Source organism: uncultured Cloacibacillus sp., assembly GCF_963926575.1.
In the GTDB taxonomy this organism is placed as follows: Bacteria; Synergistota; Synergistia; order Synergistales; family Synergistaceae; genus Caccocola; species Caccocola faecigallinarum.
Genome location: NZ_CAWUXW010000005.1, coordinates 224,253 through 281,563, shown reverse-complemented (window position 1 = coordinate 281,563; position 57,311 = coordinate 224,253). Strand labels below are relative to the sequence as shown.

Below are 57,311 nucleotides of genomic sequence, written 5' to 3'. Positions count from 1 at the left end.
AGCCTCCGTCCCGCAAGCTAATCATAACACCGCAGAGCGCGCGCAAAGTAGTAATTTCAGGAAAAATAAAAATTTTTAATCTCGTCGCCGCGCGGAAAAACGCAAAAAACCTCCTCGCACGATGCCGTGCGTCCTATAAAAAAACGCTTGACGTATTCGAGGGCGCGTAATATACTCTCTCTCGTTGCGCCGCGGGAGGGCGGTCTTGAGGGAAACTTCGGGGCGGGCCTGAAAGAGAGCGGCGAGGCACCATGACAAGGGAATACAGAGGAGCGAGACGGAAGCGGAAGCGGAAAGCGAGCGGGGCGCGGGAGCGCCGAAGCGAGCGGAGCGGAAGCGGAAGTTGAGAAGGTAAAAAGAACAGACGTGCAACTTGAGCGGGCGACTGGTTCATTCAAAAAGAGTGGATAAGTTGAAGCGAAACAGGAATCAAACGGAGAGTTTGATCCTGGCTCAGGACGAACGCTGGCGGCGTGCCTAACACATGCAAGTCGAACGGGGTTATATAAGAAGCTTGCTTTGAATATAACCAAGTGGCGGACGGGTGAGTAACGCGTGAGGACCTGTCTCCGGCAGGGGGACAACATTTGGAAACGGATGCTAATACCGCATAAGCCGAGAGGTGAAAGGAGCAATCCGGCAGGAGAGGGACTCGCGTTCTATCAGCTAGTAGGCGGGGTAAAGGCCCACCTAGGCGAAGACGGATAGCCGGACTGAGAGGTCGACCGGCCACACTGGAACTGAGACACGGTCCAGACTCCTACGGGAGGCAGCAGTGGGGAATATTGGGCAATGGGGGCAACCCTGACCCAGCGACGCCGCGTGGGTGAAGAAATCCCTCGGGATGTAAAGCCCTGTTGTGTGGGAAGAACAATGACGGTACCACACGAGGAAGCCCCGGCAAACTACGTGCCAGCAGCCGCGGTAATACGTAGGGGGCGAGCGTTGTTCGGAATTACTGGGCGTAAAGCGCACGCAGGCGGTTCGTTAAGTCTGCTGTCAAAGGCTGAGGCTCAACCTCAGTTCTACAACAGATACTGGCGGACTAGAGTATGTGAGAGGGAAGTGGAATTCCCGGTGTAGCGGTGAAATGCGTAGATATCGGGAGGAACACCAGTGGCGAAGGCGGCTTCCTGGCACACTACTGACGCTCATGTGCGAAAGCCAGGGCAGCGAACGGGATTAGATACCCCGGTAGTCCTGGCCGTAAACGATGGATACTGGGTGTGGGGCAAGCAGTTGTTCCGTGCCGTAGTTAACGCGTTAAGTATCCCGCCTGGGGACTACGGTCGCAAGACTGAAACTCAAAGGAATTGACGGGGGCCCGCACAAGCGGTGGAGCACGTGGTTTAATTCGATGCAAACCGAAGAACCTTACCTGGGTTTGACATACACGTGGTATTGAAGTGAAAGCGGATAGACTCTAGCTTGCTAGAGAGCGTGAACAGGTGCTGCATGGCTGTCGTCAGCTCGTGTCGTGAGATGTTGGGTTAAGTCCCGCAACGAGCGCAACCCCTATTGCCAGTTGCTAACAGGTGGAGCTGAGCACTCTGGCGAGACTGCCGCCGACAAGGCGGAGGAAGGTGGGGATGACGTCAAGTCATCATGGCCTATATGCCCAGGGCGACACACGTGCTACAATGGCCGGCACAGAAGGCAGCTTACGCGCGAGCGTTGGCGAATCCTCCAAAGCCGGTCCCAGTTCGGATTGTAGTCTGCAACTCGACTACATGAAGCCGGAATCGCTAGTAATCGCAGATCAGCCAAGCTGCGGTGAATACGTTCCCGGGCCTTGTACACACCGCCCGTCACACCACCCGAGTTGGGGGCACCCAAAGCCGCAGGCTCAACCTGCAAAGGAGAGATGCGTCTAAGGTGCGCCGAGTAAGGGGGGTGAAGTCGTAACAAGGTAGCCGTACCGGAAGGTGCGGCTGGATCACCTCCTTTCTAAGGAGCGGCACAAGATGCCGTAAAAGAATTTATCGCAACCGGCTCAAGAAAAAGCGCAAGCTAAAACACGGCTGTGACAAAAACCTTCAGCTCCTCATTCCCTAGTCGTAAGAACCATGACAAAAGACTTGGTATAAAGCAAAACAATTTAGGAAAACCTGAATTGAAGAAAGCTTTAGAGAAAAAAGTCCATAAAGGATTTATGAGGTTAAGGTACACATAGCACGAGGGGAATGCCTTGGCGCTGAATGCCGACGAAAGACGCAGCAAGCTGCGAAAAGCCGCGGAGAGGAGCAAGCATCCATTGACCCGCGGATCTCTGAATGGGGCAACCTTCATGGGGCAACCTGTGAGCCTTTTAAAAAGGCGGCAACCGGGAGAAGTGAAACATCTCAGTACCCCGAGGAAAAGAAATCGTAAGAGATACCCCAAGTAGTGGTGAGCGAAAGGGGAAAAGCCCAAACCTGAGCCGTGCCAAGCCCGCAAGCGTTGCGGCACAGGGGTTGTGGGAGCTTCCAGTAAGGGATGCGGCCCTTACACAGAGTTACAAAGTTTTTCATTAACCGAACAGAGTTGGAAAATCTGGCCAAAGAAAGTGAAAGCCTTGTAAGTGAAAATGAAAAACCTCTGGGGAGCCACCCAAGTAATGCGGAGCACGTGCAATTCCGTACGAATCCGGGCCGACCACGGTCCAAGGCTAAACACATTCAGCGACCGATAGAGAAACAGTACCGAGAGGGAAAGGTGAAAAGCACCCCTGGCGGGGAGTGAAATAGACCTGAAACCTCGTGCTAACAAGCAGATGGAGCTCTTTTTAGAGTGACATCGTGCCTCTTGGAAAATGAGCCGTCGAGTTATAGTACGTGGCAAAGTTAAAAACTACAAGGTTTGAAGCTGCAGCGAAAGCGAGTCTGAACAGGGCGCAAGTCTCGTACTATAGACCCGAAGCCATACGATCTATCCATGTCCAGATTGAAGACCGGGTAACACCGGTTGGAGGATCGAACCACAGCCTGTTGAAAAAGGCCTGGATGAGGTGTGGATAGGAGTGAAAAGCTAATCGAGTATGGTGATAGCTGGTTCTCCCCGAAATGCATTGAGGTGCAGCCTCAATCTAAGAACGCAGGGGGTAAAGCACTGACTAGGTAAGGGGGCGGTCCCGCCTACCGAGCTTAATCAAACTAAGAATACCTGCGCATCATGATTGGGAGTGAGACTGCGAGTGCGAAGATCCGTAGTCGAAAGGGAAACAGCCCAGCCCGACAGCTAAGGTCCCAAAGCCCATGCTAAGTGTTACAAGGATGTGGGGATGCCCAGACAGCCAGGAGGTTGGCTCAGAAGCAGCCACCCTTGAAAGAGTGCGTAACAGCTCACTGGTCGAGCGTCCCTGCGCCAAAAATGTGGGGGGCTAAGCATGGCGCCGAAGCTTCGGATTCAACGGAGAATTTCGTTGACTGGTAGGGGAGCGTTCCATAAGGGACGAAGCAGTCTTGTAAGGGACTGTGGACATTATGGAAGTGAGAATGACGGCATGAGTAGCGCAAAGTGTGCGTAAAACACACTCACCGTAAACCCAAGGATTCCTGGGGAAGGTTCATCCGCCCAGGGTTAGGCGGGCCCTAAGGCGAGGCCGAAAGGCGTAGCCGATGGACAGCAGGTAGACAATCCTGCCCTTCGATAAATCGTTTGACAAATGTGGCGACGCAGAAAGCTATGCACGCCGGGTGATGGACGTCCCGGTACAAAGCCGTAGGGAGAAAGAAGAGGCAAATCCCTTCTTTCGGGTTCCTGAGAGCTGATGTGGAAGAATCTAATTCGAGAAGGTGCAAAAGCTCGGCTGCCGAGAAAAACCTCTATGGAGATTTATCGAACCCGTACTTCAAACCGACGCAGGTGGGTTGGCTTAGCAAGCTAAGGTGAACGGGATAACTATTGTTAAGGAACTCTGCAAGTTGACTCCGTAACTTCGGGAGAAGGAGTGGCTGGCGGCGTTAAGGATTTACTCTGTAAGCGCTGTCGGTTCGCAGAAACCAGGCTCAGGCGACTGTTTAACTAAAACACAGGACTCTGCTCAAGGCGCAAGCCGAAGTATAGGGTCTGACACCTGCCCGGTGCTGGAAGGTTAAAGGGAGAAGTTAGACTTCGGTCGAAGCTTTGAACTGAAGCCCCAGTAAACGGCGGCCGTAACTATAACGGTCCTAAGGTAGCGAAATTCCTTGTCGGGTAAGTTCCGACCTGCACGAAAGGTGTAACGATCTGAGCGCTGTCTCGACAGTAGACCCGGTGAAATTGTGGTACTGGTAAAGACGCCAGTTACCCGCAGTAGGACGGAAAGACCCCGTGGAGCTTTACTGTAACTTGATATTGGATTTCGGTAAGGTATGTATAGGATAGGTGGGAGACATTGAAATATGGTCGCCAGACTATATGGAGTCGCCCTTGGAATACCACCCTTACCTTGCTGGGATTCTAACCGCGAGCGTTGAAGCACGACGCGGGACATTGTCAGGCGGGCAGTTTGACTGGGGCGGTCGCCTCCCAAAGAGTAACGGAGGCGCGCGAAGGTCACCTCAGGGTGAATGGAAAACACCCAGAGAGCGTAAGGGTATAAGGTGGCTTAACTGTGAGACAGACATGTCGAGCAGAAACGAAAGTTGGTCCTAGTGATCCGGTGGTCCTGAGTGGAAAGGCCATCGCTCATCGGATAAAAGCTACCCCGGGGATAACAGGCTGATGCCGCCCGAGAGTTCCTATCGACGGCGGCGTTTGGCACCTCGATGTCGGCTCATCGCATCCTGGGGCTGAAGCAGGTCCCAAGGGTTGGTCTGTTCGCCCATTAAAGCGGTACGTGAGCTGGGTTCAGAACGTCGTGAGACAGTTCGGTCCCTATCCACTGTGGGCGCAAGGTATTTGAAAGGAACTGTCCCTAGTACGAGAGGACCGGGATGGACGAACCGCTAGTGAACCAGTTGTTCTGCCAGGAGCACACGCTGGGTAGCCATGTTCGGATCGGATAACCGCTGAAGGCATCTAAGCGGGAAGCCGGCCTTGAGATGAGATACCTCATTACATAAGTAGATAAGGCGTCCGGCAGACGACCGGATAGATAGGTTGGGGGTGTAAGAGGGTAACGCCCTTTGAGCCGACCAATACTAATACGCCGAAGCCTTAACCTCATAAATCCTTTGCGGACATCTAAAGCGAAGGCTTTATACCGCACGACCGAATAGACGATATATAACAGAGTCTAAGAGGTTGAGAAAAAATTTCCGGTGCTCATAGAGAGGTGGACACACCCAGCTCCATGCCGAACCTGGCAGTTAAGCACCTCATCGCCGATGGTACTGCGGAGGGTATTCGTGGGAGAGTAGGCCGGCGCCGGATTTAGTTGAAGCAGAAGGGGAGGACTTAAGTCCTCCCCTTCTGCTTTATATATACATGCCTGCGTCCGGCTAGAATCCCGCGAACCGTGGGACGGCCAGGGAGCCAATTTGCCGCATGTTTCTTGCGGCAAATTGTGCGATTCGGCCGGTTTCTTCACCAGAGTAGGCCGGCGCCGGATTTAATTTGAGAGAGAGGGAAGTCGTTAGGACGAGCCTGTGAAGTTCTTTCTGTAAGTTATCCAAGACTGCCGCTGCTGTGGCAGTTGATTTTGATGTGGCGGCGTCTTTTCGCCAGACGCCGTCACGTTTCTACTATAGGGTATAGGCCGCTAAGCGTCAATTTCTCAATTTGACGCCGGTATCGTTTTTTAGCATGAAGTCACGGCTACTCAGGCAGCCTCCCCTCGTACATTATCGACAGTTCTCCGTATATTTTGCCCCAGTCGCGTATTGGAAGCCTCCATTTCTTCGTGGCTTCCATTGTGGCGAGGTACAGCGCCTTGAGTAAAGACTGGTCTCCGGGAAATGAACTGCGCTGGCTGTTCAGACGCCGGTATATGGAATTCAGGCTCTCTATGGCGTTCGTCGTATATATGACGCGTCTTGTCTCTGACGAAAATTTGAAGATTGGAGATATGGCGTCCCAGTTCTTGTACCACGATTTCATCGAGTTAGGATATTTCTGCTGCCATTTCTCAGCGGCTCGGTCAAGCTCGCCAAGGGCGAGTTCTTCGCTGGGTGCGCCGTATATCCTGCGGAGGTCGTTCGCGAACGCCTTGCGGTCTTTGTCGCTTACATATTTCAGCGTGTTCCTGACTTGATGTACAATGCATCTTTGATATTCGGTCTGCGGGAAGGCCGCCTCTATGGCATCCTTGATGCCGGTAAGGCCGTTGGCACAGACGATAAGGATGTCTTTTACGCCTCGGTTCTTAAGCTCGTTAAGGATAGAAAGCCAGTACTTCGCGCTCTCGTTCTCCCCAATGTAGATGCCAAGAACGTCCTTGTGTCCGCTCGCAGATATGCCTAGAACAATATACGCAGCCTTCCTGCGTACGCCTACCTCGTCCCTTACAGCGTAGTGAATTGCGTCGATGAAGACTACCGGATATACATCTTCGAGCGGACGTGACTGCCATTCCTGTATCTTAGGCAGAAGCTTATCAGTAACGTCTGAAATGAATCCCTCTGACACCTCAAAGCCGTATATATCCATGATAGTGTCGGAAATATTGCGTGTCGTCATTCCTCGTGCGTACATGGCGATTATCTTCTGCTCGATGGCGTTGATATCCTTCTACGGCAGACGCCCCCGCATACTGCGCCGGCTGAGGATATTTTTGAATGCGCTCCGCGCAGCCGGCTTGTAATGTCCCTTCTTCACAACCTTTGGTTCAAAGGCTGAGTCTCGATCCTGAGGAACGTCTATAGTGATGCTGCCAGCGCTGCTCATGATTTCCTTTGATTTGTATCCGTTACGGCTGTCGGGGTTGTCTGAATGTTTATACTTCTCGTACCCAAGATGCTCGTTCATTTCCTCTTCGAGCATATCCTTGATGGTGTCTCCGAGAAGGTCCTTGACGGCATCTTGGAGATCCGCCGCCGTCTTGATATCGTACATACCGACGAAATTGCGGAGGAACTTGCGCTTTTCCGGGCTCATCTCGGAACGGCGCTGCCGCCTGGTTTTCTTAGGCTCATCTGAAGAACTCTGCTGTTTGCTGATGCGTGACATAATAAACCATCCTCCTAGCAAGTCTACCATAGCAGGGTGGGATGGATTTCAACTTACAGAATTCTGTTCACACTCTCGTTAGGGACTTCCCTCTCTCTCTTTTTGTACATGTGCTTCTGTGTCTCATAATGGCTTCTCCGCGTCTCTTAACCATGCACCCCAGAACTGTTTACGTCACCGGTGCTTGTCTTTCATAAATTGCACCGCGCGACGATTATCTCTCGCGCCGCTTATGATTATTTTGATACAATATAAGACGGCCACGGCTTCGTGGAACGGCTGTGACTGCCGTATGTCTGGTGATTTGATACTCTGTCTACTCTGTCAAGGAAAATGTGAGGAGGCATTGCCATGCTTTATTTAACGGAATATATCGGCGGCAGCGCCGTGCGCGAATGTTATGTGCATCCCCTTGATAGAAATCTGTGTGTCAAAGTTGTCAAACATAAGGCAGACCTGCCGGAGCTGACGCGAGAGATTAGTGTCGCTAAGCTCCTCGCTCCTTATCTGAAAGATTATATAGTTCGTTATGACGGCGGACTTGTTGAAACGGATAAAGGCCCAGGCTTGGTGTGTGAGCTTGTCCGGAATGAGGATGACGGTGAACTTGCTTTGTCGCTGGCACAATATCAGGAGCGTTTCGGCGCGGAGAATGTCGAGCCTGAGCTGCGAAAGGTGCTGGAATCTCTCATTCGCGATAATCTTTTCTTTTATGATTTCAATAGGAGTAATTTTGTCGTAAAGCGTATGGCGTCAGGTGCGAAGAAAGTCGTCTTCATAGATCTGAAGGGATTCCATAAAAATCACTATATGGGGTTTCTGAAGATGGAGCGTTTTATCGCGCCGCTTGCGCGCAATATTATGTTTCGCAGGATGAGGACTCTTTATCGCGAGCTTAATCTCAACGTATTTCCTCTTGATTCCCTCTGCCGCGAGAAGATGTTCAGCTCTTTCTGGGTGGATGTGAAGCTTTGAGGTATTGCCGCGTTTTTGTTATGTTATGAGGAACGGCGTCCGATTTGCGGACGCCGTTCTTTTATATGCCACGGGTGTCGGTTTATCGCTTTGTCTGCTGTTCGCGCGTCCAGTCGTCGAAGCGGCGGTCTATCGTTTCCGACATGGCTTTGTAGTAATTTTCGTCGAAGGGGACGAATAGATAGGCTTCGTGCTGAAATTCGTCCGATTCGTAACGTTCTTTGCCGAAGTAGTCTTCCGCGTGCTTGTCCACGTCTTTGGGATAGAACGGGTCGTCTGTGTCGGAGTAGTCGTAGTAGCGCCACGCGAAGGCGTCGCCCGTTTCGTCGAAGAGCGTGTGCAGCAGTCTGCCGCCGAGCTCGCCGCGGACGAATTCGCGCAGGTCGGTCGTTTTGCCTTCGAGCACGGATTTTATGACGTTTCCGTATTTTCTTGTGAAGTCCGCGCTCATGAGGCCGCGTTCTATGCACCAACGCAGGTATATCGCCATGTGTCCGTAGGCGGCGATTTCGTCGAGCGGCAGATTTTTCCCTCGCAGGTCCTTGAGGTGCCATGCGGCGTCGTCCATCAGCTCCGGCGGCACTTCGTCCGCGCCTCCCTCGCAGGTGTTCGGGCGCTGCGGGTCTACGACGAAGCTGGCTCCCGCGTCCGCGAGCCTGGAAGAAAGCCCGTCGGCGCTGTGGGCTATTTTGTAGTCGAGCTCTTCCTGATATATAGGGATTACGAGGTAGAAGCATACTTTGTCGCCGCCCGGCAGAGCCGCGCGGAAGGCCTCTTTTTTGACGTTCTGAGGCGCGGCTAGGAATGCGGCGCAGAGCTCCGTGTCGCGCGAGAAGGCGCGCCCGCCGCCTATGGTGTGGCCCCAGCCTATCCATGTTTCCGGCTCGGAGGCGATTTCCGCAATCCAGCGCAGAACGTTCGCGGGCCACTGCCAGACGTCGCCGCCGTCGGAGATTTTCCAGTCCTTCGGCAGGCATATCATGAGCTCCGCGCGCGACATATCGCTGTCCTTCAGCTCCTCCGGCAGGTCCATGACGTGCGCGCCGAGGCCGCAGGTGACGAGCGTGTAGTAGTCGCGCTCGATCGACGGCGGGATTATGCAGATGTCCGCGCTGACGCCGCCGGGATTGTTGTCGTGCGATATGGTTTTTATCTTTCCGTAGTATTTTTCGATGTGGGCGGTTATCGCCGACGTTTCGTCCTCGGTGTAGAGCTCCGGCTCGCGCTGCGGGGCTTCTTCGCCGCCCTCTTCCCGCCGGATTATTTCGCCGTTTTTGTCGCGGTGTACGATGAACGCTTCGCCGCTTTCCGCGTCGGTCAGGTAATAGGCGTCGGTCGTATAGTCGAGGGCGACGGCTATGCCTGCAAGCGGGTAGGTCCGTCCTTCGGCGTCGGTCATTTCGGCCCATTCGCCGTCGATTTTGCCGCGCAGCTCCGTAAGCCATTCTGGGGTCGTCTTTGAGAGTCCGGCTTCGTTCATGCGGAATACCATGTCTATTTCTCGTCCGCGCCCTTTGTATGTGAAGCGGCGCCACGGGCCTGCATGTTCAAGGTTTTCTATGCCGAGTATCGCCTTTATCCTGTCGAGCTTTTCTTCGTCAAGACGGATGCAGTCTATCTGGCGCAGCTTCGCCTCCGCGTCGGCGTCGAGCCCTTCCTGGAGCTCCGCGTCGCTGTCCGGGTTTATCCAGTGGAACTCCATCTCTTCGAGCGTGCGTCCCTCTTCTATCTCGCGGCGCAGCGTCGTGAATTCGTAGTCGTCCGGCTCGAGTTCGAGGCCGCGTTCGACCGCGGCGAGCGCCCCGGCTTTGTCGCCGAAGTGGGCGCGCAGCTTGGCCGCCTGAAGCCAGCCCCACGGGTACGACGGGTCTTCGGCGACGCCGCGCTCCGCATACTCGCGCGCTTTTTCAAGCTGCCCCGTGTACAGCAGCGCGCAGGCGTAGCGGTAGTACCACGCGCCGCAGCCCTTGGCGTTTTTCTCCGAGGCGGGCATCCATTCCGTGACGGAGTAATATGCGCCGTACTGGTCGAGGTTGTTGTAAATGTAGGCGTACCAGAGCGCGATTTGCAGGTCCTCGCGCGCCTGCTCCTCGGTGAAGCGCCCTTCCTTTACGCCCGATTCTATGAAGTCTTCGAGAAACTGCAGCCCGCGCCAGAAATAGCTGCGCGCGCCGTCGTCGTTGAGGTAGTATTCAAGCATCGCGACATCGTCTTCGCCGAGAAGGCTCGCCGCGCGATTTGCGTTTTCTTCCTGATTTATGCCGTTCGTCTTTTCGTTGTCTTCCATTTGGAACATTTCCTCCGTCCAGATGTTTTATGCCGTGGGGATATTATATGACGAAAAAGCGTCGGTAAAACAGCCCGGCGGCGCGGCGAGGCGTGCGACAGGCGCGAAAAAAGGCGCGGTTTTTCGCCGCGCCTTTGTATTTATGCCGTTGTTGTGAAATTTTCGCCGTTCTACCTCGCGGGCTCGAAGCTCGGCTCGCGCAGGCGGAAGTCGGAGACGAGCTCCTGCATGAGCTCTTTCACCCTCATTATGGATTTTACCTTCGAGACGTTGCTGCCGCAGAAGAAGAGGCCGTTTTCCCAGTCTCCGCGGTAGGCGCTGACGAGCGCGTCTGCTATGCAGAAGGTCTCGTGCTGGAGCTTGCAGATGCAGTGCGAGAGGCAGCCGGCGCGGCAGGTCATTTTTTCGAGCGTGTCGGAGAAGTAGCGTTCGAGCAGCGGGCTCATGATTGCGCGCCCAGGCAGGCCGCAGGGGCTCTTGAGCAGCACGACGTCGTCCTCGTTCGCGTTGATGTAGGCTTCCTTGAAGCGGTCGGAGGCGTCGCCCTCTTTGGTCGCGGCGAAGCGCGTGCCCATCTGGACGCCGCTCGCGCCGAGCTCTATCGCTTCGTCGATGTCCTGCGAGTCCCAGATGCCGCCCGCAGCGACGACGGGGATGCTGAGGCCGAGCTCGCGGATGTATTTCACGAGCGCGGGAACGACTTCCTTGAGCGAGAATTTCTCGTCGAGCGCCTCTTCTTCGCTACGCGCGCCGAGGTGTCCGCCCGCGGTGTTGGGCGTCTCGACGACGAAGGCGTCGGGGATGCGGTTGTAGTGCTTGAGCCAGCGGCTGATGATGAGGCCCGCGGCCTTGACGCTGCTGACTATCGGGACGAGCGCAGTATCGGGGTGGCCCTCTGTGAGCTGCGGCAGCTTGAGCGGAAGTCCGGCGCCGGAGATTATCACGTCCGCGCCCGCCTCGCACGAGGTGCGCACGAGGTCTTCGTAGTCGCTGAGCGCGCACATGCAGTTGACCGCGATGACGCCGCCGTTCGAGGCTTCCTTCGCCTCTTTTATGTATCTTGCGAGGATCGTCTGATTGTTTTCGCTGATTTTCTTCGGGCCGAGCGAGAGGTCGAAGCCGTCTGATGACGCGGCGAGGCCGACGGAGGCTATCGTGCCTATCCCGCCCTCGGCCGCGACCGCCGCCGCAAGCTTCGGGCCTGAGACCATGATGCCCATGCCGCCCTGTATTATGGGGTATTTAGGCTGGTGCTTGCCAATCTTTAATACCGGTAATTCTTTGTTTTTGATGGCCATTTTAAATTCCTTTCAGGATATTTATTTTCAAACCTCAATCAATTCCACGCAATAGTGGAATACTGGATATGTTATTCCATAATTCACGCTTTGACAAGTCTTATTCTGCATTTTCCGTATGTCCGCGGTTTTTGCCGAAAGCCGGTATATTTCTAAAAGATTGTGTAGATTACTAATTGTTGACAACAGCGGGCCGTTACGTAGAATAGTCATATAACAGATTTCTTTATGAGGTGATTTGTTACATGAAGAAGTACTCCGAGCGTTCTATCGGCCTTTGCGACTGCAACAATTTTTTCGTCTCCTGCGAGCGCCGCGAGGACCCGTCGCTCGTCTCGCGCCCCGTCGTCGTGCTGAGCGGCAACGACGGCTGCATCGTCTCGCGCTCGGAGGAGGTGAAGGCTGCGGGGGTCGCGATGGGCGAGCCCTATTTCAAGGCGCGCGGCGTGCTGGAGCACATCGGCGCGGCTGTGCTGAGCGGGCGGCTCGGCCTCTACAATAAGATTTCGTCGGAGGTGATGGCCTGCCTTTCGCGCTTCACTGACACGATGGAGGTCTATTCGATAGACGAGGCTTTCATAAACCTAGCCATCGCCTCCGTGGAGGACGCGGAAGCCTACTGCCGCGCGATACGCGCCGAGATATGGCGGCGCTGCGGGATTCCCGTCTCGCTCGGCATTTCGTCGACGAAGACGCTCGCGAAGCTCGCCTCGCACGTCGCGAAGAAGTCGCGCGCGGGCGTCTTCTGGCTCGACGCGGCGCACAGGGACGACGCGGCGTGGATGGGGGCCTTCCCCGCGGGCGAGGTCTGGGGCGTCGGGTGCAGGACGGCGGCGAAGCTCGCGCTGCGCGGGCGCGTGAACACAGCCGCGGAGCTGATGCGCGCCGACGATTTGTGGCTCAAGGAGAATTTCTCGATAAACACGCTCTACACGGCATGGGAGCTGCGCGGCTTCCCGGCCTACCCGCTCGCGGCGAACCACGGCGCGGCTAAGTCCGTGCAGGTCTCGCGCTCCTTCGGCGAGCCGGTCTACTCCTTCGACGAGCTTCTCGACGCCGTCTCATACTTCACTATATGCGCGGCGCGCCAGCTGCGCGGCATGAAGCAGCGCGCCTCGCGCATGGGGCTCTACCTCCGCACCAGCCCGTTCCATCGGGAAAATTTCTACTCCCGCTTTGAAGAATGTTCCTTCCGCGAGCCGCGCTCGCTCGACGCGGACTTCCTCGCCGCGGCGCGCGTGCTGCTCTTGCGCGTTTTCGAGGCGGGGCGGCCCTACAAGAAGGCCGGAGTCCTGCTCTCCGGCTTCACCGACGTTAGCTGCGGCGTGCAGGGGCTTCTGTTCGACGGCGAGGAATCCGGCTCGCCGGCCGCGCACCGCGCCGCGGAGACGGCGGACGCGCTCAACGCGGAATTCGGCCGCGTCGTCATAGCGCCAGCCGACAACTTCACCGCGCCCGAGAAGAGCGCGCGCTGGCACCCGAGGCGCGAGCACAGCGCCGCGGCGGACGACGCGCGAGGCCGCCCGGCCCTTCCGCTCGGGCCGAAACGGCGCGTAAACTTCTGACGGCGCGGGGCCATGCCTTGCGGCTATGACGGTTCATGCGGCATAGGTATTTGTCATAGCTTCGCGGCGGCGCTATATTGTGCGCGTGGAATTGAAAAATCTGCATTGGAGGAAAAAATCATGGCTAAAAAAGTTCTTGTAATAACGTCGAGCATGAGACGCGGCGGCAACTCCGAGACGCTCGCGGACGAATTCGCGCGCGGCGCGGCGGAATCGGGCAACAGCGTCGAGAAAATAGCGCTCGCCGACTGCGAGCTGAAATTCTGCAAAGGCTGCCTCGCCTGCCAGAAGACGCGCAAATGCGTCATAAAGGACGGCACGGAGGCGATACTTGCGAAGATGAACGAGGCCGACGTGATAGCCTTCGCGACGCCGATCTACTACTACGAGATGAGCGGGCAGCTCAAGACGATGCTTGACCGCAGCAATCCGCTCTTCGGCACGGACTACGGCTTCCGCGACATATATCTCTTCACCTCCGCCGCCGACGACTCCGATGACGCCGACGAGCGCGCATTGGTCGGCCTTCAGGGCTGGATTGAATGCTTCGACAAAGCGGAGCTGAAGGGCAGCGTCCTCGCCGCGGGCGTCGACGCCGTGGGCGCAGTCAAAGGCAGTCCCGCGCTCGAACGCGCCTACGAGATGGGCCGCGCGGTAAAATAACGAAAGGAAGCGTGTAAACGATGAAATCAATGCTGACCTTCGCGGCGGCGCTCTTCACAGCCCTCAGCCTCGCCGTATGCGCCGAGGCCGCGCCCCTCCGCGTCGCCTCCGACGGCGCGCAGATGCAGCGCGAAAACCCCGCGATGCCGACGCGCGTCGCGCCGGAGAACGGCACGAAAATCCTGATGCACTTCGGCGACACGGTAATCCCCGGCGTCCTCAACGACGGCGAGACCGCGCAGGCGCTCGTCAAAATGCTCCCCTACAAGGTCCGCGTCAGCCGCTACTCGCACGACTTCTGCGGAATAATGGACGACCCTCTGCCGTATAAAGAGGAGGACGTACACCACGGCTGGCTCAACGGCGACATAGATTTCGCCACGGACGCGAACTACTTCACCATACTTTTCGACGATGAGGAAAATTCCGAGCAGTACGGCTATCAGGTCAACATCGGCGTGATAACCTGCGAACTGTCGAAGATAGCAGCGCTCGAAGGAAGCTACGAGGTCCTGATAGAGCTCGCAAAATAACAGCGCGCGCCGTGTCTGTAAAATTTCTGTAAATCCCGCTTCGCACTGACGGAGCGGGATTTTTCGTATTCGCGCATATCTTCGGGGACGGCTGTATAATGGCGGTGCATCTTCATATACGGACGCTTTGCTTTTTGGACGATTGCGAAGGGGACGAACAGCGCGCGAAAGGAGGCGTGAGAAAATGCTTGAACACAAATGCCCGTCATGCGGGCGTATGATCGGCTACGAAGGGCTCTGCTGGCTCTGCCGCGCGGAAGCGGAGCGGCGCGAGGCGCAGGCGTGGAGCGCGGAGCAGATTGCGGAAAGACAGCGGAAGATAATCGAAAATATAGAAAAGCTCGACGACTGGGACTCGCAGGAGACGAAAGACCTTTGGAAGCTGCTTTCGTACCACGGCGCCGTAACGCCCGAGATGCAGCGCGCGGCGCTCGCGGCAGGAGTTTTCGGCTTTGAACAGCTCTATTACCACGCGCCGTCGGACGTGGGCGCTGGGCTGGCGAAGGCGCTGACGGCGGCGGATTCGCCGAACGAGGCGGGTTATCTTATGGAGTGTCTGGCAATGCAGGGCGGGGACGAGGCTCTCGCGGCTCTGCTGGAGCTTGAACGCAATCCGCGCGCGTGGCGGAAAAAGCTGCACGTAGACCCCTCCATATACGCAGAGTGCGGCGGCTGGACCTTCGATAAGGAGGGGCGGCGGCGCGAGCTGGTATTCGACCGCTGCATCCCGCTTGTAAAGGGGACGCCGCGCGAAGACGAGCCGGCGCGCCTCATGCGCCCTAGAAACGACTTCTGCCCGCACTGCGGCTGCCGCATGGTCGACGCCGTGATCCTAGACGGACGCGACGAGCGGCTGCGCTTCCTTGGCGTGGACGGCGTGATAACGGCCGCCTGCTGCCCGAACTGCGTCGGCTTCGAGGAGGAGGGCGCTTTCACGCGCTTCGACCTGCGCGGCGGCGGCGAGCCTCTGCCGAATAATCTGACGCTCGACGATTGGGGAAATTGTCTCGGCGACGAGGGGCTGGCAGAGCTTGTAAACAACAGACTCGTCCTCGCGGAGCGCTGTGTGCCGCCATTCTACGGCGCGTACTACGAGGGCGTCAGCACGATAGGCGGCTTTGCGAACTGGATTCAGGACTGGCAGTACCTCGAATGCCCCGAATGCGGCAGGCCGATGAAATACGCGGCGCAGATAGAGTGGGATATGCTCTTCGACGAGTTCGGCGGAGAGGGCACGCTCTATCTCGAAATCTGCCCCGACTGCCATATCGCGGGGCTGCTGCACCAGCAGACGTAATTGAGGAGGCGGCGCGGAATTTATGGAAGGCGACAAATACGCGGAGTTCTCCGAAGGGCTGCGCCGCTACGCGGAACTTTACGAACGCGGCCTGAAAAAACAGGCGAACGCATATATCGCGGACTTCGTCCAAAATTTTGAAAAAAGCGGGACGGAGGCGGAACGGGAGGCGCTCCTATTCCGCTTCTGCCGCGATATCTGCGACGGCGGCGGGCTCGCGGAGCTCGCCGAGCGCGGCAACGGCCTGATGCCGCACGCGCTCGCCCGTATCGTCTGGGAATATCTGATAAAAGAATGCGCGGTGCATAAAATGCCGCAGATGCGCTGGATATATCAGCTTTTTCGCAGTAATTCGACGCTCTTCGCGCCGAGCGGCGAGCCCGATATTTACGCGATTCTCGAAGAAGCCTACGAAAGCCCCGAACGCGACGCGAAGACGGCGGAGCTGTGGCTGCGCGAGCTGCTGCGCCGCCTCGACTACGGCTCGCACGAGTTTCCCGAAATCTGCCTGATGCCGCGCGAATTTTACGAAGAGACCGTCGCGCAGGCGGAGCGCGTAATCAAGGAAAACGACGTACCCGCGGAGCTTGCGGCGGAGCTTGAATACTATAAGAAACTTTACCGCTGCTACGACGAGTATAGAGCAAGCGGCGGACGCAGGGATTTTTACGAATTATGCAAAGCGGCGGGTATTTGAAGCCGCGTGACTGAAGGAGCAGACGGCGTATCCCGTCACTCCGCGTCCATCGGCGAAAACGCCGCCGATGCTAGGAATGCACTAAAGAAATTTTATTTTATCCGCTGACGCGGACGGTGCGTTCCGTCGGAGCGCGGAATGACGATTAACGGGTGTTTTCTTAAAAAGTTGAATGAGTATAAAAAGCCGAAGCGCGGCGGTTTCCCGCGCTCCGGCCCGTTGTTTCTTCGGTTGCGCTTATTTCGTAAAGACTAGAACTTCTTGAATATCGAAGCCTTCGCGCCGCAGATGGGGCAGTTGGCCTCGGTCTTGCCCTTGTGGATGTAGCCGCAGATCGGGCAGAGATAGTAGTCGTCCTCGGCTCCGGCCATGTCGGCGAGGGCCTCTTTGTAGAGCTGCGCGTGGACCTTCTCGGCCTCGTTCGCGAAGTGGAAGACGCGGGCGGCAGTCTTGTCGCCTTCGGCCTCGGCTTCCTTGATCATCGGCGGGTACATCTCGCTGAACTCGTAGGTCTCGCCGTTGATGGCGGCCTGGAGGTTCTCGGCGGTGGTGCCGACTCCGCCGTTGGCGCGGAATTCCGCGAAGGCGTGGATGGTCTCGGCCTCGGCGGTGGCGCGGAAGAGCTTCGCTACGCCCTTGAATCCGTCCTTTTCAGCCTGCTCGGCGAACATGAGGTACTTGCGGTTGGCCTGGGACTCCCCGGCGAATGCGGCTGCGAGATTATCTTTCGTTGACATGAAAATTCTCCTCCTTAGAGTTCTTTATCCTGATAGTTTTTCCCACACATTTAGCGCGCCCGTGAGCACGTTATCTAAAACAATTATAAGTTTAATCCGCAATGGCGTTTTTGTCAAGCGCCGCGAAAATCCCCGCTAGAACTCGACGCCCGCGCGCGCCTGCACGCCGTCGCGGTATGGGTGCTTCACCTCGCGCATCTCGGTGACGAGCGCGGCGCGGTCTATGAACTCCCGCGGCGCGTTTCTCCCGGTCAGCACGACCTCCGTCCCCTCTGCTTTTTTGTCGAGCGCGGCGGCTACGTCGTCCGCCGTCAGCAGGCCGAAGTCCACGGCCACGTTTATCTCGTCGAGCACGACGAGGTCGTATTCGCCGGAGCTCATGAACTCCGCCGCGAGCTTCAGCCCGCGCCGCGCCTCGGCGAAATCCTCCTCCGTCTCGTCGCCCTTGAAGATGCACTGCGTCCGTCCCGTGCGCACGTGCGTGACGCAGGGCAGCATGGCGAGCGAGACGATTTCGCCGTAGACGGGGCTGCCCTTCATGAACTGCACGAAGGCGATCTTCGCGCCGCGCCCCGCCGCGCGCAGCGCGAGGCCGAGCGCCGCCGTCGTCTTGCCCTTGCCGTCGCCCGTGTAGACCTGTATCAGCCCTTTTTCGCCGAACATTTTTCTCCGCCTCCTCCGTGACGGCGCACGAAGTCCTCGATGAGCCGCGCCGATATGCTGACGCCGCGGTAGTACTCCGGAATCTCGTTCGGCGCGAACCACTTCGCGTCCTCTATCTCGCCCTCGTCGGGGCAGATTTCGCCGGACTCCCACTCTGCGGTGAAGCCGAGCATCAGCGAGCGCGGGAAGGCCCACGGCTGGCTCGCGAAGTATTTTATGTTTTTGACGCGGACCTTCGTCTCCTCGTAGACCTCGCGCGCGACGCACTCCTCGAGGCTCTCGCCCGGTTCGACGAAGCCCGCGAGCACGCTGTAGCGCCCGGGCGGGAAATTAACTCCGTGGCCCAGCAGAATCTTCCCGTCGCGCTCGACGCAGACGATGATGGCGGGGCAGATGACGGGGTAGATGAGCTCGCCGCACCTCGGGCAGCGCATCGCCCACTCCCTGTCGTCGAAGACGTTCGCCGCGCCGCATCGGCCGCAGAATTTGTGCGTCCGCTCCCAGTCCATGTAATGGAAGGCCTTGCCGATGCGGAAGAACTGCTCCTCGCCCGCCGTCGTCCAGCATGTGCGTCGCTCGCAGGCCTCGAAACCCGCGGGAATTTCGCACTCGTCCGAGAGCTCGGCCCAGACGTCGTCCGCGCCGTCCCTGTCCACAAGCCCGGAATTCACGAACCTCGCGGCGAGACAGTCCGGAACTTCGCCGCGCTCCGGCACGCGCCCGCCTCCGGCAAGAATCACGCGCCCCTTATGAAACATATAGCATAGAGACATTTACGGTCCTTCTTCCTCTTAGAACAGATATACCCGAACGTTATTGTACTGGACTTAGCGGCAAAAGAACACTATTATTTATACATCGCAATATCATTTCTCAGGAGGGCTCGTCATGATCGAAAAATTTGAACACGTAACCGCCGAAACCAAAGCCAACGTCTACTTCGACGGAAAGGTGATCAGCCACACGCTCTGGCTCGCGGACGGCGAAAAACGCACGCTCGGCATCTTCATGCCCGGCGCATACGAATTCGGCACCGCCGACGCCGAGATAATGGACCTCACCGACGGCGAGTGCGAAGTGCAGCTCCCCGGCTCCGACGAATGGAAATTCATGAAGGCCGGCGAAGCCTTCAAAGTCCCCGCCAACAGCAAATACGGCCTCCGCTGCTACGTCCCCGTGCAGTACATTTGCGCCTACGTGAAGGAATAACGCAAAAACGCGCGTAACCGAACGACAAACGAAAAGCCGGGGCGTGAGCCCCGGCTTGGTTTTGGTGTGTGCGCGCTTGATTCAGCTCAGAATAGCGGCGGCCGTTCTTAAAGTAAACGCATATAGTCGCGTGCTCCGTAGAAATAACGCATAATCAGCACGTTTTTTGAAACCTCGTCAATCTTATAAACAAGCACATAACTGCCTATAACAGCCATGCGGTATCCTTCCGCCCGAAGCTTTATGTCGGAGCATTCTCCGTACATATAAGGAGTCCGACGCAGATTTTCATAGCAGGCTTCAACGCCGTCCAGCAGCTCGCCGGCGGCTGATGGATTGAACAGCTTCTGCGTTATATAAGCGACGATATCGTCAGATCATTTTCCGCCTGAGCTGTAACGAACAGGCTATACATTATACTTCGCTCGTATATCGCTCAAAGAACTCGCCGCATCGGAAATCCTTCCCGCGCGGATATCTTCCTCCGCCTCGGCCAGCTTGGCATAGATATCCGCCATCCCGAGCCGCTCTTCATAAGTCCGCATACTCATAATCACCATATCGCCGTAGCCGTTTTTCGTGATATAGATCGGTTCCTTGCTTTCGCTGCACATCTGAGATATCTTCGCCGTGTCCTTCAAATCCCGAATAGGAATAATCTGCGGCATTATTATCACTCCTTCTGTGGCCTTATTATGTCATAAATATAAGCATAACGGCAAAATCAGAACTACCGGCTAAGCCGGTAGTTTGTGCCAGCCCTATAAGGGCATATTACCGGCAGCTCTAAACGAGCTTGAAAGTCCGCCAACCGCACCACTTTCCCGGGCGGCTCCTAAAGGAGCTTACCGGGAATCTTTTTTGCCTGAGTTGACCGGCTTACCCGTAAACGGGTCTACCGGCTCAAACAAACTCAGCTGGTCTGCTTGATAGTCCTCTTTCAGCTGGTTCCTGATATACTCCGCTATTTTCTTCTGGTTGCGCCCTACTGTGTCTACGTAATATCCTCTGCACCAGAAATGTCTGTTGCCATATTTGTATTTCATATGTGCAAAGCGGTCGAATATCATAAGCGAGCTTTTGCCCTTTAGGTATCCCATAATCTGCGACACACTGTATTTGGGCGGTATGGCAATCAGCATATGGATATGGTCTGCACAGAGATTGGCTTCAAGAATTTCAATTTCTTTCCTCTCGCAGAGAGTCCTTAAAATTTTCCCAATCTCAGTTTTCAGCCTGCCGTAGATAATCTGTCTTCTGAATTTCGGAGCAAAGACAATATGATATTTGCAATTCCATTTTGTATGTGCTAGGGTGTCATTATCCATATTTGGGACCTCCTCTGTACGTTGTTATAAGACGGTTGACGGACTTTCTTATACTACGTCAGAGGAGCTTTTGCTCATAGCTATAAGCTGAATGAACTCCCGGCATAGCCGGGAGATTTCTTTATACATAAAAAAGCCCTCGAAACGAGGGCTTTGACAACATCTGGAAAATTAATTGGCGGAGAGTGGAGGATTCGAACCCCCGGGGCTGTGACACCCAATTGATTTCAAGTCAATCACCATAGACCACTCGGACAACTCTCCGCGTTTACTGGTGCATTATAATCGCTGCGGCCTGTTATGGCAAGCGCGGGCGGCGTTTGCCGTCCGCGCGGGGGGTGTTATTTCTTCGCCTCCATGTATTTCGCCCAGTCGGCGTTGAACTGGTCGATGCCTTTGGTCGTGAGCGGGTGGTTGAAGAGCATTTTGAGGACTTTGAAGGGGACTGTCGCGTAGTCGGCTCCGGCTTTGGCGCATTCGAGGACGTGGGCGGGGTGGCGCAGGCTCGCGGCTATGACCTTGGTCTCAATGCCGTAGGCGTCGTAGATGTCTACTACGTCGTAGACGAGCTTGAGGCCGTCTTCGCCGATGTCGTCGAGGCGTCCGACGAAGGGGCTGACGTAGGTCGCGCCCGCGGCGGCGGCGAGTATCGCCTGGTTCGCGGAGAAGACGAGCGTGACGTTGGTTTTGATGCCGAGCGCGGTGAGTTCTTTTACCGCGCCGAGGCCGTCGGGGCAGAGCGGTATTTTGACGACGACCTGCGGGTGAATCTTGGCGATGACCTTCGCCTCTTCGACGAGCTTGGATTTTTCAAGCGATACGGCTTCGGCGCTGACTGGGCCGTTGACGACCTCGGCTATTTCGCGCACGCGCGTGTGGAAGTCGATGTTCCCCTCTTTGGAGACGAGCGTCGGGTTGGTGGTTACGCCGGCGACTACGCCCCAGGAGCAGGCTTCTTTGATTTCGTCGAGGTTGGCTGTGTCGAGGAAAAATTTCATTTTTTATCTCCCTTTCGGATAATGTGTATTTTTTTTAACGCGGCGCGTCCGCGTCATGTTTTTCGTCGGAGGGCGCGCGGCCTTCGGCTTCGCGTTCGCGCCTGTCCATTTCCGCGACTTCGCGGCTGAGCGTGAAGCTGAGGACGACGCGCAGGAGCACGATGACGGTGAGGACGATTACGCCCTGCAGGTCCGGGTTGCTTATCGTCCCGATTATGTCGGCGGCCATGAGGAATTGGAGGCCGAGCATGAGCGTCTCTTCGAGCGAGAGGCGCAGGTGCAGCCATTCGTTTTTCGCGGCGCGGCGGCGCGAGAGCGCGAGGCGCAGGCCGCGCGCGATCGCCGCGGCGACGCCGCAGAGTATGATGATTATGCTGATGAATTCTATCGCCGCGCAGGCGTATTCGGCGAAGAGGTGGAGCGTGTGCGGCGCGGAGCTGAGGATTTCCATGACGGCGTTATTTCGTCAGCAGGCCGCAGACGAGGACGAAGTATTCCGGCACGCGGCCCTCCGACGCCCATTTTATCGGCGTGGCGAGGAGGTTCTGCGCCGTCGCGCATACGTCGCCGCCGAGCGACTCTATGGAGTAGCGCATGAGCTCCGGACGGCGGCAGGGCGCGCCGGATTTTTTCGCGCATTCGGCGCAGAGCTCGCAGCTTCCCGCCGAGAGGCCGAGGCTGCCGGGGCGTTCTTTTTCGAGGGCGAGCGCGCGCTCCATGAGCTTTTGTTTCTCTGCGGAGAGCGCCGCGCGTATATCTTTGTTCGTATCCGGAGCGTTGTAGTCCGCGCCTATGAATTCCGGCGCGAGCTCGAGCTTTGTGCCGAATATCTGAAATTCGCGGAACTGCGTCCATAGGCCGAGCGGGTCGAAGCCGTAGGGCGGGCAGGACCATTTCGACGAGTAGTTATAGCACGCCCTGCAGCATTCGAGGAAGCGCGGCACGTCCACGTAGTCCCGGACGTAGTCGCTTACGGCGATTTTGTTTTCAAGCGGAACGGCGGAATATTTAAGCACGGCGTCGTCCTCCCTTCGCGCGGACCGTTTTTTACATTGTACTCAAGCGCGCGCGAAACTTCAACGCGCGGCGAGCCTTTCTGCGCGCCGCCGTTATGTCTTAGAATATGCGCATGTTTTTTCAAAGGAGAAGGTTTTATGAAAGGCTGTTACAAGGGCGTGCTCTGCCGCCTGACCGAATACCGAGCGATGGGGAAGACGGCGCCGGCTTTGTCCTATATTTCAAGTCCCGACCAGGAGACGATGCTGCGCGCGGGATTCACAGAGGTGCGGAACGGGTTGTGGCTGAAGCTGCTGACGGAGGATGAGTTTGAGGAAGTCGCGGCGGAGTTTGAAAAGTCCGGCCGGTCCGCGCATTCGGATAAAAAATAAGACGCCGCGCGGGCGTCTTATTTTTGCGGTAATGTAAGAGCTTTCGTTATATCGCGTATGCCTCGGGCGCTTCCTGCGGCTCGTTGCCGAGGTCGGCGTAGTTTTCCTTCGCGAATTTCGCGGGGAGGAAGTCCTTGGCGACCTGCGGGAAGAGGATGTAGGAGAGGACGTCTTCGGGCTGGGTGCACCATACGCCGATTTCTTTCTTCGCCTGCTCGATTTCCGGCGGGATTTTTTCGCCGGGGCGGCAGGTGATCGGCTGCTCGTCGCCGAGGACTATCTTCTGTATCTCTGGGTCGACTGGAGCCGGCGTCTTTCCGTAGTAGCCGCGGAAGTACTGGCGCACTTCGTTGGGGATCATCTTCCAGCGCTTGCCGGAGATGACGTTCATCGCGGCCTGCGTGCCGACTATCTGGCTGGTCGGGGTGACGAGCGGCGGGTAGCCCATTTCCTTGCGGACGCGCGGCACTTCCTCGAGCACTTCGTTGAATTTGTTGAGGCAGCCGCCTTCCTTGAGCTGGCTCTGGAGGTTGGAGTACATTCCGCCCGGTATCTGGTAGAGCAGGATGTTGATGTTGACTCCGCTGACGCCCATGATGATGTCCTTGTATTTTTCGCGGAGCTTCTGGTAGTGCTTCGCTATCGGCAGGAGCTTTTCAAGCGAGAGGCCGGTGTCGAGCGGGCCGCCCGCGAGCGCCGCGACCATCGTTTCGGTGGCGGGCTGGCTGGTGCCCATCGCGAAGGGCGATATGGCGCAGTCGACGACGTTGGCTCCGGCTTCGAGGGCCGCGAGGTAGGTCATGGAGGCCATGCCGCTGGTGTAGTGGCTGTGTATCTGGATGGGAAGGTCGACCTTTTTGCGTATCGCCTTGACGAGCGAGGAAGCCGCCGCCGGCGAGAGGAGCCCCGCCATGTCCTTGATGCATATCGAGTCGGCGCCCATTCCGGCCATGTCCTGCGCCTGCTTCGCGAAGAGTTCGAGCGTATGGACGGGCGACACGGTGTAGGATATCGTCATCTGGAGCTCTGCGCCCTCTTTCTTGACGGTCTCCGCGGCTATGGACATGTTGCGGAGGTCGTTGAGCGCGTCGAATACGCGGATGATGTCCATTCCGTTGCCGACGGCGCGCTTTACGAACTCGCGCACCGTCTCGTCGGAGTAGTGGCGGTAGCCGACGAGGTTCTGCCCGCGCAGGAGCATCTGGGTCTTCGTCTTCTTGAGGCGCTTTTTGAACTGGCGCAGCCTATCCCACGGGTCTTCGTTAAGGAAGCGCATCGCGGAGTCGAAGGTCGCTCCGCCCCAGCATTCTATGGAGTGGTAGCCTACTTCATCCACGGCCTCGCATATCGGCAGCATGTCCTCGGTGCGGAGGCGCGTCGCCATTATGGACTGGTGCGCGTCGCGGAACGCCGTCTCGGTTATTCCGACGCGGGGTTTTTTCTTCGTTTCGGCGGGCTTTTTCACTTCCTGCACGGAAATGGACGGAGCTTCCGCCGCCGCGGCCTGTTCTGCCTTTACGGCTTCCGCGGTGGTTATCTTCGTGGCTATAACGTTTCCGTTAGCGTCTTTGATTTCCTGCTTCACCACTGTTTCTGACATGGATGACCTACCCTTCCATCATAAATTCAAATCCGCAAGGCCGCGTCGCCGCGAGGCGGCGGCGTCCGTTCGGACTCCGCTGCGGCGTTTCGCGCCGCGGTCGTTGGGTTACTGTATATTACTTCGTCAGGCGGGGTTTATTCAAGTGCCGATGTCGTTTTTTTTCGTCAATTACTTACAATTTCGCAAGATTCTAAAAAATTTGTGCGGCGGGAGCATACAATTCGACCGTCCCGCGCGCAGCGCGCGTAAAAAAGAAGCCCCCGAATCGGGGGCTTCTCTGCGGTGTTGCTCAGTCTTTCGGACTAGTCGTCCATTTTCATTTCGGACATGTGCTTGTAGAAGCGCCATCTGTCCTTTATGGCCTTCTTCTCTTCTTCGAGAAGGAGGGCGGCCTCTTCTTTGTTCATGGTCTTGAGGCTCTTGTAGCGGACTTCGTTGTAGATGTAGTCCTCAAGCGGCAGCGTCGGCTCTTTGCTGTCGATGATGAGCGGGTTCTTGCCTTCCTTGGCGAGGTCCGGGTTGTAACGCATGAGCATCCAGTGGCCGGATTCCACGGCGCGCTTCTGCTGGTCGAGGCCGTTGACCATGTCTATGCCGTGCGCTATGCAGTGGCAGTAGGCGATGATGATGGAAGGTCCGTTGTAGGCTTCGGCTTCCTTGAATACCTTGACGGTGTGCGCGTCGTTGGCTCCGATGGCTACCTTGCCGACGTAGACGTCGCCGTAGCTCATGGCCATCATGGCGAGGTCCTTCTTGCCCATCTTCTTGCCCGCGGCGGCGAATTTCGCCACGGCTCCGCGCGGGGTCGACTTCGAGGCCTGTCCGCCGGTGTTGGAGTAGACTTCGGTGTCGAGGACGAGGATGTTGACGTTGCGGCCCGAGGCGATGACGTGGTCGAGTCCGCCGTAGCCGATGTCGTATGCCCAGCCGTCTCCGCCTATGCTCCAGACGGATTTCTTCGCGAGGTTGTCGATGACGGATTCAAGCTCTTCGGCCTCTTCGGTGCCCATGTAGTGGAGCTGGGCCTTGACTTCGTCGATTTTCTCTTCGACGGCCTTTATCTCGGCCTCGGTGGTCTGCGGGGCTTCGAGTATCGCCTTGACGGCCTCTTCGCCGAGCTCGGGCTCCATCTTCTTGAGGAGCTCCGCGGCGTATTCGGCGTGCTTGTCTATCGCGAGGCGGAAGCCGAGGCCGAATTCGGCCGCGTCTTCAAAGAGCGAGTTGCTCCACGCGGGGCCTCTGCCTTCGTCGTTGACGCACCACGGGGTGGTCGGGAGGTTGCCTCCGTAGATGGAGGAGCAGCCGGTGGCGTTGGCTATTATCGCCCTGTCGCCGAAGAGCTGCGAGAGGAGCTTGAGGTACGGAGTTTCGCCGCAGCCGGTGCAGGCGCCCGAGAACTCAAAGAGCGGACGGAGGAGCTGTACGTCTTTGACGGTCGAGGTGTTGAGCTGGTTCCTGTCGGTCTCGGGGATGTCGAGGAAGAAGTTCCAGTTCGCGCGCTCGGTTTCGCGGAGCGGCATCTGGGTCTTCATCGTGAGCGGACGCGCGCCGCCCTCTTCCTTGGCCTTCACCGGGCAGTTGTGGGCGCAGAGGCCGCAGCCGGTGCAGTCCTCGGGAGCGATCTGTACCGTGAAGGCTTCGCCCGCGAAGTTCTTCCACTTCGCGTCGGCGTGCTTGAAGGTCTCGGGGGCGTCCTCAAGGAGCTTCTTGTCGTAGACCTTGGAGCGTATCGCAGCGTGCGGGCAGACGAGTACGCACTTGCCGCACTGGATGCAGAGGCTCGGATCCCAGACGGGGATGTCTATCGCGATGTTGCGCTTCTCGTACTGCGTGGTCGCGGTCGGGAAGGTTCCGTCCTCGGGCAGGGCGGAGACGGGGAGGCTGTCGCCTTCGAGGACCATCATGGGGCCGAGCACGTCTTTGACGAACTCGGGCGCGTCGTCGGCGACGGGCGGCTTGATGTCGAAGGTGCTGGTCGCCTCGGCGGGGACTTTGACCTCGTGGAGGTTGGCGAGGGTTTCGTCGACGGCCTTGATGTTCTTGTCGACTATCGCCTGGCCCTTGCGGCTGTAGCTCTTGACTATGGAGTCCTTGATGGCCTTGATGGCTTCGTCCTGCGGAAGGATGCCGCTGATGGCGAAGAAGCAGGTCTGCATGATTGTGTTCGTGCGGGAGCCCATGCCGGTTTCCTTCGCGATTTTGACGGCGTCGATGACGTAGAACTTGAGGTGCTTGTCTATTATCTGCTTCTGGTAGCGGTAGGGCAGCTTGTCCCAGATCTCTTCGGGGCCGAAGGGCGCGTTGAGGAGGAAGGTGCCGCCGTCGGCCGCGTTCTTGAGCACGTCGAGCTTCTCAAGGAAGGAGTAGACGTGGCAGGCGAGGAAGTTGGCCTTGTTGATGAGGTAGCTGGCGTATATCGGGTCGGGGCCGAAGCGCAGGTGGCTGACGGTGTAGCCGCCGGACTTCTTGGAGTCGTAGCTGTAGTAGCCCTGCGCGTAGAGGTCGGTCTCCTGGCCTATTATCTTGATGGAGTTCTTGTTCGCGCCGACGGTTCCGTCCGAGCCGAGGCCGTAGAAGAGGCAGCGTACCGTCTTCGGGTTCTCGGTGTCGAAGGAGGGATCGTAGGGCAGGCTCGTGAAGGTGACGTCGTCCTCGATGCCGATGGTGAAGCCGTCTTTCGGCTCGAGCTTGTTGAGCTCGTCGTAGACGCCCTTGACCATTGCGGGGGTGAAGTCCTTCGAGGAGAGGCCGTAGCGTCCGCCGACGACGGTGATGCCGCTGCCGTTAAGCGCCTCGCGCACGTCGGCGCAGAGGGGCTCGCAGATGGCCGCGGGGTCTTTGCTGCGGTCGAGGACGGCTATGGTCCTGACTGTCGCGGGCAGCGCGTTGCAGAAGCGCTTGACGTCGAAGGGACGGAAGAGGCGGACGGCGACGAGGCCGACCTTCTCGCCGTGCTGGTTCATGTAGTCGACGGTCTCGCGCGCTACCGCCGCGCCGGAGCCCATGATGACTATTACGCGCTCGGCGTCTGCCGCTCCGTAGTAGTCGAAGAGGTGGTACTGGCGGCCGGTGATCTTCGCGAATTTGTCCATCGCGGCCTGGAAGATGTCGGGCATATCGGCGTAGTAGCGGTTGGCGCCTTCTCTGGCCTGGAAGAATACGTCGGGGTTCTGCGCGGTTCCGCGGACGAGCGGCGCGTCGGGGGTGAGTCTGTTGTAGCGGTGCTCGCGGACGAGGTCGTCGTCGATGCAGGCGCGCATTGTGTCGTAGGATATTTCTTCAATTTTCATTTCTTCGTGGCTGGTGCGGAAGCCGTCGAAGAAGTGGAGGACGGGGACGTGTCCCTCGAGGGTCGCCATCTGGGCGATGAGGGCGTTGTCGGTGGTCTCCTGGACGGTCGAGGAGCAGAGCATGGCCCAGCCGGTGTTGCGGACCGCCATTACGTCGGAGTGGTCTCCGAAGATGGAGAGCGCGTGGGTCGCGAGGCTGCGCGCCGTGACGTGCATTACGGTGCTGGTGAGCTCGCCCGCTATCTTGTACATGTTCGGGATCATGAGGAGAAGTCCCTGCGAGGCGGTGAAGGTCGTGCCGAGCGCTCCGGCCTGTATCGCTCCGTGGTAGGCTCCCGAGGCTCCGGCCTCGCTCTGCATCTCTTCGACGAGCGGGACGGTTCCCCAGATGTTCGGACGGTGCTCCGCGGACCACTGATCCGACCATTCTCCCATCGGCGACGACGGCGTGATCGGGTAGATCGATATTACCTCGTTCACGGCGTGGGCGACATGCGCCGCCGCTTCGTTGCCGTCTACCGTTACCATCTTTCTCTCTGACATTTTTTTACCTCCCATTTGCTTCCCAACATTTGGGTTTTGTGCCTATTATTGTCAAACAACTTATTATTGCACAATTTTCTGCAAATTTCCAGCCCTCGCGGCTAATTCGCGCAAAATAACGATAATCCGCGCCAATATTGAAGATTATGCGCCGCGGCGGCGATATTATGCGCCTAACTTTCCGTAAAGAATGCGTAAAGATTTCGTCGCGCGGAAAAACGGAGCACGCCCCGCCGCACGGAGGTGCGTAAGGGCGCGCTCGTTTTTTCGCTATCTTTTGCGCGGACGCGCAGCTACTTCGCCGCGTACACTCCGTCGATGAGCGTGCCGTCGCGGTACTCGACCGCGGCGATGAGCCTGTCGTAGTCGAACTCTATCGGCTCGGGGACGCCAGTGAGCTTTTCGACCTCGCCCTTGAGCTTCTCGATGTCTATGACGGGGAGCTTCGCCTTCAGCGCCGCTTCGAGAACTTCGGCGCGCCGCGGGTTCACGCAGATGCCGCGCTCCGTTACGATCACGTCCACCGTCTCGCCCGGCGTCGTTATCGTCGTGACGCGGTTCTTAATCGACGGCACGCCGCCGCGGAACGAGGGGCAGACGACTATTGAGAGCGCCGCGCCCGCCGCCGCGTCCTGGTGTCCGCCGGAGGCTCCGCGCAGAACGCCGTCGTTGCCGGTCAGCACGTTGACGTTGAAGTCCGTGTCCGCCTCGAGCGCCGCGAGCACGACGCAGTCAAGGTTGTTGACGACCGCGCCTGCGTTGAAGGGGTTCGCGTACCACGAGGCGTCTATCTCTATGTGGTTCGGGTTGGAGAGCATCGACTTCGTGACCACCGCGTCGAAGGACTGCACGTCGAAGACGGTGCGGAAAAGCCCCTTGTCGTGCATCGAGGCCATGTAGCCGCCGACGCCGCCGAGGCCGAAGCTTCCGACGATGCCCTTCTCGACCATGTACTCCTCGAGGTAGGAGGCCACCGCGAGGCTAGCGCCGCCGACGCCCATCTGGAAGGAGAAGCCCGGCTGCACGACGCCCGCCGCTTTCATGAGGCGGAAGGAGTCCTGCGCGATTTTCAGGTCTACAGGATTGCGCGTGATGCGCGCCGCTCCGGTCGCGATCTTCGCGGGATTGCCGATGCTGTCCGCGACGACGACCTGATCGACCAGATACTGCGGGATGGAGATTTTAGGCGAAAGCGGGTATTCGACGAGGTTGTCCGTTATCGCTATGACGTGCGCCGCGCTGCGCGCGTCCGTTATCGCGTAGCCGAGCGAGCCGCAGGCGGACGGGCCCTGTACGCCGTTTATATTTCCGAGGCAGTCGCAGGCCGGGGCCGCAAGGAAGGCGACGTCTATCTGTATCGAGCCTTCTTCGATGGCGCGCGCGCGTCCTCCGTGGCTGCGGATGATTACGGGGATATCGGCCTCGCCGCTCGAGAGCAGCTTCCCGAGCTCGCCGCGCACGCCCGACGTGTAGAGTTTGCCGATGAGCCCGCTTCTGATGTAGTCCGCCACGCAGTCGTGCGCGTCCGGAATCGAGCTGGGCGCGAAGGTCAGGTTCTTGAACCCCATCGCGTCGAGCTCGGCGAGAACCATCGGAATGACGGCGTCTCCGTTGCGCAGATGGTGGTGGAAGGATATCGTCATGCCGTCGCGCAGGCCGGACTTTTCTATCGCGTCGCGCAGAGATTTCGCGCGCTTGTCGCGGCACGGGACGGCGGCGCGCACCGGCTTCGGCGCGGAGCGCATTCCCGAGGCCGCCGCTATTCTGCCGAATGGCGAGGAATATGGCTCGAAGGCCCCCGCGCCCGGAACTTCAAGAGGCACTATCCTGCCGAGAGAATTTACAGCCGTCTTCATCTTAGAGCGCCTCCCTTTCGATTCCGTAAAGCTCCGCGAGCGCCAGCAGATGCGCCGAGCGCGCGACAATCGGCGCGTCCACCATCTTGCCGCCGACCGAGATTACGCCCTTGCCCTCGCGTTCCGCGGCCTCGGCGGCCTCGACGACGCGCAGAGCCTTGCGCAGCTCCGCCATCTCGGGCATGAAAGCCTTGTGAATCGTCGGAATCTGCCCCGGGTGTATGCAGGCCTTGCCAGTGAAGCCGAGCTCGACGATTTCCTTCGACTCGTTGTAAAGCCCCTCCGGGTCGTTGAGGTCCGTCCAGACCGTGTCGAACGAGGCGACGCCCGCCGCGTGCGCCGCGGCGACTATGCGGCTGCGCGCGTAGAAAAGCTCGCGCCCGCCGCGCGTCTTCTGGATTCCCATGTCGGCGGTGAAGTCCTGGCCGCCGAGCGTCAGCGCCGTCACGCGCGGACAGGCCGAGGCGATGCGGAAGGCGTTCTCAAGGCCAAGCGCCGTCTCCACCATAGCGTGAAGCTGCACAGTGCCGCGCTCCATGCCGCATTTTTCCTCCGCCTCGCCTATCTTCTCGTCGGCGAGCAGCACGTCCGCCTCCGAATTGCACTTCGGCAGGCGCACCGCGTGCGGGCGGCAGGGGATTATCGTCTCTATGTCCTTTTCAAAAAACTCCGTATCCGCGCCGTTGAGACGCACCGTCACGAACAAATCCTTAAAATCGAACTCGCGCAGGAACCACGAGGCCATCACGCGCGCAGAATCCTTCTCCGTGTAGGCGATCGCGTCCTCGAGGTCTATCAGGATGCTGTCGCAGCCGAAGATAGGCGCGTGCTGCAGCATCCCCGGAGAATTCGCGGGAATATAAAGCATCGAACGCATCGGGCGCATAGCCTATTCCCCCTTCGCCGCGCGCAGCAGAGCCGTCTCGAGCCGCGCCTTTATCGTAATCTCTATAGCGCCCTGGTCCTGTATAACGACGCTAGCGCCGCTGACGGAATGTTTGTCAAGCATCTCCCTGACCAGCCCCTCGGTGCGCTTCGCGAAAATCACGCTGTTCGCGCCGCGGTAGTCGAGCTCGAATCTCTCACAGGGCGAAACGGTAACGACGCAGTCCGACGACTCCAAAGTCCCCGCGCTTGCCGTGTGAAGAAGTTCCATCGAATCATCACTCCTCCGTTAAATTAACGGGGAAGCCGAGGCTTCCCCACAAACGTTTCTTATTATAGCCCCTTACGCCGCCGCGGCCTTCCGCTTCTTGCGCCAATCGCTGATGAAGGGCCACGCGATGGAGAATATCGTCAGGAAGAAGAGCACCCAGCAGATTCCGCCGCGGAAGAATATCGACGGGTCGTTGTCCGCGAGCATCATCGACTGACGGTAGGACTGTTCCATGGAGGCTCCGACGACGACAGCCAGTATCATCGGCGAGGTCGGCACCTTGTACTTCTTCATAAAATAACCGAAGAGTCCGAGGACGACGAGAACCACGAAGTCTACGACGCTGAAGTTGATGGTGTACGCGCCGATGAAGGCGACCGCTACTATTGCGGGGTAGAGTATCTTCGTCGGAACCGCGAGGATGCGGACCAGGAGGCTCGCGAGCGGCAGGTTGATGATGGCGCAGACGACGTTGCCTATGAACATACTCGCGATAACCGTCCACGCAACGTCAGCGTGCTGCTCGAAAAGAAGCGGCCCGGGCTGCATGCCGAGAATCATAAGAGCGCCGAGCATGACGGCGGTCGTGCCGGAGCCGGGGACGCCGAGCGTCATCATCGGGATGAGCGCGCCGACGGAGCAGGCGTTGTTCGCCGCTTCGGGGGCCGCCAGCCCTATGATTTCTCCCTTGCCGAACTTCTCGGGCTCCTTCGACCACTGCTTTTCGTTGTTGTAAGCCATGAGAGCCGCTATTGTGCCGCCCGCTCCGGGGAGGACTCCGACGAAGAAGCCTATGGGCGTCTCGCGCAGAATCGCCGGCAGACAGCGTTTGAACTCATCCATTGTGACCCAGATGCGGCCGAATTTGGACTGTATCTTGATAGCGACTTCGGATTTTATAGTCTCCATATTCTGGAAGACCTCGCCCAAGCCGTAGACGCCGATGATGACGACGACGACGTCGATGCCGGTCTGGAGCGCCGTGAGGCCGAAGGTGAAGCGTATCGCGCCGGACTGCGGGTCGATGCCGACCGTCGCAATCATGAGGCCGAGGCACATCGAGAGAAGCCCCTTGAGCATAGCTTCCTTAGATATAGCCGCCGTCGCCGCGAGCGCGAAGCACATGAGCATGAAGTATTCCGGCGGGCCGAATTTAAGAGCGAAGCGCGCGACCGGGACGGCTATCGCGACGAAGGCTATCGTCGATATCATGCCGCCGATGAAGGAAGCTATCGCGGAGATGGCGAGAGCCGCTTCCGCGCGTCCCTGCGTCGCCATCGGGTAGCCGTCGAAGCAGGAGGCGACAGAGGCTCCGTCGCCGGGGACGTTGATGAGTATCGAGCTGCGCGAGCCGCCGAACATCGCTCCGTAGTAAATGGCGCACATCGTGACGAGCGCAGTGTCGGGGCTCATGGTGAAGGTGAGCGGGATAAGCAGCGCTATGCCGGTGCTGGGCCCTATGCCCGGGAGCATGCCGAGAACCGTTCCGAGAGCGGAGCCGATAGTCAGCCACACCATGTTGGTGAAGGTCAGCGCCTGCGCGAAGCCGGAGAATAAAAGACTTAAGACTTCCATAAAATTGTCCTCCCTTCGTTACGGCAGAGTGAACAGGAACATCTTAGTAAAGACGTACCATACGCCGACGGAGAAAATGACGGAAACCGCGATGTTCGCAATCCAGCCCTTGACGCCGTTGACGAGGAAAAGCATCGCGCCGAGGAACAGCGTCGTACTTATGATGAAGCCGGCGAGCTCAAGGATTGCCGCATATCCGAGGCAGCAGACTATAAGCCCGACGATGAGCACCCAGTAGCCGGGGTCGGCCTTGCTCTTCTTGGGGACGTACCCGCGCTTGATGCCGCGCATGAGAACCATTGCGGAACAGATAAAAGCTATAGCGCCGACTCCGAGAGGGAAATATTTCGGCGCCATCGGATTTCCGATAGCCGCGTCCGGCAGGAGCCACGCCGCAACGATGTAGGCGAAGCTGAACGCCAGAGAAAAGACGCCGACGACTTTATCCGAATTCACATTCCTCACTCCTTTTCTTTTTACAGGACAGGCGGCAGGGATAGGGATATTCTTGCGAACGCTCCGCCTGCCGCCTAATTTTTATGATGCGTGAAGCTCTGTTGCTTTATCGCGTTGAGATTACTGTTACTGCTGCTTGAGGAAGCCGATCTCGGCTAGGATGGACTTGTACTCTTCGTTGGTCTTTTCGAGGAAAGCCGTGAACTCGTCCGGGCCCATGTAGACGGGGTCCCATCCGTTTCTCGCGCAGAGGTCGAGCCATTCCTTGCTCTCGGACATCTTCTTCAGGGCGTCGGCCATAATGTCGCGCGCTTCGTTGCCCATCTGCTGTGCGCCGAAAAGTCCGCGCCAGTTGATGAAGACCGTGTCGATGCCGGATTCCTTGAGCGTCGGGACGGCGCTGAGCGGGCCGGTCTTTACGCGCTCGGGAGCGGTGATGGCGAGGACCTTAATGTCGCCGGACTCAAGAGCTCCGACCGTCTCGGCCATACCGGTCGAGAAGAGGTCGATGTGTCCGCCCATGAGGTTCGCAAGCCCGCCTTCCTGGAGTGAGATGAACGGGATTTCTTTAAGGTTCGTGATTCCGGCCGCGCGCATCGCCTGGAGGAACTGCACGTGGTCCATGCTTCCAGCGGAGCTCGTTCCGCCGACCTTGACGCTCTTCGGGTCCTTCTTTATCGCTTCCACAACGTCGTTGATGGTGTTGTAGGGCGAGTTCTTCGGAACCGCGAACGCGCCGTAGTCGTCGATCAGACGCGCGATAGGCGTGAGGTTCTTATAGCCGAGCGGTGTCTGTCCCGTGAGGTTGATAAGAAGAAGAGGCGGAGAGAAAACCGTGATGACATAGGGGTCTTTCGCTTTGCGCTGGATATAGGCGAGGCTGACCGCGCCGCCGCCGCCCGGCTTGTTGGTGACGGGCATCGGCTGGGTGATGAGCTGAAGCTCGCCGAGGGTCTTCGCGACGAGACGTATCGTCGTGTCCCATCCGCCGCCCGCGCCGGCTGGGGCGATGAACTCGAACGGCTTCGAAGGATAGCTGTCCGCAGCCGAGGCCGCGAAGGCGAATACCGCGATGAACAATGCCGCTAATGCTGCTACCGCTGAACGTTTCATAAAAAATTCCCCCTTAAATTTTTTGTGTATCCATGTATCCATGTATCCGCGGTAAGTAATATAATATACCTAGCGGACGAAAAGTCAATAAGGCAAATTTTTTACGAACAAATTGCCCATGCGAATATTTTAAATTTTATGTTAGTATTAAAGACAAGCATAAGGAGTTGGGAGTGTAACGGTGTGACGATAACTATAGACGCGGGCCTGAAATTGGCGAAGCGGAGCACGCTTCGCGGAGAGGTCGCAAATCTTCTGCGCAAGCGGATACTTGACGGAGACATACCGAGCGGCGAGCGGCTGATTGAAACCGAGATAGCGGAGCAGCTCGGCGTGAGCCGTATGCCGGTGCGCGAAGCGCTGCGTATGCTCGAGAGCGAGGGGCTCATCAAGTCCGTGCCGCGCAAGGGGCTCATCGTATCGGAATATACGGAAGAGGACATACGCGAGTACTACACGATACGCGAGGCGCTCGAGGTCTGCGCGGTCAAGATCGTCATAGACCGGATAACGCCGGACGAAATCCATGAGCTTGGGTATTACTGCCGCATGGCTGAGGACGCGCGGCTCGCCGGCAACCGCGACGATGTATGCAAATGGACGGCTAAGTTCAACGACAGACTCTACGAGTTCTGCCGAATGCCGCGTCTCAAGGAACAGATCGAGAGCACGCACAAATATCTGCGCACCTTCCGCTTCACCTCGTTCAAGGAGCCGTCGCGCACGGCGCAGGCGCTGCGCGAACACGAGGAGATTCTTCGGCTCATTGCAGCTAAGGACTACGAAGGAGCGGCGCGCGCAACCTCCATACATCTTCGCGATTCTCTGGAAACTTATCTGAAGCTTTGGCGGCTCAGGAAGGCGGAGCCGAAGGAGCAAAACTAGATAGAATAGATGAAGCGGCGCTCGTTCGCAGAGCGCCGCTTCGTTTTTTCTTTATTTTCCAAAGTTTCACGCGAGTTTTAATCCGCCGTTAATTTGCCGCCGCGCAATATTTCCCGCGGATTTCCGCTATTCCCCGCAGATGTTACGCAGTTTGCCTATCGGCTCTATTTCGACCTCGACGAGGTCGCCGGGCTTTATTTCGCCTACGCCCTGCGGTGTGCCGGTGGAGATTACGTCGCCTTCTTCGAGCGTCGCGAAGCGGCTGATGTGCGAGATGAGGCGCGGTATCGGGAATATCATCTGTTCTATCGCGCCGTCCTGGACGACTCTGCCGTTGAGGCGCGTCACGACGCGCGTGGATGCGGGCAGCTCTTTCGTGAGCAGCACGGCGGGGCCGAGCGGCGCGAAGGTGTCGAAGCTCTTCGCGCGCGTCCACTGCCCGTCCTTGTTTTGCAGCGCGCGCGCCGTCACGTCGTTCATTATCGTATATCCGAGGATATGTTCGCAGACGTTTTCCTCGGGGATGTTTTTCCCGCCTTTGCCGATGACTACGGCCAGCTCGCCTTCGTAATGTATCGGGCCGGCCCATTCCGGGATGCGGATGAAATCGTTCGCTCCCGTGACTGCCGAAGTCGCTTTGAGGAATATCAGCGGCTCCTCCGGGATATCGTGGTCGAGCTCTTTCACGTGGCCGACGTAGTTGCGTCCGACGCACCAGATTTTTTTAGGCGCGAAGGGCGGCAGGAATTTGACGCGCTCGACGGGGTAGCTGAGCCGTATCTGCGACGTGATGCCGGCGAAGGGGTCGCCCTCGACTATATCGACCGACGCGCCGCGTATCTGTCCGCTGTAGGCGCGCCCGTCGACCATGAAACGGCAGTAGAGCGTCGGTGTGTCTTTCTTCATCGCGGTGCGCCTTTACTTGCCTTCTCTTTTTTCGAGCGCCGCAGCTATGCGTTCGAGCCCTTCTTTAAGCTGCGCGCGCGTCGTGCCTATGTTGATGCGGGCGAAGCCGTCTCCCGCAGCGCCGAACCATTTTCCGGGGTCGAGCGCTACTTTCGCCTCTTTGACTAGGAACTCGGTCAGCGTTTCGTTGTTGAAGCCGTAGCCGCGGAAGTCTATCCAGAATATGTAGGTTCCTTCGGGGTGGTCCATGTGCGCCTTCGGCATACGCTCTTTTACGAACTGCTCGGTGAAGTCGCGGTTGGCCTCAAGGTATTCCATGAGCTGGCGGTGCCATTCGCCGCATTTGCCGTAGGCCGCCTCCATAGCCGCTATGCCCAAGATGTTCAGCGAATTGAGGTGGAAGCGTTCGAGCACCGAGACGTATATGCCGCGGAGCCGCTCGTCCGGGATTATGGCGACGGAGGATTTCAGCCCCGCGATGTTGAAGGTCTTGCTGGGCGCTATGAAGGTCAGCACGTGCTTGTCCATGCCGGGCAGAGAGCCGAGACAGGTGTGCTTCGCGTCGCTGTAGACGAGGTCCTGATGGATTTCGTCGGCTATGACTATCATGTCCTTGCGGCGCACGATGTCGGCGAGCGCCTCGAGCTCCTCGCGGCTCCATACGCGCGAGACGGGGTTGTGCGGGCTGCACAGGATGAGCGTGCGGCAGGTCGGCGTGACGAGGCTCTCGAGCTCCTCGAGGTTCATCTCGTAGCGGCCGTTTCTGTAGACGAGCGGATTTTCGACGATGATGCGTCCGGCCTCGCGCACCGTCCTATAGAAGGGCATGTAGACCGGCGTCTGGATGATTATCTGGTCGCCCGGCTTCGTCAGCCCCATCGTAGCGAAGGAGAGCCCAGCGACGACGCCGCAGGCCCAGCTTACCGCCTCGCGGCCGAACTCCCAGCCGTAGTGGTCGCGCTCCCACGCGCGCACCGCGTCGCGCAGCGAATCGGGGATGAGCGGATAGCCGAGCGCGCCCTCGTCGAGCTTCGCGCGTATCGCGTCGAGAATTTCGGGCGCGGCGGGGAAGTCCATGTCGGCGACCCACATTGCGAGAAGGTCGTTCGTGCCGAAGTCCTCGGTCATTCCGTCCCACTTCTCGCACTCCGTCCCGCGGCGTTCCATATATTTGTCAAAATCGTATTGCATCCAAAAGCCCTCCGTTTCATGGCCGCAGCCGTAATTTATTCATTTTATATTTTCTACTTTCGCGACTTCCCGCGCAAGTATAAAATAGTTGTGGAACGCTAAAGAATATGCAGACGAACAACCCTGAATGGAGGAATTTTTTTGAAAACAGATATAAAGAAGAAAGAACTGGAGCTCGGGCGCGGCTCGTCGCTGCCGGAGCGCGCCGCGATGCCCGCGGAATACAAATGGAAGCTCGAGGACATTTACGCGACGGCGGAGGAGTGGGAAAAATCCTTCGCCGCGATAAAGGCGCGCCTGCCGGAGCTCGCGGCCTACAAAGGCGCTCTCTCGCAGTCGCCGGAGAAAATGCTGGAATTTTTCAAACTGCGCGACGGTCTCTCGATAGAGCTGGGAAAGCTCTACGTCTATGCGAATATGAAAAGCCACGAGGACACCGGCGACTCGAAGCGCCAGGGGCCCGCGAACCGCGTCTCCGCGCTCGCCGTTGAATTTTCCGCCGCGGCGAGCTACGTCACGCCGGAGATACTCGCGATGCCAGAAGAAAAATTGAAAGAGTTCATAGCGTCGCCGTGCCTCGCAGAATACGCGTTCCCGCTGCGCGAGCTGCTGCGCCAGAAAGCGCACGTGCTGACCGAATCCGAAGAGCTTATCCTCGCGCGCTCCGGCGATATGGCGCAGACAGCCGACAACGCCTTCTCCATGCTCACCAACGCCGACATGGAATTCCCGCCGGTACGCGACGAAAAGGGCGAAAAAGTCGAAATGTCCGAAGAACGCGCCGTAGCCTACCTGCGCTCGCCGAAACGCTCCGTGCGCAAGGCCGCCTTCGCCTCGCTCTACGAGCCGTACGGCAAAATGAAAAACACAATCGGCGCGACCTTCGACGGAATGCTCAAAGCCGCGAAATTCTACGCCGAATGCCGCCGCTACGGCTCGCCGCTCGACGAGGCGCTCGACTCCGACAACATCCCCGTCTCCGTCTACGACAGCCTTGTCTCCACAATCGAAGACAACCTCGCTCCGATGTACCGCTACATGAAGCTTCGCCGCAAGATGCTCGGCGTCCGCGAGCTCCACATGTACGACCTCTACGTCCCGCTCGTCGAAGACCCATACAAAGAAATAGCGTGGAGCGACGCGAAGCGCATGATGTACCGCTACCTCGCGCCGCTCGGCGGGCAGTACCTCGAACAGATAAAAGCCGGCGTCGAGGGCGGCTGGGCCGACGTATTCCCCAACAAAGGCAAACGCAGCGGCGCATACTCGTGGGGCACATACGGCACGCATCCGTACATCTTCATGAACTACACGAACAACCTCAACGACGTCATGACGCTCGTCCACGAAATGGGCCACTCCATGCACAGCTGGTACTCGCGCAGAAACCAGCCCTACGCGACAGCAGACTACTGCATCTTCACAGCCGAGGTGGCATCGACGACGAACGAAGTGCTCTTCCTCTCCGGCCTGCTGTCAGAGACCGGCGACAGGAAAAAGCGCCTCTACCTGCTCAACCGCCGTCTCGAAAACATCCGTACCACAGTCTACCGTCAGACGATGTTCGCGTCGTTCGAGCGCGAAGTCCACAAACGCGCCGCCGAAGGCGGAGACACTACCCCCGACGGCCTCAAACAGCTCTGGTACGAGCTCAACAGAAAATACTACGGCGAAGCAATAACGATAGACGAGCCGCTCAAAATGGAATGGGCGCGCATCCCGCACTTCTACACGCCCTTCTACGTCTACCAGTACGCGACGGGATACTCCGCCGCCACCGCGCTCGCTTCCGCGATACTCGAACAGGGCGAGCCCGCGACGCGCCGCTACCTGAACTTCCTCACCAAAGGCGGCTCGGACTACCCGATCGAGCTGCTCAAAGGCGCGGGCGTAGACATGAGCACCCCGCAGCCCGTCGAAGCCGTCGTCAGGCAGTTCGAAAAAACGCTCGACGAAATGGAAGAGCTGGCAAAATAGCCGAAGCCCCCGGATTTAACAGAACGCGCAGCAGCCGCCCTCCGAGACGAACCGGAGGGCGGCTGTTTGCGTATCTGTGCAGTATGCAAAATCGTATGGGCGTTTCTTAACTCTTGTGCGCTTCCGGCGCGCCGCCCTTCGTCAAATCCGACAGCTTCTTCAAATCGCGCGCGTAAGCCAGAACCTTGATTTTCTCCTCGACCGGCAGCTCCGTCACTATAGAAAAAATCTCCTTCGTGATGCCGCTCAGCTCTGCGAGCGCCGCGGGCGAATCCATGTACGCGATAAACGGGCACTGTACGAAAAGGTCCTTCTTCTGCTCCGCGTCCGGCCCGTCGTCCATCAGCGCGACCAGCGGCACGCCGAGGACGGCGGCGATTTTTTCGAGAGTTTTCATAGACGGCCTTTTCTTGCCGTTTTCTATCTCAGATATGTAACTCGTGGAAAGGTCTACAGCCTCGGCGAGGCGTTCCTGCGAGTACCCGCTATTTATCCTGTATTTCTGAATTTTCCACATAAGGTATTCGCCCCCTCCTTTTAGATTCTTTATAAAAATATGTGAAAGGGCTATTAACCTATTGTAAAAATAGTTTTCGATATACAGCGAATAACGATAAACAAATATTGACTTTACGTCGATATATTTCTACAATAAATCGAAAGTAGATTCGCTATAAGCGAAGAAAAAGCAATATCAGGCTCCACCTATTGCGAAGCAAAGGGGGCGGAACGTCTCAGAACATCACGGCAAATTCCGCGCAGGGTATCTTTCAAGGCAGAGGCAGAACAGAGAGGAACTTCGAAAGGAGAGGCACAAATTGAAGAGAAAAGGCATTATCATGCTCGCCGCCGCGCTGTGCACAGCGCTGTTCGCATCGGCGGCAATGGCGGTGGATGTGGCAACGCCACAGGAATTGACGGAAGCGCTTGCCGGAAACGAAGACATCAATGTTACTTCGGATATGTCCGGTAACATCATGTTCATCATCACGAAAGACACCAATATTAACCTCGGCGGCTATACGATAACACGCAACCATGATACTAGCTCAAGTGAAGCAACGCCTGTTTTCTATATTACTAATGGTAAATTAACGTTATCAAACGGGACTATAAAATCAGCCAATAATGACGGTATTGCAGAAGGCGCACGCGTTCAGCCGTCGGATGCAGGAGCGGATGCTGCAATTGAACTTAACAGCGTAAACATCGATTCGAGTGATAATGCGTTGTCAATCTATGCAGACACATCTGGCGGAAATCTAAATGATAAGCCAACGTATAAAGCATCTGCTGTAGTCAATGGCAACTCTTTGCTTTATGGTAAGGGCGTCGGAGCTTTTGTAATAGGCAAACAGGCATCCTTGACTCTCAACGATGGCGAAATCAAAAGCGATGCTTTTGCAATTAGCGGAAATGGCAGACGCGACAGTGTTAACAATGGCGGCACACTTATAACAATAAACGGCGGCAAGGTTGTCTCTGAACAAACTTGTGCGATATATCAACCTCAAGCTGGAACTATAAATATCACTGGCGGAACCGTAACTGGTTACGATGGAATACAGATGAAAGCTGGTACGCTCAATATGAGCGGCGGTACGCTTGAAGGCACTGGCGCGTTTGATGATTCTTATACTTATCCTGTTGGACAAAACGATGGCTCTATGAACACTGGTGCGGCACTTTCCATTTTATCGCACGGTAGCGTTGGAGATACCGGCTACGCCGGAGAAATGTCTGTTAATATTTCTGGAGATGCAACACTTGTAAGTAAATTCGGATATGCTATTGCCGAAGCTAACATGAATGTTGCAGGTACAGAAAATAAATTCAGTGCCCTCAATATAACTGGAGGAACATTTACTGGCGCTGAAGGAAAAAGTGCGGTTGCTATGACTAACGCCAGCGACGAGAACACGACAATTACCGCGGGTACGTTCAGCACAGATTTAGCTACCTGCGAAGGGCTTACTGGGTTAACCAACCTCCCGCAGACGGCTAAGGACGAAAACGGCAATTACTATGTTGTAGTCAATGCCGAGAGCATTGCATTTGAAACCAACGCCATCGAACTTGCCATGAACGAGACATTTACGCTTCGTGTCATTTTTACGCCCGACAACACCACTGAAAAGGCGCTGACGTGGTCGAGCTCGGACGAAAAAGTTGCTACGGTTGACACTGACGGGAAAATTACGCCTGTCGCGCCGGGGACGGCGATAATCACCGCAGCTTTAGCAGACGATGACAGTGTTTATGCCACCTGCACCGTAACTGTAACTGAGGAAGAAGTGCCGCCGACGCCTCCTGTTACATCCGACGACGTGAAGCCTCAGCCGTCCGGCTCGGGCGGCGGCGGTTGCTCGGCGGGCTTCGGCGCGCTTGCGCTGCTTGCGGCTCTTCCGCTTCTTCGCATGAGAAAGAAATAGTGCTCTTCGGAAGCATCCGAATAAGCACCGCTTCCCCAATGGGCCGCGCTTCACGCGCGGCCTTTTTGCATCTGAAAATATCGTTTTTTGCAATATTTTCTTCCCCTGCACTGACTGCAAGTAATATTCGTCTTTTTGTCATGAGACGAAATTTTTACATATCCCAAAAATGGCATTGCTTGCTGCACAAATCGGCATATCTTTGCCGGTTGACTTGTCTTTGCTCAAGTGTTATAAGGTAAATTATAAAACCGCCCGATATTTAGGCTTCGGGTTAAGAGGTGAATTTTTATGGTTACGTTTTTTATCGCGCTTGCGGCTCTGATTTTGGGGTTCGCCGTTTACGCGAAGGTTGTTGAGCGGCTTCTGCCGCCGGACGAACGGAAGACGCCGGCGATCGACCATCCGGACGGCGTGGACTATATTCCGCTACCGCTGTGGAAGTCGTTTCTTATCCAGCTGCTTAACATCGCCGGGCTCGGGCCTATCTTCGGCGCGCTGTCCGGCGCTCTGTGGGGGCCGGTGGTCTATTTCTGGATAGTGCTCGGGACTATCTTCGCTGGCGGCGTGCACGACTATTTCTCGGGCATGCTGTCGGAGCGGCACAACGGGAGCAGCATTTCGGAGATCGTCGGCGTTTATCTCGGTCCGGTGATGCAGACCGTGATGCGCGTATTTTCCGTAGTCCTGCTCGTTTTCGTCGGAGCGACGTTCTCTATCGGTCCTGCCGGGCTTCTCGCGCTGCTTACGCCTGAGGTGCTCGACATGCATTTCTGGCTCGTGGTCATTCTCGTCTACTATTTCCTCGCGACGCTTCTGCCTATCGATAAAATCATCGGGCGGCTCTATCCGCTTTTCGGCGCGGCGCTGATTATCATGTGCCTTGGCGTCGGCGGCGGTATGGTGGCGCAGGGCTACGAGATGCCGGAGATGTGGCACAGCTTCGGGAATCTGCATCCGCAGGGGCTGCCTATCTGGCCGCTGATGTTCATCACGGTCGCCTGCGGAGCCATCTCGGGCTTCCACGCGACGCAGTCGCCGATGATGGCGCGCTGCATTCGGAACGAGTACGAAGGGCGCAAGGTCTTTTACGGCGCGATGGTTGCGGAGGGCGTTATCGCGCTTATCTGGGCCGCGGCGGGCGTGACGGTCTATAACGGCACGGGCGGGCTGTGGGAGGCGACGACGCGCCTCGCGGGGCAGTCGGCGCTCGTCTACGACATCTGCCACACGCTGCTCGGTCCTGTCGGCGCGGTGCTCGCGATGCTCGGCGTCATCGTCTGCCCGATTACGTCGGGGGACACGGCCTTCCGCTCGGCGCGTCTGACGCTCGCGGACTGGTTCGGCGTGGACCAGAAGCCGCACTCGAAGCGGCTTATGCTCTCGCTTCCGCTGCTGCTCTGCGGCGGCGCGCTTTCGCTGATAAATTTCCAGATTATCTGGCGCTATTTCTCGTGGTCGAATCAGACGCTCGCGATGATTACGCTTTGGACGGCGGCGGCCTTCCTCGCGCGCGTGCGTCATAATTTCTGGCCCGTCGCAATCCCCGCGGTCTTTATGTCCGCGGTGTGCAGCACGTACATCCTGGTCGCGCCCGAGGGCTTCGGCCCGATGATTTCGCGCGCGGTCGCGGGCACGGTGCTCTCCGGCGCGCAGGCCGTCGAGGCCGCGGCGTCGGTCGCATATCCGCTCGGCATAATTTTCGCCGCGGCGTGCTTCGCGCTCTTCTGGCTGAAATGCGTGAAGCCCTATCAGGATAAGAAGCTCGGGTAAAGCGGGGGGAATTCCCGTAAAGCAAAGCTGCCGCCCGCGTGTTGCGACGCGGGCGGCGGCTTTTTGTATGCGGCTAAAGCTCGTCGAATATCTTACAGCCTAGCTTTGCGAAGTGCTTTTTATTGAACGTCGCGACGCTTTCGGCTCCGTGGGCCGCGGCGCTCGCCGCTATGTACGAGTCGGCGAAGTCCGAGTTCGTCTCGCGCGCGAGCGCGACGGCGGCGAGCACGAGCTGCCCGTCTGTCACGGTCATGTTCGGGAAGGCCAGCACGGCCTCGATTATGTCGAGGATTTCGCCGCGCGCGACTTTATAGCGGTAGCCGAGCGTCCACGCGAGCTCGAAGAATACGGGCGGCCCGGTTACGAGGCGGGTCTTCCCCTCGCGCGCCGCCGTGAAGAGCCGTTCCGCGGCCTCGGCCTGCGCTTCGTCGTCCCACGCGAAGAATCTTATGAAGACGTTCGCGTCTACGAAAACGCTCATCGCTCTTCGCCCATGACGTGCGCCGCGAGCGCTTCTGCGAAGCTTTCCTCCGGAGCGCGCCCCTTGAGGAAGCCGCGGTAGTCTTCGAGGCTTTTCTTGGGCTTGAATATCGCGATGCCGTCCTCCGTCTTTATGAAAAACACCCTGTCGCCGGGCTTTATCTCGAGCTCGTCCCGGAACGCCTTTGGAATCGTCACCTGTCCCTTCGGCGATACAGTCGCGACCTCCGTCATGATTTTTCCTCCTTATCATAAAAGTATTACTTTTATAAAATTCCTACTTCTGCGTTAAGTATGGCGTAAATCACGGCGGAGGTCAACTGGTGCGGCGGTTTTTGCCGCCGCTAGAATTTCGGCGGGCGTTTTTCGAAGAAGGCGGTTATTCCTTCTTTGCATTCTTCGCCTAGTATCAGGCGGGACTGGATGGATTCTTCGCGGCGGAGCGTTGCTTCGAAGATGTCCGCTTCGTTGACGAATTTTTTTATTTCGGCGAGCGCGAGCGGCGGCATGGCGGCGAGGCGCGCGGCGAGCTTTGCGGTTTTTTCGCGCAGCTCTGAGTCTTCTGCGACGAGCGTCGTCAGGCCGAGCTTTTCCGCGTCGTCGGCGGTCAGCTTCTCGGGCAGCATCATGAGGCGCTTCGCCTCGCGCGGGCCTGCGAGGCGCGGGAGCAGGAAGTTGCCGCCGCAGTCAGCGATGAGGCCGATGGAGCTGAAGGCCTGCGTGAATTTTGCATTTTTCGAGGCGCAGAGGAAGTCGCAGGCGAGCGCTATGTTGAAGCCCGCGCCGGCGGCGGCGCCGTTCACCATAGCTATGTAGGGCTTCGCGGAGCGCACTATGGCGAGCGCGACGCGGCTCGCCGTTTTCACATATTCCTCGGCTTCGTCGCGGCTTTTCAGCGCGGCGAGCGTCGGCAGGTCGCCGCCCGCGCAGAAGGCGCGCCCCGAGCCGGTCAGCACGACGGCGCGGATTTCCGCGTCGCGCTCGCATTCTGCGAAGGCTTCGACGAGCTCGGCGCAGAGCTCCGCGGTCAGCGAGTTCATGGCCTCCGGCCTGTTCATCGCAACCCATGCGGTCCGTTCATTCTTTTCTAGCGACACGTATTTCATTGAGAGACCTCCCGGAGTGTTCTTCACGGCGGCAATTCTAGCACAGCGCGCCGTAGCGGAAAATATTGACGGTGCGGCGGCGTAGGCATTACCATTGCAGATGAATTTTGCTTTGGAGGATTGTCATGATCTACGACTATAAGAACGGAATTTACGGGATAGACGCGCATTACGACGGAGGCGAGGGCGCCGTTATGGTCTACCTGCTGAAGAGCGGGGACGAGGCCGCGCTTGTCGAGACGGCGCACAACGGCTCCGTGCCGCACGTGCTTGCGGCGATGGCAGAGCTCGGCGTCCCGCGCGAGAGCGTGAAGTACGTCTGCGTGACGCACGTCCATCTCGACCACGCGGGCGGCGCGGGCTCGTATATGCGCGAGTTCCCGAACGCGCGCCTCGTCGTGCATCCGCGCGGCGCGCGCCACATGATAGACCCGGCGAAGCTCGTCGAGGGGGTCAGGGAGGTCTACGGGCCGGAGGCGACGGCGCGCCTCTACGGCGAAATCATCCCCGTGCCCGCGGAGCGCGTGCTCGCGCCGCAGGACGGAGAGACGCTCGAAATCGGCGATATGCGCCTTGAGTGCATCGACGCGCCGGGCCACGCGAAGCACCACATGATGTTCTTCGAGCGCGCTACGAGCTCGCTCTTCTCGGGCGACGCCTTCGGCATTTCCTACAAGTGCATGGAGACCGATCCGCACAGGCGCTGGGTCATCGTCACCGCCTCGCCGGTGCAGTTCGACCCCGAGGCTATGAAGGCGACGATAGACCATATCGTAGCGCTCGCGCCCGAGACCGTCTATCTGACGCACTTCGGCTGCCTGACGAACGTCGGTGAGGCCGCGGCGAGCCTCAAAGCGGGCGTAGACAAATATGTCGAGATAGCGCTCGCCTCGCGCGGGGAGCGTGAAGAGCTGAGCCGCCGCCTGAAGGAGCTTTACAGCGCCAACATCACGGCGCACGGACTGGATTCGCGCCGCGCCGAGATTGAGCGCGCGAACGGCTGGGATTTGGAGCTGAACATACAGGGGCTCGCCTGCTGGTACGCGCACGGCCGCGGCAAATAGCTTGCGCCGCCGCACGCGGCGCGGAGGAGGTCGGAAAATCTTGAAGAAGCTGAAAATTTTCGCGCTCGCGCTGATACTGCTCGCCGGGGCCGCCCAGATGTCCGAGGCGGCGCTCTCGCACGAGCAGGCGCGGCGCGTGTGGAACAGGGTCGCCGTGCCGACCGGGCTGACGGAGCTGCCTTTCTCCATACAGAACGAGGAGGTCCCCAACGCCTGGGTCACGAACGGCGAATCGGTGACTGTGACGACGGGGCTGCTGAACCTGCTCGACACCGAGGCGGAGCTCTACGCCGTATTCGCGCACGAGGCGGGCCACGTGAAGCTCAACCACCACCAGAGCGGCGCGAACCGCGCGGCGGGGCTGTCGCTCGCCTCCGCGATACTCGGAAACATCCTCGGCGACGGCCTCGCGGGAGTCGCGGTCAACATCGGCGCGAACCTCGTAAATTCCGGCTGGAGCCGCGAGCAGGAGATAGCGGCGGACGACTATTCCGTCGAGCTCGCCTACTCGCAGGGCGAGGACCCCGTCGGCATGTACAGCGCCATCAAAAAGCTCTCGTCGGTGAGCAAGACGCAGCCGAGCGGCTTCAACTCCCACCCGCCCGACGACCGCCGTATGCTCCACATCAGAAACAAAATCCTTGCGCTCGACCCTAACGCGAAGTTCCCGGACTAAAATGGCGCACTTCGACACGATTTTATGGGACGTGGACGGCACGCTGCTCGACTTCGGCGCGGCGGAGGAGGCGGCGATGCGGGCGCTCTTCGCCGACTTCGGCCTCGGCCTATGCACGGACGCGATGCTTGCGAGATACTCCGAAATTAACAGAAATTACTGGCGCGCGCTCGAACGCGGCGAGCTGACGAAGGCCGAGATACTCACGCGCCGCTTCGAGGACTTCTTCGCCGCCGAGGGGATTTCCGGCCCTCCGCCCGCGGAGTTCAACGCGGCCTACCAGACGCGCCTCGGCGACACGATAGCCTACCGCGACGGCAGCGACGGGCTCGTCGCCTCGCTGCGCGGCGAGTTCCGCCAGTACGCAGTCTCGAACGGCACCGTCGCGGCGCAGACGCGCAAGCTCGCGCGCTCCGGCTTCGACAAATTGATGGACGGGATATTCCTCTCGGAGCAAATCGGATACGAAAAGCCCGCGGCGGAATTCTTCGACGCGGTCTTCCGCGAGATCGGCGAGGACAAACGCGGAAGCTCGATAATCGTCGGCGACTCTCTGACGAGCGACATCGAGGGGGGAAACCGCGCGGGAATCGCAAGCTGCTGGTACAACCCCGGCGGCGCGGAAAACGCGACGGGCGCGAAGCCCGACTGCGAAATACGCGACCTCCGCGAAATTTTGGAAATACTGCGCGGGAAATAGCCCGCAGGCGAAGAGCCGCCGCTTTTGAAGCGCGCGGCTTTTCCGTTATAATAGAACCGCGGCATACGAACGTGCAGGGAGGTATTGGATTGAAGAAAATTTTGCTGGCTGTCGTACTGGTGCTGACGCTCTGCGGCGCGGCCACGGCCTTCGCGAAGAGGGGCTACATCCCCGAGGGCGAGCCGCTCATATACAGAGGGCTGCGCGTAACGGAGGAGGGCGTGAGCGTGACCATCCTCAACCGAGGCGACAAGGATATCGTATTCAACGCGGCGCTCGCCTTCGTAGACGGGCGGCGGCGCGAGCTCGGCGACGTCTACATCGCAAAGACGGAGATAGAGGCGGGCGGCTCCGCGTCGTTCAAGGACCTTTACCTGAAGGGCGACTACAAGGAGTGCCGCCGCGCGGAGTCGCTGCGCTGGACTATTTACGAGCTCGAAGAGCTGTAGCGCCCGATTTCCGGAAAACCGCAAAAAATAAGCAAACGCCGGATACGCTCCGGCGTTTGTTTTTTCTCCGCCGCCCCGCGTTCTGGACAGAACGCCCCCATTTCCGTGACTGTTACAGACTGACAAAAAATTGAAATTTCCCAATTGACAAAAAAAGCCTTTAGTATTATTCTCAGCATCTAACCAAGATTTGGCAGCCGAGAAAGCCGCGAAACGCGGCCATACACTGCATAGGCTGCCCGCGAAGGAGGTTAGAGGGATGAAGACCCTTGCAGTGATACCCGCACGATACGCCAGCACGCGGCTTCCGGGCAAGCCGTTGATCGAGATTGCCGGAATCCCTCTCGTAGTCCGCATACTGGAAAACGTTTCCAAATGTTCCAACGTAGACAGAGTTATAGTCGCGACCGACGACGAACGCATAGCGGAGCTCGTCTCACGTCACGGCGGCGAGGCCGTCATGACGCCGCCCGAGCTGCCCAGCGGCGGCGACCGCGTCGCATACGTCGCGCGGCGCGTGCCCTCCGACTACGTGCTGAACGTCCAGGTGGACGACCCCCTCGTGGGAGCGGACATGATAGACCCGCTCGTCGCGGCGCTCGACGCCGACCCGTCCGTGATGCTCGCGCTGCTCGTGAAGCGCATCGAGCGCATGGAGGAGGTCGAGGACACGAGCGTCGTCAAAGCCGTCTTCGACGCGCGCGGACGCGCGCTCTACTTCAGCCGCTCGCCGATTCCCTATCCGCGCAACGCTGGCGGCGTCTGGCACAAGCACATCGGCCCCTACGGCTGGCGCAGGGATTTCCTGCTCGATTTCGCAGAGTCGGCGCAGACTCCGCTCGAAAAGACGGAGAGCCTCGAGATGCTGCGCGTCCTCGAACGCGGCTGCGCGATACGCTGCGTCGAGGCCCTGCGCGACACTATTGAAATAGACACCCCAGACGACCTCGTAAAGATAGCGAAATACTTCGCCGCTCCGTGATGTAATTTCCGCCGCGCTCTGTAAACGGTGAGAAGGACGCATAACACAGCGCCCGCTGTTGGCTTATTGCCTTTTTTCGGAAATTACGCTAAGGAGACATATATGATGAACGCACCTAAAACAATCGAAGAATTTACAAATCTCAAACCGTGGTGGAAAACTCCCGTGAGCACGCGCGTCGTGCTCTCCGACGACGGCGTCGCAGACCTCCTGCGCATGCTCGAGGACGAGGGGCGTCGGCCCTTCTTCGTCGCCGACAAGGCGCTCGAGGGACAGCGCGAGTTCGCGCGCATATTCGCGGAAAAGAACCTCTTCGCCTTCGACGCGACCTTCTCCGAGCCGCGCACCGGCGACGTGGACGCGCTGCGCGCGCTTATAAAGGCGCTGCCCGAGCAGCCGGACACGCTCGTCGGCATAGGCGGCGGCGCGACGATGGATCTAGCGAAGGCGACGGCGATATGCCTCGCGAACCCCGAGCCGGCGCAGGTCTATCAGGGCTACGGCCTCGACATGGCGAAGGGCGCTGACATCTGGGTGCTGCCGACGCTGACGGGGACCGGCGCGGAAATCACGCCGATAGCGGTGCTGCGCGGCCCGGAGAAGAAGCTCGGCATCAACAACAAATTCACCGAGGCCGCCGTCGCCGTCATAGACCCGTCGCTGACGCGCGGCGCGCCCGCATTCAACAGGTTCTACACCATGATGGACTGCTATTTCCACCACTACGAGATAATGACGAGCAAGACCAGCGCGCCCGAGGGAATAGAGGACGCGACGCTAGGCTTCGCTCTCGCGAAAGAAGTCCTCAGCCGCGACCTGTCGGAATACAATGAAGAAAACGCGGTGAAATCAGCCATAGCTTCGGTGCTCGGCGGCAGCAGCTCCGTATCTGGCCGCGTCGGTGCGGCGCACGCGATCTCATACGGTCTCAGCAACAGCGCGCCGCATCTTCCGCACAGCGTCGCGGTTACGATTTCTATGTGCGCGCTCGAAGATGTCTACCCCGACGGATATGGCGACACCATGAGCTTCCTTGCGACGAACGGACGCAGCAAGCCGAAAGCCGCCGATTACAGGATAGGCGAGCACGACGTGCCGAAGATGGTAAAAACGGCGCTCGGCATGGAAAAACTCTGGCACAGCTGCTTCGGCGACGGCTGGCGCGAAATAGCGACTCCGGAATATATTGAAGGAATCTACAACAAAATCATAAAGGAGCGATAGACGATGGCGGGAACTGAAATTTTCGGAAAAGAAGAGATAATGGCGGCTGCCGACGTGATCGAGCGCAAAATGATACACCGCTACGGCTCGCACGCGGAACGCACGGGCGTCTACCGTGCGGAGGAATTCGAGGCAGCGGCGCGGGAGATAACGGGCTCGAAGTACGCGCTCGCGGTTTCGAGCGGCACGGCGGCGCTGATAACGGCGCTCAAGGGCGTTGGCGTGAAGCCCGGCGACGAGGTGATAACGACGCCCTTCACCTTCATCGCTACGATTGAGGCGATAGTCGCCTGCGACGCCGTCCCCGTGCTCGGCGAGCTCGACGATACGCTCTCGCTCGACGCGGCATCGGCGGAGAAGCTCATCACGCCGCGCACGAAGGCGATAATGCCGGTACACATGTTCGGTGTCGCGGCGGACATGGATAAATTCGTCGCGCTCGGCAAAAAATACAACATCCCGATAATCGAGGACGCCTGCGAAGTCGTGGGCGGCACGTACAAGGGCCGCGCGCTCGGCGGAATCGGAGACTGCGGCGCGTGGAGCTTCGACCCGAACAAAACGCTGACCGTCGGCGAGGCGGGCATGGTATTCACCGACGACCATGACACATGGTTCCGCATGGACTGCTACCACGACCACGGCCACGTCCACAGCAAGGCCCACGACCGCGGCGCGGAGGGCAAATTCGGCTTCGGCGTCAACTACCGCATAAGCGAGCTTCAGGGGGCGCTCGGCGTCGTCGCGCTGAAGAAAATGCCCGAGGCGCTCGCATCGCTGCGCGCGACGAAGAAAAAAATAGTCGAAGCCGGAATCGCCGCGGGCCTCGCGCCGCGCCCGATGCACGACGCGGAAGGCGACACCGCGACGCACGTTATATTCATGCTGCCAACGGCGGAGGCGGCGCGTAAATTTCAGGCTGCGTCCGGCTGCGCCGTCATCGCCGACAACACGTGGCACTACGCGAAACACTGGAAGGCGCTGCATGAAATGGGCGAGCAGGAATACTTCGGCAACCGCACGCCGTCCTACATGCCCGAGACGATGGCGCAGGCGGAATCATACCTATCGCGCGCCGTCATGTTCGGCCTCAACATCAAGATGACGGACGAAGAGATAGAAAAAATGATAAAAGCAGTGGAAGCAGGGGCGAAAGCAGCTCGGTAACGAAATTTTATAAAAAACGCAAAAGCGGCGGCCGCGCGAGAGGCCGCCGCTTTTTTATATCCAATGGAAATGAAACGAATGAAATACCGATGTCCATGCTGCGGCTTTTCCACATTCGATGGGAAACCTAAAAGCGGTTATGCAATCTGCCCCGTCTGTTTCTGGGAAGACGATCCCTCAGCCTATGAAGAACCGGACGAAGCATTCGGCTGCAACGGCGTAAGTTTGGCACAAGCACGCGAAAACTTTCAGAAATTCGGTGCTTGCCGCGAAGAAATGCGCAAATATACGCGCGTTCCGAAAGCGGAGGAGATGTCGAGCAGATAGTTGTTTTTTAGTTTCTTGATAAAAATTACCGGACTCGTAAGTGTAAGTAAAAGCTCTGCATCTACCGATGAAATATTTGCAAGAATTTTACGTTTTTGATTCAAAATATTGCAGAATAATTTGTGCTATGATAATATAAACTTGGAGTCTGGGAGAAATGATAGAAAACATAAACGCGGAACTGACGATTTCAGTTCAAAGACAAAGAACGATAGCCGAGTACCTCGAGCAGAATCAATCTATCTCCGTAAAGCGCGCGGCTGAAATATGCAACGTATCTGAAGCGACAGCCCGCAGGGATATTGACGAGATGGCTAACGCAGGTTTGATCGAGCGCATACACGGCGGCGCGATTCTTCATAGAGGGACAGGATTCGAAGAATATCACGCTGAAAAAATGAAAATAATGATACCAGAAAAAACGAGAATAGCGAAAGAAGCGGCTAAGCTCGTAAAAGAAGGCGACAGCCTGTTCATTGACTCCGGGACCACGACTTTCCTGCTCGCACAGCAGCTCCAAAATATAAAAAAACTTACCGTCATAACAAATAATCTCGATATCGCATATACGACTAAGCTGGACACATCTTCAACGATGATAGTGACAGGCGGCATCCGCAGAGACGGTTTCAGCGTTCTTGTCGGCGATATCGCGGAGGAATTCATAAAGAGGCTTTATGTTGATATTGCCTTTGTTGGCGCCGACGCTGCGAGCGTGGAGCACGGCGTATTCAACAGTAATTTTATGGAGATAGGTATAAAGCAAAGCATGGCGTCAAGCGGCAAAAAAGTCGTCTTGCTCGCAGATCACAGCAAGTTCGGGCAAAAAGCCTTGGCTAAGGTCTGTGACTGGGATAAGTTTGACGCCGTCATCACAGACAGCGGTATAGATGCAGAGACGGCAAAATCCATGAGGACTAAGGTCCGTCAGTTAATATTAGTTTAGGAGGATATACAAATGAGTTGGCTCAAAGAAGTTATCGGAACGGAAAAGGCTATTATAGCGATGCTCCATCTGCAGGCTATGCCAGGCGATCCGTATTATGACAAAAACAAAGGTATGAAATATGTTATAGAGAAAGCGAAAGAGGATCTCGATGCGCTTCAGGATGGCGGCGTTGACGCTATAATGTTTAGCAACGAATTCAGCCTTCCTTACCTGACCAAAGTTAATACAGAAACTGTCGCCGCGATGGCACGCGTTATTGGGGAACTGATGCCTAATATAGACGTGCCTTATGGTGTGAACGTGCTATGGGATCCTCAGGCGTCGCTTGACCTCGCAGCTGCCGTCGACGCGAAATTTATACGCGAAATATTCACTGGCGTTTATGCGAGCGACTTTGGATTATGGAATACTCACTGCGGAGAAGTCGTCAGGCATCAGAGGTCTATTGGAGCGGAAAACGTCAAGCTCCTTTTCAATATAGTACCGGAAGCTGCCAAGTACCTTGCAGACAGGGATATACGCCAAATAGCGAAGTCGACCGTATTCAACTGCAAACCGGATGCGCTGTGCGTCTCGGGGCTTACTGCCGGTTCCCCGACCGATATGAGTACGCTTAAGGAAGTCAAAGAAGAGGTCCCGGAAACGGTCGTATTCGCAAATACTGGCTGCCGTAAGGAAACTATTGCGCGCCTGCTTGAAATAGCTGATGGAGCCGTTGTAGCCACAACGTTTAAGTACGACGGTAAGTTCGAGAATCAGGTCGATAGAAGACGTGTCAAGGAATTCATGGACGTCGTCAGGAGCGTACGCTGAACGCGGCGTGATATCCGTGATATAAAGGAAGTCTCTGTGGATGAGCAAATGCGTATTCGGATTTGACTTCGGTACGATGTCGTGCCGCGGTGTAGCGCTCAGCTTAAATGACGGTAAACTGCTTGCCTCGGCCGAAAAAGAATATTCAAACGGAGTGATATCTGGAAATCTGCCAAACAGCGATGTCGTGTTGCCTCCGGAATGGTTCCTTCAGTCTCCAGAGGACTGGATTGAGAGCATGGAATTTGTCTCGAAAAAGATGCTTTCAGACGGAGGAATTTCACCAGACGATGTCGTAGGCCTTGGAACTGATTTCACGAACTGTACGCTATTGCCCGTTCTCAGCGACGGAACGCCGTTGTGCATGATCGACAAATATAAACATTGTCCAAATGCCTGGCCGAAACTATGGAAACATCATGGCGCTCAAAAATATGCAGAAGAAATAGAAGATTACGCAAAGAAACATACAGATTGGTTAAAAATATATTTTGGCGGCAGCGTTTCGTCTGAATGGGTTTTTCCTAAAGTTATGCAGGTTCTTAGAGAAGACCCAGAAATATACCAAGCTGCAGATTATTTTATCGAGGCTGTCGACTGGATAGTTCAGTGGATGACAGGAGAAGTCACGCGGAACTATGGTATCCTTGGAGTGAATGCTTTCTGGATAAAAGGCCGAGGTTTCCCTGATAATGATTTTCTTGGCGCTCTCGCACCAGAACTAAAAAACATCGGCGAAATGAAACTCTCCGGACATCTTTTAAAGCCTGGCGATGCCGCTGGCCGTTTGACGAAAAAAGCTGCGGATCGTCTTGGTCTGACAGAGAGAACAGTCATTGCGGCAGGACACGGTGACAGCGCCGTCGTCGCAAGCGGCATTGGAGTCACGCAAAGCGGCAGCATGATACTCGTAATGGGAACAAGTACTTGTCACCAGATGCTGTATAAAGACTTGCAGCCTATTGACGGGGTATGTTCCATAGCCGCAGACGGCATGATTCCAGGGCTTTACAGTTATGAGTCAGGACAGCCGGCGACCGGAGATGTGTTCTCTTGGTTCGCACATAACTGCGTTCCTGCTGAATACAAAGCCGAGGCGACGCTTCGCGGCGTAAACGTACTTGAAAGTTTAGGTGCAAAAGCTGCTGCTTTGAGACCCGCAGAATGTGGAATTCTTGCTCTGGACTGGCTCAATGGAAACAGAAGTATTTTATCAAATTACAATCTATCGGGGGCTATGATCGGGCTGACTATTTCTACCAAACCGGAGGAGATATACCGTTCTTTGGTTGAAGCGAATCTGTTCGGCTCACGTATGATCCTCGAAAATCATGAACGGGGAGGTGTAAAAATCGACAGAGTCCACGCCGTTGGCGGCATTCCGGCGAAAAGTCCGTGGATCATGCAGACCTGCGCAGATATTCTAGGCAGGGAAATATCTGTCCCATGCATTGACAATATTTCTGCGCGCGGTGCAGCCGTATGCGGTGCGGTCGCTGTCGGCGGAACTGAAGGTTGCGCAGATTTTTATGAGGCGGCAGAACGGCTTGTTCCGAAAACAGAGCGTATCTATACGCCGGTCCCGGACAATGTCATCGTGTATGACGAGCTCTATCGTTTTTATACTGAGCTGCACGATATGTTCGGTCGGAACAGTAAAATGATGAAAATTCTGAAGGATTTGCGGCTTCGGAGTTTATCGTGTAAGTAGAAGGAGGGGACCACGTGAAACAGAAATTAATGAGTTTGCTGCTTGTACCGATAGCGGCGTTCTTGTTTGGAGGATTCGCTCTCTCCAGCGCTCCTGCGTACGCTGAAGGTAAAGACTATACCATAGCCGTCGTTGTTAAAGATATGTCCGACCCATGGTTCCTGCGTATGCAGGAAGGCGTTGACGCGTTTGCTGACGAAAGCGGAGTCAATTGCTACGTGAAAGGGCCGTCAAAGACGGACTCGGCAGAGCAGATCCAGGTAATTGAAACGCTGATCGTGCAGGATATAGACGCTCTCTGCGTCGTCCCGATCGACCCGGAAGCCTGTAAGCCAACGCTGAAAAAAGCAATGGACAAGGGCATCAAAGTCATTACGCACGAAGCTGCTGGTTTTGAGATGTGCGATTATGACCTCGAAGCCTTCAACAACCAGGAATATGGCGAAGCGATGATGGACGAACTCGCAAAGCAGATGGGCGAAGAAGGAAGTTACGTGACTATGGTTGCGTTCCTGTCGTCTGTTTCGCACAACCAGTGGATGGATGCAGCCGTCGCACACCAGCAGAAAAAATATCCAAAGATGACGCTGATTCCGGAAAAGCGTATCGAGTGTGAAGACAATATGGATATGGCCTATAACAAGGCAAAAGAAATTATTAAAAAATATCCTGATATAAAGGGCTTCATCGGTGCGTCCAGCTATGACCCGCCGGGAGCTGCGAAAGCTATAGACGAGCTTGGAATGACCGGCAAAATGTTCGCCGTCGGAACTGGCGTACCGTCAGTCTCGGGCCCCTACCTTAAGTCCGGTTCTAACCCGTGCGTGCTTTGCTGGGATCCCGCTGGTGCAGGACAGGCAATGTGCAAGCTTGCCATCATGTGCCTCGACGGCAAGCAGGCTGATATTAAAGCAGGTCTCGACCTCGGTATAGATGGTTATAACAAACTCAACGCCGACGGTAAGAACTTGAGCGGAAACGCGGTTTTGGTAATCAATAAGGACAATATGGATAAGTATCAGTTCTAGCTTCTGAGGACTGACGCTGCATGCACGCCTGCGCATTCGGAGCGTGCGGATGCGTGGGCTTGTTTTTTCTGTGACAGTGGGGAATCATAATGAGAGATACATTATTAGAGGTACGCGGTATATCGAAGCGTTTTGGAGGGGTCAAAGCGCTGGATAAAGTCGATCTTGCGATAGGCAGAGGGGAAATACACTGCCTTCTTGGCGAAAACGGCAGCGGAAAATCCACTCTCATCAAGATCGTATCTGGTTTTTATCAGCCTGACGAAGGCGAGATAATATTTGATGGCATCTCTTATAAACATCTGACGATCAATCAGTCCATTCAGCTTGGCATACAGGTTATATACCAGGATATGTCTATTTTCCCGAATCTGACGGTCGCAGAAAACATAGCTTTGAATTATGAACTTTACAGCAAAAAGAGACTAGTGAGCTGGAAAAATGTATACAAGATAGCAAGGCAGTCTCTGGAACATATAGGAATTGAGCTGCCTCTTGATGCAGAGGTTGGAACGCTTTCTGTCGCAGACAAACAGCTTATCGCGATAGCACGCTCCATTTTGCATAACTCGAAGCTGATCATAATGGACGAGCCGACGTCAGCACTTACAAGACGAGAGGTAGATAAGCTGTTCAAGGTTATACGACAGCTTCAGAGCGAAGGCATATCGGTACTTTTCATTAGTCATAAATTAGACGAAGTTTTTGAAATAGCTGAGCGTTTTACTATTTTCCGTAATGGGAAGCTTATAGTCACTGATGATGCAAAAAATGTAGATAACGAAAGTTTTGTCTACTACATGACTGGGCGCAAGATCGAAGAAAATTATTTCGTACCGGATGAGATCGATAGATCTCGGAGCATCTTTAAAGTAGAGAATCTATGCCTCAAAAACGGCTTTGAAAATATAAATTTTGAGATCTATCCTGGGGAGATTTTAGGTATAACTGGACTTCTGGGGTCAGGGCGCACTGAGCTCGCAAAAGCGCTTTTCGGTCTTTATTCCGCAGATAAGGGCTGTATCTATATCGACGGGAAGGAAACCTCGATTCGGACTCCGATGGACGCGCTGAAGCTCAATGTCGCATATGTACCGGAAGACAGACTTACTGAGGGATTGTTCTTGACGCAGTCAATTGAAAACAATATGATTGCCGCTCATATCGACGGTA

At 57.1% G+C, this 57,311-nt stretch carries 49 protein-coding genes, 1 tRNA gene, 3 rRNA genes and 1 pseudogene (1 of these 54 only partly in view); 28 read left to right on the top strand and 26 right to left on the bottom strand.

All coding sequences use genetic code 11. The features are described from left to right. Positions 1-430: 430 nt before the first annotated feature. The 3 genes from ABGT66_RS12615 to rrf all read left to right on the top strand — a co-directional run bounded on the left by ABGT66_RS12615 (position 431) and on the right by rrf (position 5,334). Positions 431-1,947: ribosomal RNA gene (locus ABGT66_RS12615) — 16S ribosomal RNA — on the top strand. Positions 1,948-2,156: 209 nt separating this feature from the next. Continuing rightward, a 23S ribosomal RNA gene (locus ABGT66_RS12610) occupies positions 2,157-5,126 on the top strand. A gap of 92 nt (positions 5,127-5,218) precedes the next feature. Then, positions 5,219-5,334: ribosomal RNA gene (gene rrf, locus ABGT66_RS12605) — 5S ribosomal RNA — on the top strand. The 16S, 23S and 5S rRNA genes sit together here, the layout of an rRNA operon. Before the next feature lie 384 nt (positions 5,335-5,718). Here rrf and ABGT66_RS12600 read toward each other — a convergent pair. Beyond that, a pseudogene (locus tag ABGT66_RS12600) lies at positions 5,719-6,996 on the bottom strand (IS256 family transposase). Positions 6,997-7,419: 423 nt separating this feature from the next. On the opposite strand from ABGT66_RS12600, the gene ABGT66_RS12595 reads away from it, so the two are divergent. Next, positions 7,420-8,043: a YrbL family protein gene (locus ABGT66_RS12595; protein ID WP_346691080.1), complete on the top strand. Its 624-nt coding sequence runs from the start codon at positions 7,420-7,422 to the stop codon at positions 8,041-8,043. 82 nt (positions 8,044-8,125) lie between these two features. On the opposite strand, the gene ABGT66_RS12590 is transcribed toward ABGT66_RS12595, so the two are convergent. Beyond that, entirely contained in the window at positions 8,126-10,330 is a 2,205-nt protein-coding gene (locus ABGT66_RS12590; RefSeq protein ID WP_346691079.1) for a suppressor of fused domain protein, read from the bottom strand. A 170-nt stretch (positions 10,331-10,500) separates the two neighbouring features. Next, positions 10,501-11,628, bottom strand: a complete 1,128-nt coding sequence (locus tag ABGT66_RS12585) for a nitronate monooxygenase family protein (RefSeq protein ID WP_346691077.1) — start codon at positions 11,626-11,628, stop codon at positions 10,501-10,503. A 245-nt stretch (positions 11,629-11,873) separates the two neighbouring features. Between ABGT66_RS12585 and ABGT66_RS12580 the strand changes: the two genes are divergently transcribed. The 5 genes from ABGT66_RS12580 to ABGT66_RS12560 all read left to right on the top strand — a co-directional run bounded on the left by ABGT66_RS12580 (position 11,874) and on the right by ABGT66_RS12560 (position 16,383). Beyond that, positions 11,874-13,193: a Y-family DNA polymerase gene (locus ABGT66_RS12580; protein WP_346691075.1), complete on the top strand. Its 1,320-nt coding sequence runs from the start codon at positions 11,874-11,876 to the stop codon at positions 13,191-13,193. A 120-nt stretch (positions 13,194-13,313) separates the two neighbouring features. Further along, positions 13,314-13,856 (top strand): flavodoxin family protein, encoded by a 543-nt coding sequence (locus ABGT66_RS12575; RefSeq protein ID WP_346691074.1) that lies wholly within the window; start codon positions 13,314-13,316, stop codon positions 13,854-13,856. A gap of 20 nt (positions 13,857-13,876) precedes the next feature. Next, the gene (locus ABGT66_RS12570; RefSeq protein ID WP_346691073.1) at positions 13,877-14,389 is read left to right on the top strand and encodes a cyclophilin-like fold protein; all 513 of its coding nucleotides are present in this window, start codon (positions 13,877-13,879) and stop codon (positions 14,387-14,389) included. A gap of 184 nt (positions 14,390-14,573) precedes the next feature. Then, a complete protein-coding gene (locus ABGT66_RS12565) occupies positions 14,574-15,686 on the top strand; it encodes a hypothetical protein (RefSeq protein WP_346691072.1) in 1,113 nt (370 codons plus the stop codon). A gap of 22 nt (positions 15,687-15,708) precedes the next feature. Then, positions 15,709-16,383: a hypothetical protein gene (locus tag ABGT66_RS12560; protein WP_346691070.1), complete on the top strand. Its 675-nt coding sequence runs from the start codon at positions 15,709-15,711 to the stop codon at positions 16,381-16,383. Positions 16,384-16,634: 251 nt separating this feature from the next. Here the strand turns inward: ABGT66_RS12560 and ABGT66_RS12555 are convergent, their stop codons facing one another. From ABGT66_RS12555 to nudC, 3 genes are all read right to left on the bottom strand, one after another. Beyond that, positions 16,635-17,120, bottom strand: coding sequence for a rubrerythrin family protein (locus ABGT66_RS12555; RefSeq protein WP_294195033.1), 486 nt, complete (start codon positions 17,118-17,120; stop codon positions 16,635-16,637). A 135-nt stretch (positions 17,121-17,255) separates the two neighbouring features. Continuing rightward, entirely contained in the window at positions 17,256-17,783 is a 528-nt protein-coding gene (cobO, locus tag ABGT66_RS12550) for a cob(I)yrinic acid a,c-diamide adenosyltransferase (protein WP_346691069.1), read from the bottom strand. Further along, entirely contained in the window at positions 17,762-18,556 is a 795-nt protein-coding gene (gene nudC, locus ABGT66_RS12545) for an NAD(+) diphosphatase (protein WP_346691067.1), read from the bottom strand. The genes cobO and nudC overlap by 22 nt, the downstream gene beginning before the upstream one ends. 115 nt (positions 18,557-18,671) lie before the next feature. Between nudC and ABGT66_RS12540 the strand changes: the two genes are divergently transcribed. Next, the gene (locus ABGT66_RS12540; RefSeq protein WP_294195027.1) at positions 18,672-18,992 is read left to right on the top strand and encodes a pyrimidine/purine nucleoside phosphorylase; all 321 of its coding nucleotides are present in this window, start codon (positions 18,672-18,674) and stop codon (positions 18,990-18,992) included. Positions 18,993-19,399: 407 nt separating this feature from the next. Here ABGT66_RS12540 and ABGT66_RS12535 read toward each other — a convergent pair whose 3' ends face one another. The 6 genes from ABGT66_RS12535 to ABGT66_RS12510 all read right to left on the bottom strand — a co-directional run bounded on the left by ABGT66_RS12535 (position 19,400) and on the right by ABGT66_RS12510 (position 22,334). Further along, positions 19,400-19,660 (bottom strand): type II toxin-antitoxin system Phd/YefM family antitoxin, encoded by a 261-nt coding sequence (locus ABGT66_RS12535; protein WP_294195023.1) that lies wholly within the window; start codon positions 19,658-19,660, stop codon positions 19,400-19,402. A gap of 177 nt (positions 19,661-19,837) precedes the next feature. Continuing rightward, a complete protein-coding gene (gene tnpA / locus ABGT66_RS12530; RefSeq protein ID WP_346691064.1) occupies positions 19,838-20,320 on the bottom strand; it encodes an IS200/IS605 family transposase in 483 nt (160 codons plus the stop codon). Between the two features lie 176 nt (positions 20,321-20,496). Further along, positions 20,497-20,584, bottom strand: a tRNA-Ser gene (locus ABGT66_RS12525). Positions 20,585-20,661: 77 nt separating this feature from the next. After that, positions 20,662-21,318, bottom strand: coding sequence for a fructose-6-phosphate aldolase (gene fsa, locus ABGT66_RS12520; RefSeq protein WP_294194316.1), 657 nt, complete (start codon positions 21,316-21,318; stop codon positions 20,662-20,664). Between the two features lie 34 nt (positions 21,319-21,352). Further along, entirely contained in the window at positions 21,353-21,769 is a 417-nt protein-coding gene (locus ABGT66_RS12515) for a DUF1622 domain-containing protein (protein ID WP_346691062.1), read from the bottom strand. 7 nt (positions 21,770-21,776) lie between these two features. Next, positions 21,777-22,334, bottom strand: coding sequence for a DUF2284 domain-containing protein (locus ABGT66_RS12510; RefSeq protein WP_346691060.1), 558 nt, complete (start codon positions 22,332-22,334; stop codon positions 21,777-21,779). Positions 22,335-22,472: 138 nt separating this feature from the next. Here ABGT66_RS12510 and ABGT66_RS12505 point away from each other — a divergent pair, with 138 nt between their 5' ends. Continuing rightward, positions 22,473-22,706, top strand: coding sequence for a hypothetical protein (locus ABGT66_RS12505; RefSeq protein WP_346691058.1), 234 nt, complete (start codon positions 22,473-22,475; stop codon positions 22,704-22,706). A gap of 46 nt (positions 22,707-22,752) precedes the next feature. Here the strand turns inward: ABGT66_RS12505 and ABGT66_RS12500 are convergent, their stop codons facing one another. From ABGT66_RS12500 to ABGT66_RS12465, 8 genes are all read right to left on the bottom strand, one after another. After that, positions 22,753-24,306, bottom strand: coding sequence for a pyruvate carboxylase subunit B (locus ABGT66_RS12500; RefSeq protein WP_346691056.1), 1,554 nt, complete (start codon positions 24,304-24,306; stop codon positions 22,753-22,755). Between the two features lie 305 nt (positions 24,307-24,611). Next, on the bottom strand, positions 24,612-28,142 hold the full coding sequence (gene nifJ / locus ABGT66_RS12495; RefSeq protein ID WP_346691054.1) for a pyruvate:ferredoxin (flavodoxin) oxidoreductase: 3,531 nt from the start codon (positions 28,140-28,142) through the stop codon (positions 24,612-24,614). A gap of 293 nt (positions 28,143-28,435) precedes the next feature. Next, positions 28,436-29,998 carry a citrate lyase subunit alpha gene (gene citF / locus ABGT66_RS12490; RefSeq protein ID WP_346691052.1) on the bottom strand — a complete coding sequence of 521 codons (1,563 nt, stop codon included), beginning with the start codon at positions 29,996-29,998 and terminating at the stop codon, positions 28,436-28,438. A gap of 1 nt (position 29,999) precedes the next feature. Continuing rightward, positions 30,000-30,866 carry an aldolase/citrate lyase family protein gene (locus ABGT66_RS12485; protein ID WP_346691050.1) on the bottom strand — a complete coding sequence of 289 codons (867 nt, stop codon included), beginning with the start codon at positions 30,864-30,866 and terminating at the stop codon, positions 30,000-30,002. A gap of 21 nt (positions 30,867-30,887) precedes the next feature. After that, complete coding sequence (citD, locus tag ABGT66_RS12480; RefSeq protein WP_300260730.1) at positions 30,888-31,154, bottom strand: citrate lyase acyl carrier protein; 267 nt, start codon at positions 31,152-31,154, stop codon at positions 30,888-30,890. A gap of 72 nt (positions 31,155-31,226) precedes the next feature. Beyond that, the gene (locus ABGT66_RS12475) at positions 31,227-32,729 is read right to left on the bottom strand and encodes a tripartite tricarboxylate transporter permease (RefSeq protein WP_346691049.1); all 1,503 of its coding nucleotides are present in this window, start codon (positions 32,727-32,729) and stop codon (positions 31,227-31,229) included. A gap of 18 nt (positions 32,730-32,747) precedes the next feature. Further along, on the bottom strand, positions 32,748-33,185 hold the full coding sequence (locus tag ABGT66_RS12470) for a tripartite tricarboxylate transporter TctB family protein (protein ID WP_346691047.1): 438 nt from the start codon (positions 33,183-33,185) through the stop codon (positions 32,748-32,750). Between the two features lie 126 nt (positions 33,186-33,311). Continuing rightward, positions 33,312-34,298: a tripartite tricarboxylate transporter substrate binding protein gene (locus ABGT66_RS12465; RefSeq protein ID WP_294194297.1), complete on the bottom strand. Its 987-nt coding sequence runs from the start codon at positions 34,296-34,298 to the stop codon at positions 33,312-33,314. A 183-nt stretch (positions 34,299-34,481) separates the two neighbouring features. Between ABGT66_RS12465 and ABGT66_RS12460 the strand changes: the two genes are divergently transcribed. Continuing rightward, positions 34,482-35,183, top strand: a complete 702-nt coding sequence (locus ABGT66_RS12460; RefSeq protein WP_346691046.1) for a GntR family transcriptional regulator — start codon at positions 34,482-34,484, stop codon at positions 35,181-35,183. 126 nt (positions 35,184-35,309) lie between these two features. On the opposite strand, the gene ABGT66_RS12455 is transcribed toward ABGT66_RS12460, so the two are convergent. Both ABGT66_RS12455 and ABGT66_RS12450 read right to left on the bottom strand, forming a co-directional pair. Continuing rightward, positions 35,310-36,089, bottom strand: a complete 780-nt coding sequence (locus tag ABGT66_RS12455) for a fumarylacetoacetate hydrolase family protein (protein ID WP_346691044.1) — start codon at positions 36,087-36,089, stop codon at positions 35,310-35,312. A gap of 12 nt (positions 36,090-36,101) precedes the next feature. Then, positions 36,102-37,280: a MalY/PatB family protein gene (locus tag ABGT66_RS12450; RefSeq protein WP_346691042.1), complete on the bottom strand. Its 1,179-nt coding sequence runs from the start codon at positions 37,278-37,280 to the stop codon at positions 36,102-36,104. A 141-nt stretch (positions 37,281-37,421) separates the two neighbouring features. Between ABGT66_RS12450 and pepF the strand changes: the two genes are divergently transcribed. Beyond that, complete coding sequence (gene pepF, locus ABGT66_RS12445) at positions 37,422-39,257, top strand: oligoendopeptidase F (protein WP_346691040.1); 1,836 nt, start codon at positions 37,422-37,424, stop codon at positions 39,255-39,257. Positions 39,258-39,363: 106 nt separating this feature from the next. Here pepF and ABGT66_RS12440 read toward each other — a convergent pair whose 3' ends face one another. Then, positions 39,364-39,774 (bottom strand): helix-turn-helix transcriptional regulator, encoded by a 411-nt coding sequence (locus ABGT66_RS12440; protein ID WP_346691039.1) that lies wholly within the window; start codon positions 39,772-39,774, stop codon positions 39,364-39,366. Positions 39,775-40,075: 301 nt separating this feature from the next. Here ABGT66_RS12440 and ABGT66_RS12435 point away from each other — a divergent pair, with 301 nt between their 5' ends. Next, positions 40,076-41,689 carry an Ig-like domain-containing protein gene (locus ABGT66_RS12435; protein ID WP_346691038.1) on the top strand — a complete coding sequence of 538 codons (1,614 nt, stop codon included), beginning with the start codon at positions 40,076-40,078 and terminating at the stop codon, positions 41,687-41,689. 291 nt (positions 41,690-41,980) lie between these two features. After that, entirely contained in the window at positions 41,981-43,462 is a 1,482-nt protein-coding gene (locus ABGT66_RS12430) for a carbon starvation CstA family protein (RefSeq protein WP_346691036.1), read from the top strand. Positions 43,463-43,535: 73 nt separating this feature from the next. Here the strand turns inward: ABGT66_RS12430 and ABGT66_RS12425 are convergent, their stop codons facing one another. From ABGT66_RS12425 to ABGT66_RS12415, 3 genes are all read right to left on the bottom strand, one after another. Further along, the gene (locus tag ABGT66_RS12425) at positions 43,536-43,943 is read right to left on the bottom strand and encodes a PIN domain-containing protein (RefSeq protein WP_346691034.1); all 408 of its coding nucleotides are present in this window, start codon (positions 43,941-43,943) and stop codon (positions 43,536-43,538) included. Next, positions 43,940-44,176 carry an AbrB/MazE/SpoVT family DNA-binding domain-containing protein gene (locus ABGT66_RS12420; RefSeq protein WP_300260713.1) on the bottom strand — a complete coding sequence of 79 codons (237 nt, stop codon included), beginning with the start codon at positions 44,174-44,176 and terminating at the stop codon, positions 43,940-43,942. Before ABGT66_RS12420 ends, ABGT66_RS12425 begins: the two co-directional genes overlap by 4 nt. Positions 44,177-44,286: 110 nt before the next feature. Beyond that, positions 44,287-45,048, bottom strand: coding sequence for an enoyl-CoA hydratase-related protein (locus ABGT66_RS12415; RefSeq protein ID WP_346691032.1), 762 nt, complete (start codon positions 45,046-45,048; stop codon positions 44,287-44,289). A gap of 107 nt (positions 45,049-45,155) precedes the next feature. Here ABGT66_RS12415 and ABGT66_RS12410 point away from each other — a divergent pair, with 107 nt between their 5' ends. The 13 genes from ABGT66_RS12410 to ABGT66_RS12350 all read left to right on the top strand — a co-directional run. After that, complete coding sequence (locus ABGT66_RS12410) at positions 45,156-46,112, top strand: MBL fold metallo-hydrolase (protein ID WP_346691030.1); 957 nt, start codon at positions 45,156-45,158, stop codon at positions 46,110-46,112. A 40-nt stretch (positions 46,113-46,152) separates the two neighbouring features. Continuing rightward, entirely contained in the window at positions 46,153-46,788 is a 636-nt protein-coding gene (locus tag ABGT66_RS12405; protein ID WP_346691029.1) for a M48 family metalloprotease, read from the top strand. Position 46,789: 1 nt separating this feature from the next. Next, complete coding sequence (locus ABGT66_RS12400) at positions 46,790-47,488, top strand: YjjG family noncanonical pyrimidine nucleotidase (RefSeq protein WP_346691027.1); 699 nt, start codon at positions 46,790-46,792, stop codon at positions 47,486-47,488. 89 nt (positions 47,489-47,577) lie between these two features. Continuing rightward, positions 47,578-47,937, top strand: coding sequence for a hypothetical protein (locus ABGT66_RS12395; protein WP_346691025.1), 360 nt, complete (start codon positions 47,578-47,580; stop codon positions 47,935-47,937). Between the two features lie 259 nt (positions 47,938-48,196). After that, a complete protein-coding gene (gene kdsB, locus ABGT66_RS12390) occupies positions 48,197-48,919 on the top strand; it encodes a 3-deoxy-manno-octulosonate cytidylyltransferase (protein WP_346691024.1) in 723 nt (240 codons plus the stop codon). 105 nt (positions 48,920-49,024) lie between these two features. After that, positions 49,025-50,143: an iron-containing alcohol dehydrogenase gene (locus ABGT66_RS12385; protein ID WP_346691022.1), complete on the top strand. Its 1,119-nt coding sequence runs from the start codon at positions 49,025-49,027 to the stop codon at positions 50,141-50,143. A gap of 3 nt (positions 50,144-50,146) precedes the next feature. Further along, complete coding sequence (locus tag ABGT66_RS12380; RefSeq protein ID WP_346691021.1) at positions 50,147-51,310, top strand: DegT/DnrJ/EryC1/StrS family aminotransferase; 1,164 nt, start codon at positions 50,147-50,149, stop codon at positions 51,308-51,310. A 63-nt stretch (positions 51,311-51,373) separates the two neighbouring features. Continuing rightward, positions 51,374-51,637 (top strand): CPCC family cysteine-rich protein, encoded by a 264-nt coding sequence (locus ABGT66_RS12375; RefSeq protein ID WP_346691019.1) that lies wholly within the window; start codon positions 51,374-51,376, stop codon positions 51,635-51,637. Between the two features lie 157 nt (positions 51,638-51,794). Next, positions 51,795-52,583, top strand: a complete 789-nt coding sequence (locus ABGT66_RS12370) for a DeoR/GlpR family DNA-binding transcription regulator (RefSeq protein ID WP_346691017.1) — start codon at positions 51,795-51,797, stop codon at positions 52,581-52,583. A 12-nt stretch (positions 52,584-52,595) separates the two neighbouring features. Continuing rightward, complete coding sequence (locus ABGT66_RS12365; RefSeq protein ID WP_346691016.1) at positions 52,596-53,399, top strand: BtpA/SgcQ family protein; 804 nt, start codon at positions 52,596-52,598, stop codon at positions 53,397-53,399. 40 nt (positions 53,400-53,439) lie between these two features. Further along, positions 53,440-55,110: a ribulokinase gene (locus ABGT66_RS12360; protein ID WP_346691014.1), complete on the top strand. Its 1,671-nt coding sequence runs from the start codon at positions 53,440-53,442 to the stop codon at positions 55,108-55,110. A gap of 14 nt (positions 55,111-55,124) precedes the next feature. Then, positions 55,125-56,138 carry an autoinducer 2 ABC transporter substrate-binding protein gene (locus ABGT66_RS12355; protein WP_346691013.1) on the top strand — a complete coding sequence of 338 codons (1,014 nt, stop codon included), beginning with the start codon at positions 55,125-55,127 and terminating at the stop codon, positions 56,136-56,138. An 89-nt stretch (positions 56,139-56,227) separates the two neighbouring features. Continuing rightward, positions 56,228-57,311, top strand: the 5' portion of a protein-coding gene (locus ABGT66_RS12350; protein ID WP_346691011.1) for a sugar ABC transporter ATP-binding protein. The gene runs 428 nt beyond the window's last position; 1,084 of the gene's 1,512 nt are visible here — the first part of the coding sequence; the start codon lies at positions 56,228-56,230; its stop codon lies beyond the right edge, outside the window.

What these genes read in the sequence shown, in the direction of transcription:
- ABGT66_RS12595 (WP_346691080.1), top strand. Translation starts at nt 7,420, where the DNA reads ATGCTTTATTTAACGGAATATATCGGCGGCAGCGCCGTGCGCGAATGT.
- ABGT66_RS12505 (WP_346691058.1), top strand. Translation starts at nt 22,473, where the DNA reads ATGAAAGGCTGTTACAAGGGCGTGCTCTGCCGCCTGACCGAATACCGA.
- ABGT66_RS12475 (WP_346691049.1), bottom strand. Translation starts at nt 32,729, where the DNA reads ATGGAAGTCTTAAGTCTTTTATTCTCCGGCTTCGCGCAGGCGCTGACC.
- ABGT66_RS12450 (WP_346691042.1), bottom strand. Translation starts at nt 37,280, where the DNA reads ATGCAATACGATTTTGACAAATATATGGAACGCCGCGGGACGGAGTGC.
- fsa (WP_294194316.1), bottom strand. Translation starts at nt 21,318, where the DNA reads ATGAAATTTTTCCTCGACACAGCCAACCTCGACGAAATCAAAGAAGCC.
- ABGT66_RS12500 (WP_346691056.1), bottom strand. Translation starts at nt 24,306, where the DNA reads ATGTCAGAAACAGTGGTGAAGCAGGAAATCAAAGACGCTAACGGAAAC.
- nifJ (WP_346691054.1), bottom strand. Translation starts at nt 28,142, where the DNA reads ATGTCAGAGAGAAAGATGGTAACGGTAGACGGCAACGAAGCGGCGGCG.
- ABGT66_RS12585 (WP_346691077.1), bottom strand. Translation starts at nt 11,628, where the DNA reads ATGGCCATCAAAAACAAAGAATTACCGGTATTAAAGATTGGCAAGCAC.
- ABGT66_RS12535 (WP_294195023.1), bottom strand. Translation starts at nt 19,660, where the DNA reads ATGCCGCAGATTATTCCTATTCGGGATTTGAAGGACACGGCGAAGATA.
- ABGT66_RS12415 (WP_346691032.1), bottom strand. Translation starts at nt 45,048, where the DNA reads ATGAAATACGTGTCGCTAGAAAAGAATGAACGGACCGCATGGGTTGCG.
- ABGT66_RS12365 (WP_346691016.1), top strand. Translation starts at nt 52,596, where the DNA reads ATGAGTTGGCTCAAAGAAGTTATCGGAACGGAAAAGGCTATTATAGCG.
- ABGT66_RS12570 (WP_346691073.1), top strand. Translation starts at nt 13,877, where the DNA reads ATGAAATCAATGCTGACCTTCGCGGCGGCGCTCTTCACAGCCCTCAGC.
- ABGT66_RS12515 (WP_346691062.1), bottom strand. Translation starts at nt 21,769, where the DNA reads ATGGAAATCCTCAGCTCCGCGCCGCACACGCTCCACCTCTTCGCCGAA.
- kdsB (WP_346691024.1), top strand. Translation starts at nt 48,197, where the DNA reads ATGAAGACCCTTGCAGTGATACCCGCACGATACGCCAGCACGCGGCTT.
- ABGT66_RS12580 (WP_346691075.1), top strand. Translation starts at nt 11,874, where the DNA reads ATGAAGAAGTACTCCGAGCGTTCTATCGGCCTTTGCGACTGCAACAAT.
- ABGT66_RS12440 (WP_346691039.1), bottom strand. Translation starts at nt 39,774, where the DNA reads ATGTGGAAAATTCAGAAATACAGGATAAATAGCGGGTACTCGCAGGAA.
- tnpA (WP_346691064.1), bottom strand. Translation starts at nt 20,320, where the DNA reads ATGGATAATGACACCCTAGCACATACAAAATGGAATTGCAAATATCAT.
- cobO (WP_346691069.1), bottom strand. Translation starts at nt 17,783, where the DNA reads ATGTTCGGCGAAAAAGGGCTGATACAGGTCTACACGGGCGACGGCAAG.
- citD (WP_300260730.1), bottom strand. Translation starts at nt 31,154, where the DNA reads ATGGAACTTCTTCACACGGCAAGCGCGGGGACTTTGGAGTCGTCGGAC.
- ABGT66_RS12565 (WP_346691072.1), top strand. Translation starts at nt 14,574, where the DNA reads ATGCTTGAACACAAATGCCCGTCATGCGGGCGTATGATCGGCTACGAA.
- ABGT66_RS12375 (WP_346691019.1), top strand. Translation starts at nt 51,374, where the DNA reads ATGGAAATGAAACGAATGAAATACCGATGTCCATGCTGCGGCTTTTCC.
- ABGT66_RS12430 (WP_346691036.1), top strand. Translation starts at nt 41,981, where the DNA reads ATGGTTACGTTTTTTATCGCGCTTGCGGCTCTGATTTTGGGGTTCGCC.
- citF (WP_346691052.1), bottom strand. Translation starts at nt 29,998, where the DNA reads ATGAAGACGGCTGTAAATTCTCTCGGCAGGATAGTGCCTCTTGAAGTT.
- ABGT66_RS12590 (WP_346691079.1), bottom strand. Translation starts at nt 10,330, where the DNA reads ATGGAAGACAACGAAAAGACGAACGGCATAAATCAGGAAGAAAACGCA.
- ABGT66_RS12380 (WP_346691021.1), top strand. Translation starts at nt 50,147, where the DNA reads ATGGCGGGAACTGAAATTTTCGGAAAAGAAGAGATAATGGCGGCTGCC.
- ABGT66_RS12455 (WP_346691044.1), bottom strand. Translation starts at nt 36,089, where the DNA reads ATGAAGAAAGACACACCGACGCTCTACTGCCGTTTCATGGTCGACGGG.
- ABGT66_RS12560 (WP_346691070.1), top strand. Translation starts at nt 15,709, where the DNA reads ATGGAAGGCGACAAATACGCGGAGTTCTCCGAAGGGCTGCGCCGCTAC.
- ABGT66_RS12420 (WP_300260713.1), bottom strand. Translation starts at nt 44,176, where the DNA reads ATGACGGAGGTCGCGACTGTATCGCCGAAGGGACAGGTGACGATTCCA.
- ABGT66_RS12465 (WP_294194297.1), bottom strand. Translation starts at nt 34,298, where the DNA reads ATGAAACGTTCAGCGGTAGCAGCATTAGCGGCATTGTTCATCGCGGTA.
- ABGT66_RS12540 (WP_294195027.1), top strand. Translation starts at nt 18,672, where the DNA reads ATGATCGAAAAATTTGAACACGTAACCGCCGAAACCAAAGCCAACGTC.
- ABGT66_RS12555 (WP_294195033.1), bottom strand. Translation starts at nt 17,120, where the DNA reads ATGTCAACGAAAGATAATCTCGCAGCCGCATTCGCCGGGGAGTCCCAG.
- ABGT66_RS12385 (WP_346691022.1), top strand. Translation starts at nt 49,025, where the DNA reads ATGAACGCACCTAAAACAATCGAAGAATTTACAAATCTCAAACCGTGG.
- nudC (WP_346691067.1), bottom strand. Translation starts at nt 18,556, where the DNA reads ATGTCTCTATGCTATATGTTTCATAAGGGGCGCGTGATTCTTGCCGGA.
- ABGT66_RS12370 (WP_346691017.1), top strand. Translation starts at nt 51,795, where the DNA reads ATGATAGAAAACATAAACGCGGAACTGACGATTTCAGTTCAAAGACAA.
- ABGT66_RS12400 (WP_346691027.1), top strand. Translation starts at nt 46,790, where the DNA reads ATGGCGCACTTCGACACGATTTTATGGGACGTGGACGGCACGCTGCTC.
- ABGT66_RS12360 (WP_346691014.1), top strand. Translation starts at nt 53,440, where the DNA reads ATGAGCAAATGCGTATTCGGATTTGACTTCGGTACGATGTCGTGCCGC.
- ABGT66_RS12575 (WP_346691074.1), top strand. Translation starts at nt 13,314, where the DNA reads ATGGCTAAAAAAGTTCTTGTAATAACGTCGAGCATGAGACGCGGCGGC.
- ABGT66_RS12425 (WP_346691034.1), bottom strand. Translation starts at nt 43,943, where the DNA reads ATGAGCGTTTTCGTAGACGCGAACGTCTTCATAAGATTCTTCGCGTGG.
- ABGT66_RS12485 (WP_346691050.1), bottom strand. Translation starts at nt 30,866, where the DNA reads ATGCTTTATATTCCCGCGAATTCTCCGGGGATGCTGCAGCACGCGCCT.